Source organism: Mycobacterium lehmannii, assembly GCF_002245535.1.
Taxonomy (GTDB): domain Bacteria; phylum Actinomycetota; class Actinomycetes; order Mycobacteriales; family Mycobacteriaceae; genus Mycobacterium; species Mycobacterium lehmannii.
Genome location: NZ_NKCN01000005.1, coordinates 57,251 through 114,921 on the forward strand (window position 1 = coordinate 57,251; position 57,671 = coordinate 114,921).

The following is a 57,671-nucleotide window of genomic DNA, read 5'->3' on the forward strand; positions in this document are numbered from 1 at the left end:
CCGACTGGGCCGACGACACCGTCCACGTCAGCGCACATCACGCGCGCCTCGGCAAGGACGCCGTGCTCGGCCACGTCAACGTGACGCTCGGCGGGGACGTGGTGCGGACGACGGCGAACGTGGGTTTCACCGCGCCCGGCGGCGACGCCAAGATGCTCGGCACGTACTTCGCCGACGACGGCCAGCACTTCGAGTCGCGGCTGCTTGTCGACCATGCCTACCCGAACTGCAAGTCCGATGTGCTGTACAAGGGTGCGCTGCAGGGTGATCCGACATCCAACCTGCCCGATGCGCACACCGTGTGGGTCGGTGACGTGTTGATCCGCGCGGAGGCCACCGGCACCGACACCTTCGAGGTGAACCGCAACCTGCTGCTCACCGACGGCGCTCGCGCCGACTCGGTGCCCAACCTCGAGATCGAGACGGGCGAGATCATCGGCGCCGGCCACGCCAGTGCCACCGGACGTTTCGACGACGAGCAGTTGTTCTATCTGCGGGCCCGCGGCATCCCGGAGGATCAGGCGCGACGTTTGGTGGTGCGCGGCTTCTTCAACGAGATCATCGCGAAGATCGCCGTGCCCGCGGTGCGCGAACGCCTCACCGAAGCAATCGAACGAGAACTAGCGATCACGGAATCGAGAACAGCCCAATGACCACACTCGAAATCAAAGACCTGCACGTCTCGGTGCACACCCCTGAGCAGACCGAGATCCCGATCCTCAAGGGCGTCGACCTGACCGTGAAGTCGGGGGAGACCCACGCCGTGATGGGGCCGAACGGCTCAGGCAAGTCTACGCTCTCCTACGCGATCGCCGGTCATCCCAAGTACACGGTGACGTCCGGTTCGATCACGCTGGACGGCCAGGACGTGTTGGAGATGAGCATCGACGAGCGCGCCCGCGCCGGCCTGTTCCTGGCGATGCAGTACCCGGTCGAGGTGCCGGGGGTGTCGATGTCGAACTTCCTGCGCACGGCCGCCACAGCCGTACGCGGTGAGGCGCCGAAGTTGCGGCACTGGGTCAAAGAGGTCAAGTCGGCGATGAGCGACCTCGACATCGACCAGTCGTTCTCCGAACGCAGTGTCAACGAGGGGTTCTCCGGTGGTGAGAAGAAGCGCCACGAGATCCTGCAGCTGGCCCTGCTCAAGCCGAAGATCGCGATCCTCGACGAGACCGACTCCGGCTTGGACGTCGACGCGCTGCGGGTGGTCAGCGAGGGCGTCAACCGCTACGCCGAGACCGAGAACGGTGGCGTGCTGTTGATCACCCACTACACCCGCATCCTGCGCTACATCCAGCCGCAGTTCGTACACGTGTTCGTCGACGGACGCATCGTGACCTCCGGTGGTCCCGAGCTCGCCGACGAGCTCGAGGAGAAGGGCTACGTCCGCTTCACGCAGACGGCGGCCGCGGAGGCCTAGCCATGACCGCCACCGTTCGCCCGCTGGATCTGACCGCCATCCGCGCGGACTTCCCGATCCTGAAGAAGCAGATGCGCGGCGGAAACACGTTGGCGTATCTGGATTCCGGAGCTACTTCGCAACGGCCGGTGCAGGTCCTCGACGCCGAACGCGAGTTCTTGGTGACCTCCAACGGCGCGGTGCACCGCGGCGCGCACCAGTTGATGGAGGAGGCGACCGACGCCTACGAGGACGGCCGCGCCGACATCGCGGCGTTCGTCGGTGCCGATCCCGACGAGTTGGTGTTCACCAAGAACGCGACCGAGGCGATCAACCTGGTCTCGTATGCGGTGGGGGACTCGCGGTTCGATCACGCCGTCGGGCCCGGCGATGTGATCGTGACGACCGAACTCGAACACCACGCCAACCTGGTTCCGTGGCAGGAGTTGGCGCGCCGGACGGGCGCCACGCTCAAGTGGTACGGAGTCACCGATGACGGACGCATCGACCTGGATTCGCTGCGGCTCGATGAGCGCGTGAAACTCGTTGCATTCAGCCATCATTCGAATGTCACCGGCGCCCTGGCGCCGGTCGGCGAGCTGGTTGCGCGCGCCAAGGCCGTCGGCGCGCTGACCCTGCTCGACGCCTGCCAGTCGGTGCCGCACCAGCCCGTCGACCTGCATGCGCTCGACGTGGACTACGCGGCTTTCTCCGGGCACAAGATGCTGGGACCGACCGGGATCGGCGTGCTGTACGGGCGGTCTGCGCTGATGAACGCGATGCCACCGTTTCTGACGGGCGGTTCGATGATCGAGACCGTGACGATGGAAGAGACGACGTACGCGCCTGCGCCGCAGCGCTTCGAGGCCGGAACGCCGGTGACGTCGCAAGTGGTCGGGTTGGCTGCCGCCGCGCGCTACTTGCGCGAGATCGGGATGGGCGCCGTCGAGGCGCACGAATCCGAGCTCGTGGCGGCCGCGTTGGAGGGACTGACCGCGATCGACGGCGTGCGCATCATCGGGCCGACGTCGCTGGAGAATCGGGGCTCGCCGGTCAGTTTCGTCGTCGACGGAGTGCATGCGCACGACGTGGGGCAGGTGCTCGACGACGAGGGCGTGGCGGTGCGTGTCGGTCATCATTGCGCGTGGCCGCTGCATCGGCGGTTCGGGATCGCCGCGACCGCACGGGCGTCGTTCGCGGTGTACAACACCTTCGACGAGGTCGATCGGTTGGTAGCCGGTGTGCGCCGCGCCGTCGAATTCTTCAGCAGGGACTGACGTGCGGCTGGATCAGATCTATCAGGAAGTGATCCTCGATCACTACAAACACCCGCACAACCGCGGATTGCGCGAGCCCTACGGCGCGCAGGTTCACCACGTCAACCCGACGTGTGGTGACGAGGTGACCCTGCGGGTGGCGTTGTCCGACGACGGTGAGCAGGTGGTCGACATCTCCTATGACGGACAGGGCTGTTCGATCAGCCAGGCCTCGACGTCGGTGCTGACCGATCAGGTGATCGGCCAGAGCGTCGGCGACGCACTCAAGACCGTCGCCGCGTTCAGCGAGATGATCTCCTCGCGCGGGACCGTCGAGGGCGACGAGGACGTCATCGGGGACGGCATCGCGTTCGCCGGTGTCGCGAAGTATCCGGCGCGGGTCAAGTGCGCGTTGCTGGGGTGGATGGCTTTCAAAGATGCACTGTCACAGGCATCGGAAGGATTTCAGGAGGCAGGATGAGTGACACCGCAGTACCCAACGAGGAACTGTTGTTCGACCTCGAGGAGGCGATGCGCGACGTCGTCGACCCCGAGCTCGGTATCAACGTCGTCGATCTGGGCCTGGTCTACGGAATCAACGTCGAGCAGGGGGAGCAGGGCAAGGTCGCGTTGATCGACATGACGCTGACCTCGGCCGCCTGTCCGCTCACCGATGTGATCGAGGACCAGTCGCGCACTGCGCTGGTCGGGGCGGGGCTGGTCAACGAGTTGAAGATCAACTGGGTCTGGAACCCGCCGTGGGGCCCGGACAAGATCACCGAGGACGGCCGCGAGCAGCTGCGCGCGCTCGGTTTCACGGTCTAGCACAGGCGGCGTCGGGTTCGGCGCGCTGCGTCCGTACGCTCGATGCGACATGAGCCAGCCTTACGTCGCCACTCGCCGTCAACTGCGCGGGGTGGCCGAAAGCCTGATCGCCGGCCCGCAGTACCGGTCCGCGGGCACGATCAGGCTCGCTGTGCGACCCGACGGGTTTGCCGCGGTCGCCCTACCCCTGTCGGTGCACGGCACCGACCTGGTGTTTCCGGACGGCAGTGTTCCGCTGGCCGGCCGCGTCCAAGCCATCGCGGAGGCGGCCGGTGTGATGCCCGGTCCTCCCGACGGCGTCTACCAGATCGTCGACCCGTTGCCCACCGACGCCGATCTCGAGCTCGATCCCGATGCCGCGGCGTGGCTTCAGCGTTCGCACTACGCCGGCGGATATGCGTTGAAACATGTTCTGCCCGAGCAACATCCGACGCTGTGGCCGGAACACTTCGACGTCGCCGCCGTCGAAGACGAGGTGAACTACGGGGTCTCGGCCGGTGACGAAACCCATCCGACGCCGTACGCATACGTCGGCCCGTGGCAACAGCGGACGGGTATCCGTCCGTAGGCTGGGAACAGACAGCTGACCATCAGCGTTAGGAATCAACGTGGCTACCCAAGACATCACTGCCGAACAATTCAACAACACCATCAACGACAACGAGATCGTGCTGGTGGACTTCTGGGCGTCGTGGTGTGGCCCGTGCAAGGCGTTCGCGCCCACGTTCGCGGCGTCCTCCGAACAACACCCCGACGTGGTGTACGCCAAAGTCGACACCGAGGCCGAGCAGGAGCTGGCCGCCGCGGCCGACATCCGGTCCATCCCCACGCTGATGGCGTTCAAGAAGGGCAAGCTGGTGTTCAACCAGGCAGGCGCGTTGCCGCCGGCCGCGCTCGAGGAACTGGTTCAGCGCGTCAAGGAGTTCGACATCGACGCGGCGATCGCCGCGCAGGACAACGGTCAGCCGGAGTGAACGTCTGCACGCGATAGCGTGCATGCGTGAGCGAGCACGCAGACAACAACACCGACGATCACGACGGCGACTTCGTCCTGGTCGACAGACCGCGCCCCGGCGTCGCGCTGGTCACGCTGAACCGTCCCGAGCGGATGAACTCCATGGCGTTCGACGTCATGGTTCCGCTCAAGAAGGTGCTCGACGAGCTGACCTACGACAACTCCGTGCGGGCGGTCGTGCTCACCGGCGCCGGCCGCGGGTTTTCCTCGGGGGCGGATCACAAGTCGGCCGGTTCCGTGCCACACATCGACGGGCTGACCCGGCCGACGTTCGCGCTGCGCTCGATGGAGGTGCTCGACGACGTCATCCTGTCCTTGCGCAAGATGCACCAACCGGTCATCGCGGCCGTCAACGGCGCCGCGATCGGCGGGGGCTTGTGCCTGGCGCTGGCCTGCGACATCCGCGTGGCGGCCGACGGCGCCTACTTCCGCGCGGCCGGGATCAACAACGGCCTGACCGCCAGCGAGCTTGGGCTGTCCTATCTACTTCCGCGCGCCATCGGTACGTCGCGGGCGTTCGAGCTGATGCTGACCGGACGTGACGTCGACGCCGCGGAGGCCGAACGCATCGGCCTGGTGTCGCGCGCGGTGCCCGGCGAGGACCTGCTCGAGGTTTGCTACCAGATGGGGGAGCGCATCGCGGCGTTCTCCCGGCCCGGAATCGAGTTGACCAAGCGCACACTTTGGAGTGGACTGGACGCCGGTAGCCTGGAAGGGCATATGCAAGCCGAGGGTCTCGGACAACTGTTCGTCCGTTTGCTCACCGCCAACTTCGAAGAAGCGGTGGCGGCGCGCGCCGAAAAGCGGGCCCCCGCATTCACCGACGACAAGTAAGGACGGCACAGCGTGATCACCGCAACGGACCTCGAGGTCCGCGCTGGGGCGCGCACATTGCTGTCCACCGACGGGACCGCGCTTCGCGTACAGCCCGGCGACCGGATCGGACTGGTCGGCCGCAACGGCGCGGGTAAGACCACCACGATGCGCATCCTCGCCGGCGAGGGCGAGCCGTATGCGGGCGACATCATCCGCAACGGCGAGATCGGTTATCTGCCACAGGATCCCAGGGAAGGCGACCTGGACGTGCTCGCCAGGGACCGGGTTCTGTCGGCGCGCGGCCTGGACACCCTGCTTGCCGACCTCGAGAAGCAGCAGCTGCTGATGGCCGAAGTCGCCGACGATGCCGCCCGCGACAAGGCCGTGCGAAAGTACGGCCAGCTCGAGGAACGGTTCGCGGCGCTGGGTGGTTACGCCGCCGAGAGCGAGGCGGGCCGGATCTGCGCGAGCCTCGGGCTACCGGAGCGGGTCCTCACCCAACCGCTGCGCACACTCTCCGGCGGGCAGCGCCGACGCGTCGAGCTGGCCCGGATCCTGTTCGCCGCCTCCGACAGCGGCGCGGGCTCGAGCACGACGCTGCTGCTCGACGAACCGACCAACCACCTCGACGCCGACTCCATCGGCTGGCTGCGCGACTTTCTGCAGAACCATCCCGGTGGCCTGGTGGTCATCAGCCACAACGTCGATCTGCTCGCCGATGTGGTGAACCGGGTGTGGTTCCTCGACGCCGTCCGCAGCGAGGTCGACGTCTACAACATGGGCTGGCAGAAATACCTCGACGCCCGCGCAACCGACGAAGCCCGGCGCCGCCGCGAACGCGCCAACGCCGAACGCAAGGCGTCCGCGCTACGCACCCAGGCGGCCAAGATGGGGGCCAAGGCCACCAAAGCCGTTGCCGCGCAGAATATGCTGCGTCGCGCCGACCGGATGATGGCCGCACTCGACGAGGAACGCGTCGCGGACAAGGTGGCGCGCATCAAGTTCCCGACCCCCGCGCCGTGTGGGCGGACCCCGCTCGTCGCCAAGGGGCTGACCAAGAACTACGGCTCACTCGAGGTCTTCACCGGCGTCGACCTGGCGATCGACCGGGGTTCACGGGTGGTGGTGCTGGGGCTCAACGGCGCAGGCAAGACCACCCTGTTGCGCCTGCTGGCGGGGGCCGAGACGCCCGACGCCGGTCGACTCGAACCCGGTCACGGCCTCAAGCTCGGCTACTTCGCCCAGGAACACGACACCCTCGACAACAACGCGACGGTGTGGGAGAACATCCGCCACGCGGCACCCGACACCGGCGAGCAGGACCTGCGCGGGCTGTTGGGCGCCTTCATGTTCAGCGGACCGCAGCTGGATCAGCCGGCGGGCACACTGTCCGGCGGCGAGAAGACCAGGCTGGCGTTGGCCGGTCTTGTCGCATCGACCGCGAACGTGCTGCTACTCGACGAGCCGACGAACAACCTCGATCCCGCGTCGCGCGAGCAGGTGCTCGATGCGCTGCGCAGCTACCTCGGCGCGGTGGTGTTGGTGACCCACGATCCCGGCGCCGCCGAGGCGCTCGAACCGCAACGCGTGGTTCTGCTCCCTGATGGCACCGAGGACTACTGGTCCGAGGATTATCGCGACCTGATCGAGTTGGCTTGAACAGCTCTGGCCATTACGCGAAGCGTTTGGTCATTTTCAAACGCTGTGTGTAACCGCTTCCTACGCTGGGTATCCGTCGGGGCATCGAAGCGGGGAGGTGCTGATGAAAAAGCTGGACAAGTCGAGAGACCAGTTGCTGAACGAGCTACGGAGTGCTTACGAGGGTGGGGCAAGTATCCGTACTCTGGTCGCGTCCACGGGACGCTCGTATGGTTCGATCCACAGCATGCTGCGTGAGTCGGGTACGACGATGCGCAGCCGTGGGGGTCCGAACCACCGCAGCAGGCGCCGCTAGTCGGCCTGCCGCACGGTCTCTTGGTCGCGTCGCTGCCGCAGTGACGCCTCGACCAGGTCCAGTACGGCACTGAGCTTTTCGGGATCGTCCCCAGACGCCAAACGTGCGACCAGGCCGTCGAGGACGAGATCGAGATAGGTCTGCAGCACGGCGCTGGGAACGTCGTCGCGCAGCCGGCCTGCCTGCTTCTGCATGCGCAGCCGCTGGGTCGTGGCCACCGACAGTTCGGCGGACCGTTCTGCCCAACCGCGGTGGAACTCCGGATCGTTGCGCAGCTTTCGCGCGATCTCGAGCCTGGTGGCCAGCCAGTCAAACTGATCGGGCGCGGCCAGCATGTCGCGCATGACCTGGACCAGTCCCTCGCGCGCAGCGACATCGGCCATGCGCTCGGCGTCCTCGCGGGCCAGTTCGAAGAACAGCGTGTCCTTGTCCCGGAAGTGGTGGAAGATGGCGCCGCGCGACAGCCCGATCGTCTGCTCGAGCCGTCGCACGGTCGCCTTGTCGTAGCCATACTCCGCGAAACACCGGCGGGCGCCGTCGAGAATCTGCCGACGACGCGCCGCCAGGTGGTCGTCGGTGACCCGGGGCAACGCGGTTATCCCTTCCGCGTTACTGCGACTCGAGCATGTTGCGCAGCACGTACTGCAGGATGCCGCCGTTGCGGTAGTAGTCCGCCTCACCCGGGGTGTCGATACGCACCACCGCATCGAACTCGACGTTGGAGCCGTCCGCTCCATCGTTTTTCGCGGCGGTGACGTGCACCGTCTTCGGCGTCTTGCCCTCGTTGAGCTCCTCGATGCCGGTGATGTCGAATGTCTCTGTGCCGTCGAGGCCCAGCGACTCCGCCGTCTCACCCTCGGGGAACTGCAGTGGAATCACGCCCATGCCGATCAGGTTCGACCGGTGGATCCGCTCAAACGACTCGGTGATCACCGCGCGCACACCAAGCAGCCGCGTGCCCTTGGCCGCCCAGTCACGCGACGAACCCGAGCCGTACTCCTTGCCGCCGAGCACGACGAGCGGGATATCCTGCGCCGCATAGTTTTGCGCGGCATCGTAGATGAACGCCTGCTCGCCGTCCTTGGTGAAGTCGCGGGTGTAGCCACCCGAGACGTCGTCGAGCAACTGGTTGCGCAGCCGGATGTTGGCGAACGTGCCACGGATCATCACCTCGTGGTTGCCTCGCCGGGAACCGAACGAGTTGTAGTCCGCACGCTCGACGCCGTGCTCGTCGAGATACTGCGCAGCGGGCGTGCCCGGCTTGATGGCACCGGCCGGGGAGATGTGGTCGGTGGTCACCGAATCACCCAGCAGCGCCAGCACTCTCGCACCCTTGATGTCGGTCACCGGTTCCGGCTCGGCCGACATCCCGTCGAAGTACGGGGGTTTGCGCACGTAGGTCGAATCCTCGGCCCATTCGAAGGTGTTGCCCTCCGGCGTGGGCAGGTTGCGCCAGCGCTCGTCACCCTTGAAGACGTCGGCGTAGTTCTTGGTGAACATCTCCTGGCTGATCGCCTCGGCGATCGTGTCGTTGATGTCGGACTGCGACGGCCAGATGTCGCGCAGGTAGACGTCGTTACCGTCCTTGTCCTGGCCTAACGGCATCTTGTCGAAGTCGAAGTCCATCGTGCCGGCGAGTGCATAGGCGATCACCAGCGGAGGGGACGCCAGGTAGTTCATCTTGGTGTCGGGGTTGATCCGGCCCTCGAAGTTGCGGTTGCCCGACAGCACCGCCGCCACGGCGAGATCGTTGTCGTTGACGGCCTCGCTGATCTCCTCGGGCAGCGGCCCGCTGTTGCCGATGCAGGTCGTGCAGCCGTAGCCGACGAGGAAGAAGCCCAACTTCTCCAGATACGGCCACAGCCCGGCCTTCTCGTAGTAGTCGGTGACCACCTGCGAGCCCGGAGCCATCGTCGTCTTCACCCACGGCTTGGTGGCCAGACCCTTCTCGACCGCGTTCTTGGCCAGCAGCGCCGCGCCGAGCATCACCTCGGGATTGGAGGTGTTGGTGCACGACGTGATCGCTGCGATGACGACCGCGCCGTGGTCGAGCACGAACTCACCCAGCTCGTCCGATTTCACGGTCACCGGCTTACTCGGCCGGCCATTGGGTTCGACCGCCGCGCTCTCGACATGGGCGGGCGGCTTCTTGTTGTTGAGGAACGACGTGTTGCGCACCGGATCGCTGGCCGGGAACGTCTCGTCGATCGCCTCGTCGAGTTGGGAGTACTCGCCGTTGAATTCGCCGTCTTCGACGTAGTCGGTGATGTCCTGACGGAAGGCCCCCTTGGCCTCGTTGAGCGCGATGCGGTCCTGTGGACGCTTCGGTCCGGCGATCGACGGCACCACGTCAGACAGGTCCAACTCGATGTATTCGGAGAACTTGGGCTCCCGCTTGGGGTCGTGCCAGATGCCCTGTTCCTTGGCGTACGCCTCGACGAGCGCCAACTGCTCCTCGCTGCGCCCGGTGAAGCGCAGATAGCTGATGGTCTCCTCGTCGATGGGGAAGATCGCCGCGGTGGAACCGAACTCGGGGCTCATGTTGCCCAGCGTGGCCCGGTTGGCCAGCGGCACCTCGGCCACACCGTCGCCGTAGAACTCGACGAACTTGCCGACCACGCCGTGCTCGCGCAGCATCTCGGTGACCGTGAGCACGACGTCGGTGGCCGTCACGCCCGGCTGCCGCTCACCGGTCAGCTTGAACCCGACGACCCGGGGGATGAGCATCGACACGGGCTGGCCCAACATCGCGGCCTCAGCCTCGATACCGCCGACGCCCCAGCCCAGCACGCCGAGACCGTTGACCATGGTGGTGTGGCTGTCGGTGCCCACACAGGTGTCCGGGTACGCCACCCCGTCGCGGTCCATCACGACGCTGGCCAGGTATTCGATGTTGACCTGGTGGACGATGCCGGTGCCCGGCGGAACCACCTTGAAGTCGTCGAAGGCGCCCTGGCCCCAACGCAGGAACTGATAACGCTCGCCGTTGCGTTCGTACTCGATCTCGACGTTGCGTTCGAACGCGTCTTCGCGGCCGAACAGGTCGGCGATCACCGAGTGGTCGATCACCAGGTCGGCGGGGGCCAGCGGGTTGACCTTCTCGGGGTCACCGCCGAGGTCGGCGATCGCTTCGCGCATGGTGGCCAGGTCGACGATGCACGGCACACCGGTGAAGTCCTGCATCACCACGCGCGCGGGGGTGAACTGGATCTCCACGCTGGGATCGGCGTCGGGATCCCAGTTGGCGATGGCCTCGATGTGGTCCTTGGTGATGTTGGCGCCGTCCTCGTTGCGCAGAAGGTTCTCGGCAAGGACCTTCAGGCTGTAGGGCAGCTTGTCGGTACCCGGCACCGCGTCGAGGCGGTAGATCTCGTAGCTCTTGTCTCCGACCTTCAGGGTGTCGCGGGCGTCAAAAGAATTGGGGGAAGAATTTTCCGTATTACCTTTGCTCACATCAACTCCCGGCTAGTTCTCGCAGCCGACGGGCTGTGACGGCCGCGTTACAACCCTAACAGTACGCTTGTCCTGCAAGACGGTCAGGGTCGGTTCTCAGTCTCGTACCCACAGCGCGTGCTGTCACTCTGCTGAGTACCCATCACGTACGGTTCTTCTGTGTTCGGACCGCATGTGATTCCGTTTCTGCCGGCCTACATCCCGCCCGACGTCTGCGGGCCCGTGGGCATGGACCCCGCGACCACGCCGGTCGACACGTGCTTGAACCTGGTCATCGAGGACGTCCGTGACGACGGGGTGAGCGCGTCGCCCACACCCGAGAACGAGGGCCTGCCCGAGGTGATCACCGAGGCCCAGCAGAAGGGCGTCGACCTGAAGATCGTCGTCGTGGACCAGAACCCGCCGATCGACACGCCGCTGCGCGATATCGCGACCGAGGTGGGCGAGGCGTTTCCGGGGTCGACGGTGCTGGTGCTCAGCCCGACGGATTCGGGCACCTTCAGTACGACGTTCGACCGCATGACGCTTGAGGCGGGTCAGGACGTGGCCGAAGGGCGCGGTCCGGTGCAGGGTTCGAAGAATTTCCTCAGTGAGCTGACGGCAACACACTTTCCGTGGACTGCATTGACGATTGTGGTGGTTCTGGGAGTGGTTGCCGCCGTTATCGGTACGCGACTTTTGCAGGTTCGCGCCAGGCGTCTCGCGTCGCATAGAAACGCCTGAATCCCCACTGCGCCAACGGTTTTGGAGTGACTGCAGAACGCCCCGGTATTCGCGAAGTCACGACCCGATAACACTTCTTTCAATTACAAACTTGTAATTCGCGACTTAAGTTTCTTTGGCGTCAGATGTGACGTACGGTGCAATCGGTAACTGTGTTGTAGATGTGCATCCTGTGACAAATGAGCACAGTCACCGTGACGAATGTGTCCGCACGTTCGCCTGAAGCCATAGGAGAACTGAGTCGGATGAGACGCACACCTGGCGCATCCGCTACGCGGCCGTGTGGACGGTTCTGCGCGGCCCTGATCGTGGCAGCCATGTTGTCCACCACCCCCGGCCTGGCCCTCGCGCAACCCGACAGCCCCGACAGCCTTGCCGCGCTGGTCGCCGCCGTCGCCGATGCCGATCAGAAGCTGCAGGATCTCGGCGCCGAGATTCAGCAGCAGCAGGAAAGCGTCAACAAGGCGATCCTCGACGTGCAGACCGCCCGGGACAACGCCGACGCCGCGCAGCGTGAGGTCGACGCGAGCCGGCAGCGCGTCGAGCACGCCAACATCGCGATCGAGCAGGCGCAGAAGCGGTTCAATTCCTTCGCCGCCGCGACGTACGTCAACGGCCCCTCGGATTCGTACCTGACCGCGGGCGATCCCGCCGAGGTCATCAAGACGGCCGCGGCGGGCCAGACGCTGGCGATCAGCTCGCAGCAGGTGATCGCCGATCTACAGCGGGCCCGCACCGAGCAGGTCAACCGCGAGTCCGCGGCGCGGCTGGCCAAGCAGAACGCGGACAAGGCGGTCGCCGACGCCGAAGCCAGCCAGCAGTCCGCGGTTTCGGCCCTGACCAACGCGCAGGAGACGTTCAAGTCCCAGCAGGCCCAGCTCGACAAGCTGGCCGCCGAGCGCAAGGCCGCGCAGACCAAGCTCGCCGAGGCGCGTACCCAGGCCGCTCCGGCGCAACCGGCGGCCGCCGCGACGCCGAAAAGCCCCGACTGGGACCGCGCCCCGGAGGGTGTCGACCCCGGCACCGGTAACTGGGCCACGCCCTGGGACCCGACGTTGCCAGCGATCCCCAGCGCCTTCGTCAGCGGCGATCCGATCGCGATCATCAACGCGGTTCTCGGCATCGCGTCGACCTCGGCGCAGGTGACCCAGGACCTCGGTCGCAAGTTCCTGCAGTCGCTGGGAATCCTTCCGCAACCGGCCGCCGCGCCGGCCTTCAACAACGGCGCGATCCCGCGCGTCTACGGCAGGCAGGCGACCGAGTTCGTGATCAAGCGCGCCATGTCGCAGATGGGCGTGCCGTACTCGTGGGGCGGCGGCAACGCTGCCGGACCGAGCCGCGGCATCGACTCCGGCGCCGGCACAGTCGGTTTCGACTGCTCGGGCCTGATGCTCTACGCGTTCGCAGGCGTCGGCATCAAGCTCGACCACTATTCGGGTTCCCAGTACAACGCCGGGCGCAAGGTCCCGACGTCGCAGATGCGCCGTGGCGACATGTTGTTCTGGGGCCCCAACGCCAGCCAGCACGTGGCGCTGTACCTCGGCGACGGACAAATGATCGAAGCGCCCTATACGGGTTCGGTGGTGAAGATCTCGCCCGTGCGTACCAGCGGCATGACCCCGTACGCGACGCGTCTCATCGAATGGTGAGCGGTCAGAAGCGAAAGACGTTAGGAAGACTTTGCGTTTCAAGCTGATTCGGTTCTTGGGCGGTTGTGCGCTGCTGGTGGCGACCGTCGCGCTCACCGTCGGGCTGGCGACGCCGGCGACGTCCGCACCCGAGGACGGCCAGTGGGATCCGACGCTGCCCAAACTGATCAGCGCCGGCGCCCCTGGCGATCCTCTCGCGATCGCCAACGCCTCGCTCGCGGCGACCGCCCAGGCCACCGAAGTCACGATGAGCCTGGGCCGCAAGTTCCTGTCCACCCTGGGCCTCGCGCCACCGGAGGCCGCGGCGGCCAGCGTCGCGCCGGGCCGGGTGCGCGGACCGCAGGCGATCGAGTACGTCATCCGTCGCGGCGCCTCGCAGATGGGCGTGCCGTACTCATGGGGCGGCGGCAAGCCGAACGGCCCGAGCCGGGGCATCGACTCGGGGGCCAACACCGTCGGGTTTGACTGCTCGGGTTTCACCCAGTTCTCGTTCGCCGGGGTCGGGGTGTTGATCCCGAAGTACTCCGGCGACCAGTACGACACCGGCCGCAAGGTGCCGACGTCGCAGGCCAAGCGCGGCGACCTGCTGTTCTGGGGTCCCGGCGGCAGCCAGCACGTCGCCATCTACCTGGGCGGCGGACAGATGCTCGAGTCCTCGGGCAGCGCGGGCAAGGTGACGGTGGGCCCGGTGCGTCACTCCGGACTTCAGCCGTATGTGGCGCGCATCATCGAATCCTGAGCGGAGCCTGAGCCGAAGCTGAACGTTTCGGGCGGCGTCGACGGATTCTGCCGTGCCTGGAATAGTTGACGTCGAGCGTGCGGCCGCGACCGGCCTGCGCCGCTTTGACCAGCGAGTTATGTGGAAGGAACGTTGATGACCTCACCGAGTGGGCCGTCGCAGGGGCCTGGAGGCTACCCCGGCCAGGCGCCGGCACAGGGATACCAGGGCTCACACGCCGCACCGTCGAGCCCGGTTTCCCAGAACGGCGGTCTGCAGCAGGAGGTCCACACGCTCGAGCGGGCCGTCTTCGAGGTGAAGCGCATCATCGTCGGACAGGACCAGCTGGTCGAGCGCATGCTGGTCGGTCTGCTCGCCAAGGGTCACGTACTACTCGAGGGTGTGCCCGGCGTGGCCAAGACGCTGGCCGTCGAGACGTTCGCCAAGGTGGTGGGCGGCACCTTCGCCCGCATCCAGTTCACTCCCGACCTGGTGCCGACCGACATCGTCGGTACCCGTATCTACCGGGTGGGCAAGGAGGAGTTCGATATCGAGCTCGGGCCCGTCGTGGTCAACTTTCTGCTCGCCGACGAGATCAACCGCGCCCCTGCCAAGGTGCAGTCCGCGCTGCTCGAGGTCATGGCCGAGCGCAAGATCTCCATCGGCGGTAAGACGTTCCCGTTGCCCCAGCCGTTCCTGGTGATGGCCACGCAGAACCCGATCGAGCAGGAGGGCGTGTATGCCCTGCCCGAGGCTCAGCGGGACCGCTTCCTGTTCAAGCTGAACATCGACTACCCGTCGCCCGAGGAAGAGCGGGAGATCATCTACCGGATGGGCGTCAAGCCACCGGAGCCCAAGCAGATCCTGGCGCCCGGCGATCTGCTGCGTCTGCAGGACGTGGCGGCCAACAACTTCGTGCACCACGCGCTGGTCGACTACGTCGTCCGGGTGGTGACCGCGACGCGTCAGCCCGAGAAGTTCGGGATGCCCGACGCGAAGGCGTGGATCGCCTACGGCGCCTCACCGCGCGCATCGCTGGGCATCATCGCGGCGTCGCGCGCGCTGGCGCTCGTGCGCGGACGCGACTACGTGATCCCGCAGGATGTCGTCGAGGTCATCCCCGATGTGCTGCGGCATCGGTTGGTGTTGACCTACGACGCGTTGGCCGACGAGATCTCGGCCGAGACGGTGATCAACCGCATCTTGCAGACCGTGGCCCTGCCGCAGGTGAACGCCATTCCGCAGCAAGGTCATTCGGTGCCGCCCGTCGTGCCCGCCGCCGCTGGTGCGGCCAGCAATCGGTGACCAGCTCCCGACGCTCCGTCGATCTGCCGTCGCTGAAGCGCGGCGAGATCCGTGACCCCGCGCTGAGCGCGGCGCTGCGCAAGCTCGAGTTGACGGTGCGGCGCAAGCTCGACGGCGTGCTGCACGGCGACCACCTCGGCCTGCTGCCCGGCCCGGGTTCGGAACCGGGGGAGTCACGGCTCTACCAGCCCGGCGACGACGTGCGCCGGATGGACTGGTCGGTCACGGCGCGCACCACGCATCCGCACGTGCGGCAGATGATCGCCGACCGCGAACTCGAGACCTGGCTCGTGATCGACATGTCGGCCAGCCTCGACTTCGGCACAACCGGTTGCGAGAAGCGCGATCTCGCGGTGGCCGCCGCGGCGGCGATCACATTCCTCAACAGCGGGGGCGGCAACCGGATCGGCGCGATCATCGCCAACGGCGACACCGTGCGGCGGGTGCCCGCGCTGTCGGGCCGGATGCACGAGCAGGAGATGCTGCGCGCGATCGCGACGATGCCCAAGGCGCCTGCCGGCGTCCGCGGGGATCTGGCCGCCGCGATCGACGCGCTGCGCAGGCCCGAGCGGCGCCGCGGCATGGCGGTGATCATCAGCGACTTCCTCGGCCCGATCAACTGGATGCGCCCGCTGCGGGCGATCGCGGGGCGCCACGAGGTGCTCGGAATCGAAGTGCTCGACCCGCGCGACGTCGAACTGCCCGCGGTCGGCGAGGTGGTGCTGCAGGACGCCGAGACCGGAGTGACCCGTGAGTTCACCATCGACGAGCAGTTGCGCGACGACTTCGAGCGGGCGGCCGCGGCACACCGCGCGGAGGTGGCCAGGACGTTGCGGCGATGTGATGCGCCGCTGCTGACGCTGCGCACCGATCGCGACTGGATCGCCGACGTCGTCCGGTTCGTCGCCAACCGCAGGCGTGGCGCGCTGGCGGGCCACGCCTGATATCGAGATGATTAGGCGCACATGACATTGCCGTTGCTCGGACCCATGACGCTGTCGGGTTTCGAAAACGCCTGGTTCTTCCTGTTTCTGCTCGCGGTGCTCGGAATCGTCGGGCTCTACATGGCCGTCCAGCTGGCCCGGCATCGGCGGATGCTGCGGTTCGCCAACATGGAGTTGTTGGAAAGCGTTGCACCCAAACGACCTTCGCGCTGGCGGCATCTTCCCGCGATCCTGCTCGTCATCGGTCTGGTGTTTCTGACGGTCGCGATGGCCGCGCCCACGCACGACGTCCGCATTCCGCGCAACCGCGCGGTGGTGATGCTCGTGATGGACGTCTCGCAGTCCATGCGCGCCACCGACGTCGCCCCCAACCGGATGGCCGCCGCCCAGGAGGCGTCCAAACAGTTCGCCGACGAACTCACCCCGGGAATCAACCTGGGCTTGATCTCCTACGCCGGCACGGCGACGGTGCTGGTGTCGCCGACCACGGGACGGGAGGCCACCAAGGCCGCAATCGACAAACTGGAGTTTGCAGACCGCACGGCGACCGGTGAGGGCATCTTCACGGCTCTGCAGGCGATCGCCACCGTGGGGGCGGTGATCGGCGGCGGCGACGAACCCCCGCCTGCGCGCATCGTGTTGTTCTCCGACGGCAAGGAGACGGTGCCGTCTAACCCGGACAACCCCAAGGGCGCCTACACCGCGGCCCGCACCGCAAAGGACCAGGGGGTGCCGATCTCGACGATCTCGTTCGGCACGCCGTACGGCTACGTCGAGATCAACGACCAGCGCCAACCCGTACCGGTCGACGACGAGATGCTCAAGAAGATCGCCGATCTGTCCGGCGGCGAGGCGTTCACCGCGTCGAGCCTTCAACAGCTGCGAGAGGTCTACGCCAACCTGCAGCAGCAGATCGGCTACGAGACGATCCGCGGCGATGCGAGCGTGGGGTGGCTGCGGCTGGGAACGCTGGCCCTGGCGATGGCGACGCTTGCGGCCCTTTTCATCAACCGTCGTCTGCCGAATTGATTTGCAAGGGATGACGATCTGAGATGACAGTTCCACTGCTGGGACCGCTATCGCTCACGGGATTTCAGCACATCTGGTGGTTCCTCCTGTTCGTGGGGGTTCTGGTGGCACTGGCCGGGTTGTACGCCGCGGCCCAGATCGCCCGGCGACGGCGGTTGCAGCGCTTCGCCAACACCGAGCTGCTCGACAGCGTGGCGCCAAAGCGGCCCAGCCCGATGCGTCACGTTCCCGCGGCGCTGCTGGCGATTTCGCTGCTGTTGTGCACCATCGCGCTGGCCGGGCCCACCCATGATCAACGCCTTCCCCGCAACCGCGCGGTGGTGGTGCTGGCCATCGACGTCTCCCAGTCGATGCGCGCCACCGACGTCGACCCGAGCCGCCTGGCCGCGGCCCAGGAGGCCTCGAAGAAGTTCGTCGACGAGCTCACGCCGGGCATCAACCTCGGCGTCATCGCCTATGCCGGGACCGCCAACGTCCTGGTCTCGCCGACCACCAACCGCGACGCGAGCCGGCGCGCGATCGAGAATCTTCAGGTGGCCGACAAGACCGCGACCGGCGAGGCCATCTTCACCGCACTGTCGTCGATCTCCACCGTCGGCGCCGTCATCGGTGGCGGCGATACGCCACCGCCCGCGCACATCGTGCTGTTCTCCGACGGCAAGGAGACGGTGCCGAACAACCCCGACAACCCCAAGGGTGCGTTCACCGCGGCACGGGCCGCCAAGGATCAGGGCGTGCCGATCTCGACGATCTCGTTCGGCACGCCGAACGGGTCGGTCGAGGTGAACAACGAGCGGGTCCCGGTGCCCGTCGACGACGAGGGCATGGAGAAGATCGCAGAGCTCGCCGGCGGCGAGGCCTACACCGCGTCCAACCTCGACGAACTCAACAAGGTCTACGACACCCTGCAGGACCAGATCGGGTACGAGACCGTGCGCGGTGAGGCGACCACCGGCTGGCTCCGGCTCGGCGCCCTGTTCGCGGCCGTGGCGGCGGTGGCCAGCCTGCTGATCAACCGACGGCTACCGCTGTGAGCGCGGCACTTCACTAAGGCGATTTCTTAAGAATGGCGGGCAGGCGATAGGTTGGCGGGCATGACTGCGCACGCGACGAGCAATGACACCGGAGCGACCGCCGAATCCGAATCGGCCGGTGGTCGTCCGCCTTTCGTCTCCCGCTCGGTGCTGGTGACCGGCGGTAACCGTGGCATCGGCCTTGCCATCGCGAAGCGCCTCGCCGCCGACGGTCACAAGGTCGCCGTCACCCACCGCGGTTCGGGGGCCCCCGAGGGGCTGTTCGGCGTGGTCTGCGACGTCACCGACAACGCCGCCGTCGACCGCGCGTTCAAAGAGGTCGAGGAGCATCAGGGACCGGTGGAGGTCCTGGTGTCCAACGCCGGCATCTCCAAGGACGCGTTCCTGATGCGGATGACCGAGGAGCGCTTCGAAGAGGTCATCAACGCCAACCTCACCGGCGCGTTCCGGGTGGCGCAGCGGGCCTCACGCACGATGCAGCGCAAGCGGTTCGGCCGGATCATCTTCATCGGCTCGGTGTCGGGCATGTGGGGCATCGGCAACCAGGCCAACTACGCGGCCGCCAAGGCGGGGCTGATCGGCATGGCCCGCTCGATCTCACGTGAGCTGTCCAAGGCCAACGTCACCGCCAACGTCGTCGCGCCCGGCTACATCGACACCGAGATGACCCGGGCCCTCGACGAGCGGATCCAGGCCGGCGCACTGGATTTCATACCCGCCAAGCGGGTGGGCACCGCAGAGGAGGTGGCCGGCGCGGTCAGCTTCCTGGCGTCCGAGGATGCCAGCTATATCGCCGGCGCGGTGATCCCCGTCGACGGCGGCATGGGTATGGGCCACTAGATCTTTTCGCAAGAGAGAGGGACTTTCACATGACCGGTTTGCTCGACGGCAAGCGCATCCTCGTCACGGGGATCATCACCGACTCGTCGATCGCGTTCCACATCGCCAAGGTCGCCCAGGAGTCGGGTGCGGAGTTGGTGTTGACCGGGTTCGACCGGCTGAAGCTGATCCAGCGGATCGCCGACCGGCTGCCCAATCCGGCGCCGCTGTTGGAGCTCGACGTGCAGAACGAGAAGCACCTCGACACGCTGTCCGAGCGCATCACCGAGGTGATCGGCGAAGGCAACAAGATCGACGGCGTGGTGCACTCGATCGGGTTCATGCCGCAGTCCGGCATGGGCATCAACCCGTTCTTCGACGCGCCCTACGAGGACGTCTCCAAAGGCATTCACATCTCGGCCTTTTCGTATGCCTCGTTGGCGAAGGCGACGCTGCCGATCATGAACCGCGGCGGCAGCATCGTCGGCATGGACTTCGATCCGACCCGCGCGATGCCCGCCTACAACTGGATGACCGTGGCCAAGAGTGCGCTCGAGTCGGTGAACCGCTTCGTCGCCCGCGAGGCCGGGCCGTACGGTGTGCGTTCCAACCTCGTCGCGGCGGGCCCGATCCGCACGCTCGCGATGAGCGCGATCGTCGGCGGCGCACTGGGCGCCGAGGCCGGTGAGCAGATGCGGTTGCTCGAGGAGGGCTGGGATCAGCGCGCGCCGGTCGGCTGGGACATGAAGGACCCGACCCCGGTGGCCAAGACGGTGTGCGCACTGCTGTCGGACTGGCTGCCTGCCACCACCGGCACCGTGATCTACGCCGACGGCGGCGCAAGTACGCAGTTGCTGTGACGGACCGCAGGTAAATGGACATCGATGAGCGCTTGCGCGAAGAGCATTGACTTCGACGCCGTCCTGCTGCTCTCGTTCGGCGGGCCGGAGCGCCCCGAAGACGTGATGCCGTTCCTGGAGAACGTGACTCGCGGGCGGGGCATTCCGCGGGAGCGGTTGGCGTCGGTCGCCGAGCACTACCTGCATTTCGGCGGCGTCTCGCCGATCAACGGCATCAACCGGGCGGTGATCGAGCGGCTGCGCACCTACGTCGACGTTCCGGTGTATTTCGGCAACCGCAACTGGGAGCCCTACGTCGAGGAGGCCGTGACCGCCATGCGCGACGACGGGGTGCGCCGTGCGGCGGTGTTCACCACGTCCGCGTGGGGCGGCTACTCGAGCTGCACGCAGTACGTCGAGGACATCGCCAGGGGGCGGCAGGCGGCGGGCGACGCGGCCCCGCAACTGATCAAACTGCGCCAGTACTTCGACCATCCGCTGTTCGTGCAGATGTTCGCCGACGCGATCACCGACGCAGCGAGGGCGGTGCCGCACGACGCGCGCCTGGTGTTCACCGCTCACTCGATTCCGCTGGCTGCGCGGTCGCGCTGTGGCGCAGAGCTTTACGAGCGCCAGGTGGCGTATACCTCCGGGCTGGTGGCGGCCGCGGCCGGGTATGACGACTACGACCAGGTGTGGCAGTCCCGATCCGGCCCGCCGCAGGTTCCGTGGCTGGAACCCGATGTGGGCGACCATCTTTCGTCGCTCGTCGAGAACGGCACCACGGCCGTGATCGTGTGTCCGATCGGTTTCGTCGCCGACCACATCGAGGTGGTGTGGGACCTCGACACCGAACTGCGCGTACAGGCCGAAGAAGCCGGAATGGCCTTCACCAGGGCGGCGACGCCGAACGCCGATCTCGCACGTGTCGCCGCCGACCTGCTCGCCGAGTTGCGCGACGGCCGGGACCCTGAACGGGTGCCAGGACCGAATCCGCCGCCGCTGCAGGGGTATTCGGTCGACGGCCTGCTGTGCACGCCGGCCTGCGGCTAGCCTCGCCAGGCTGAGTGCAGGACCGCGTCGACCGCGGCCAGTCGCGCCGAGCGCACCACGGTCGACAGCGGACGCAGCGCGTCGTTGGCGATCTGCACCTCAGCGGAGCTGTGCAGCCCTATCGGTATCAGCCCGGCGCTGACCGAGATGATCGCGTCGACGTGCGCGGCGTTCTCCAGCACGCGCGCCGCCCGGTCTGGCGCGTGGCCGGGAAGGCGATGCATGCGGGTGGATTCCAGCACCTGCTCGACGAGCCCGCGGGGATCCTCCACGTCGATCTCGGCCGCGCCTGCGCGCAGTGCCCCGAGCGCGTCCGCCGCCGAGCGGACCGCCGACCGCAGCGCGTACTCGGCCTCGGCGAGATTTACGTATCCCACGGGCGGGGATCCTTCGGGTATCGAGTACACCGTCCACGACAGCCCGCACGGGTCACGGTCGAACTCGTCGGAATCCTCGAATTCGTCGTACTCGAAATCCGGCACCAGGCCGATCGATCCCGCACCGGAGACGACCAGGGCCTCGCCCGCGGTCACCGCGTCGCGCTGGAACTGGGTGCCTGCTGGCAGCCCCCGGACGTCGCCGGGCACCGGAAGGGCCAGGCCGATCGGCGGTTCCGTCACGCCGGGGCCGGCGGCCGTGCGCAGCGTCTGCAGCAGAGACACCGCACCCGTATCCACCAGATCGGGCCAGGGTAAACCGGTCGCGCCGGCCGCCACGGAATCGTAGGCGGTTACGGAATGCTTTGGCGCCCAATGTGATAGCGCGTCGAGGACATCGTCGGGCGCGGCAACGCCCGCTAACCAGGCATTGGCCCATACCGACAGCGAAACACTGGGACACCACATGATGTTCGAAGTGTAGTTGTTACGCCCGCAGGTGGTCGGGCGCGACGATAGGGTGGTGTCATGCCCGCTGCGCTGATCTGGTTAATTGCCGCGCTGGCGCTCGCCGGTGCCGAAGCACTGACCGGCGACCTGTTCCTCCTCATGCTCGGTGGCGGGGCGCTGGCCGCGGCAGGCTCGAGCCTGATCTTCGACGACCTGTGGGTGCACGGCGCGGTGTTCGCCGTCGCGTCGATCCTGTTGCTTGTGCTGGCGCGGCCCGCGCTGCGAAGGCACTTCCAGGCCGGTACCGGTCTGCCCGACCCGGCCAAGGCGCTCGAAGGCAAAAGCGCGCTGGTGCTCGACCGGGTGGCCCAGCACGAGGGACAGGTGAAGCTCGACGGTGAAGTCTGGACGGCGCGGCCGCTCAATGAGAACGACGTGTACGAACCGGGGGACCAGGTGACCGTCGTGCAGATCGACGGTGCCACCGCCGTCGTCCAGAAGCTCGCCTAGAACACACTGGGTACGAGGGAAGGAATCGTCATGGATGGAGCCGTCGCCGGCCTGGTGCTCGTCGGCGTGCTGGTGGTGTTCGCCGCCATCATCGTCGCGAAGTCGATCGCGCTGATACCGCAGGCCGAGGCCGCGGTCATCGAACGGCTCGGCCGCTACAGCAAGACCGTGTCCGGTCAGCTGACACTGCTGCTGCCGTTCGTCGACCGGATCCGTGCCCGCGTCGACCTGCGCGAGCGGGTGGTGTCCTTCCCGCCGCAGCCGGTGATCACCGAGGACAACCTGACCGTGCAGATCGACACGGTGGTCTACTTCCAGGTGACCAACCCGCAGGCCGCGGTCTACCAGATCAGCAACTACATCGTTGGTGTCGAGCAGCTGACCACGACCACGCTGCGCAACCTCGTCGGCGGTATGACGCTGGAGCAGACGCTGACCTCACGCGACCAGATCAACACGGCGTTGCGCGGCGTGCTCGACGAGGCCACCAACCGCTGGGGGCTGCGGGTCGCCCGTGTCGAGTTGCGCAGCATCGACCCGCCACCGTCGATCCAGGATTCGATGGAAAAGCAGATGCGCGCCGACCGCGAGAAGCGCGCGATGATCCTGACCGCGGAAGGCAACCGGGAATCGGCGATCAAACAGGCCGAGGGCCAGAAGCAGGCACAGATCCTGGCCGCCGAGGGTGCCAAACAGGCCGCGATCCTGGCCGCGGAGGCAGATCGCCAGTCGCGCATGTTGCGCGCCCAAGGCGAGCGCGCGGCGGCCTACCTGCAGGCCCAGGGCCAGGCGAAGGCCATCGAGAAGACGTTCGCGGCCATCAAGGCGGGCCGGCCAACGCCGGAGATGCTGGCGTACCAGTACCTGCAGACCCTGCCCCAGATGGCCAAGGGCGAGGCGAACAAGGTGTGGCTGGTGCCCAGCGACTTCGGTTCGGCGCTACAGGGTTTCACCAAGCTGCTCGGCGCGCCGGGGGAGGACGGCGTGTTCCGCTACACCCCGTCGCCGGTGGACGACACGCCGGTCAAGACTGACGACGACGACGAGGTCGCCGACTGGTTCAACACCGAGACCGATCCGGAGATCGCCCGCGCCGTGGCCAAGGCCGAAGCCGAGGCGCGCACGTCGGTGGACGGCCCCGCGCCCATCAACGCGCCGCCGTCGTTCCCGGGGATCGGCCAGCAGACCAACCCTGCGGGGCAGGAACGCGAGCCCGGCGGCGGGGCGCACTCCCGTTGAGACGTGGCAGGCGGGCGGTCACTGGCTCGTGTTCAGCGGCGCCGCGTCGGCCATGCGCCTCAACTGCTGACGGCCGGTCTGGGCGCAGTCGTCGATCGTCGGAAGGCTGAAACTGGTGTACATCACCCGTCGGTCGCGATCCACCGGCGGCTGAGCCATGTGCAACGTGCACGAGAGGTGGACGGTGACGTCACCGGTCTCGGTGGCGAGATCGACGACTGGAAGGTCGAGACCGGGTTGCAGGCTTGGTGCGGGCCACACGAGGGCTCGATGCGAACCGGCGACCACTCGCAGCTGACCCGACGTGGCACCGCCGGCGGTTACTGAGATGCCGACCGTGAGGCCACAGCAGTCGTAACTGTGTCGACCGAGGGCACAGTCTTTGTGCCAGGGGACGTCTGAGATGCCCCTTGTGACGCCGAGCGGCTTGAAAAGAGCCTCAACGCGTTTCCCATCCCATCCGCTTGGGACGTGTGCGTCGCCCGTCAACCTGCCGATTCTGGCAAGACGTTCGTCAGCGACGAGCTCAGCGGCTGTCCGAGACTCTGCATCGAATTCCTGCATCCGCACCAGCGCGTGGGTCCCGTCTTTCAGGGTGGCCCACCATGAGCGCCCGTCGCCCTCGAAGTAGCGCGGCGCGGCGAGGTCCATTTCCGTCGAGACGGCCGACATCTCCGCTTGGCTGAACACGCCCTTGATGTGCAGGTAGCCGGCTTGTTCGAGGAACCAGGCCATCTCCTCGGCTGGATCGTCTGGGGCGAAAGAGCTTTGCAGGTTCAGTGGCTCGCCGTGGCGATCCAGGAAGACGACAGCCCCGTTGACATGAGGGGTCGTGCCGTCGATCGCGGCTCGCAGGAGGAGCCACCAGTCCAAAACGTCAGACAGTTCCCCGTGCACCTCCAGCGCGCCGGTGGCCAGCCACCCCATCGGGGTGACCTGGTCGGCGATCAGCGCCGCCAGCTGCTCTGCGTCGATTCGCAGTACGGTGCCGGTCGCCGGCCCTCTCCCGCATGTCATGCGGTCGCCGTCGACGCCGAGGGTCCAGCGCTGATCGTCCACCGAAACGGTCAGCGGTCGCGGCGGGCGCTGCTGAAGCGATGGCGTGAGCCGCTCGTTCGAGTCGGCGAACAAGTGCGGGAGCGCGGCCTCGAAGAACTCGGCGGGCTCAACAACTGCGGGGTCGCCGTCGACCCTCGTCCGTACGTCGACACTCATGTGTGCGAACCAGCGTAGAAAGCTCCAACCCTTTCCATCAAGGGCAGACGACGGCCGACTTCATCGCGTCAGGCGCAGCGGTTCATCGATCTCGGCTTCGACCGCGCGCTCGCGATGGTGGCGCCGGTGCACGCGGACCTCGTAGACCAGGCCCGCCACGCCCAGGCTGGCGGTGCAGAACGAGATCAACACGAGCAGGGGGCTGACATTGCCGGTCAGCGCGTCGCCGAGGATCACCACCGCCGCAGTGCCCGGCACCAGTCCCGCCAAGGTGGCCAGCGCGTAGGGGAGCACGCGCACCGACGACACGCCCGCGGCGTAGTTGAGCACCGCGAACGGCACGGCGGGAATGAGCCGCATCGACAGCACCGTCGGCCAACCGCGTTCGCGCAACCGCGCGTTGAGGGACTCGATCCGCGGATGGCGCACCGTTCGGTCCAGTCGAAGGCCCACGGCGCGCACGAGCAGCACCGCGATGACCGCGCTGATCGTCGCCGCCGTCACCGCCAGGGGGATCCCCAGCACCGGGCCGAAGAGCAAGCCTGCGCCGAGCGTGAATGCCGTGCGGGGGAACGGGAACACTGTCACCACGATGTGGGCGGCCAGAAACGCCAGCGGAAACCACGGCCCGACCGAGGTGGCCCAATCGCGCAACTGCACCGCGGTCGGCACCGGGACCAGCAACGCAACTGCGACGAGAATCACAATCGCCGCCAGCGACCCGACCAGACGCACCCGCGAGACGCTCGAAGACGTCGCGATCACCGCCCCTCGGACCGCGCGCAGGGTGCTGACGACGGAGTTCACGCCTACCAAGACTACGGAACCGCGGCCGAAGTCACCTGTTCGCGGGCCCGCGAGTCGACCGACCGGCAGACACCGCTGTGACTGCGATCATTTAGCCTGATGATCGTGCAGAAACCCACTGTGGTCGAGGCCGATCGCGAGCGCTGGCGCTCAGCGGTTGCCGCGGTACTGGCAAAGAGCACCCGGCGCGATCCCGCCGATCTGCCCGCCGAGCCCGAGCGACTGCTGGATTCGCCCACCTACGACGGCTTCGCGATCCGCCCGCTGTACACCAGCGCCGATGCGCTTCCCGAACCTCCGCTGCCCGGGCAGTGGCCGTTCGTGCGCGGCGGTGACGCGCTCCGTGACGTCAAGGCCGGCTGGAAAGTCGCCGAGGCGTTCCCGACGAACGGGTCCAGCAACGTGGCCGAATCCAACGGCGCCGTTTTGGTCAGCCTCACCGAGGGGGTCAGCGCGCTCGTCATCCGCGTCGGCGCGCCTGCAGGCGTCGCGGCTTCGGAGTTGGACCGGCTGTTCGACGGCGTTTTCCTCGACCTCGTCCCGGTGCTCTTCGAGATCGCCGGGCCCGATTACGTTTCGGCCGCCGACGCGATGCTCGGACTGCTGAGCGACCTCGACGCCGACCAACGCTCCCGGCTGTCGGTGGACCTCGGCGCGGACCCGTTGACCGCACCGTTGAGCGGGCGCGCGGCGCCCGAGATCGCCGACGTCGTGGCCACCGCGGCCAAGCTCGGCGACTACAGCGGCTGCGTTCGCGCCGTTGCCGTCGACGGACCCGCGTTCCACAACCTCGGCGCCAACGCATCGTGGGAGCTGGCCGGCCTGGTGTCGGCGGGCGTGAGCTACCTGCGGCAGCTGGAAGAGGGCGGTATCGGTGTCCCGGATGGGTTGCGGCAGATCAGTTTCCGCATCGCCGCCGACGACGACCAGTTCATGACGATCGCCAAACTGCGGGCCGCGCGCCTGTTGTGGGCCAGGGTCGCCGAGGTCGTCGGAGCGCCGGAGCACGGAGCGGTCACCCTGCACGCCATGACGTCACTGCCGATGATGTCCAAGCGCGATCCGTGGGTGAATATGTTGCGCACCACGGTGGCCGCCTTCTCGGCGGGTGTCGGCGGGGCCGACACCATCCAGGTCCACCCGTTCGACGTCGCGATCCCCGGCGGCTTCCCTGGCACGGCGCCGAGCTTCGCGCGCCGGATGGCCCGCAACACCCAGCTCCTGTTGCTCGAGGAGTCACATCTGGGCCGTGTGCTCGACCCGGCGGCGGGTTCCTGGCATGTGGAGGACCTCACCGAGGAGCTCGCCGAGCAGGCGTGGAAGCACTTCCAGGACATCGAATCCCGCGGCGGCTTCGAACAGGCTCGTGATCACATCGCGGCCCAGATCGCCGAGGTCGCCCAGCGGCGCGCCGAGGACATCGCACACCGGCGAACCGCGCTGACCGGTGTCAACGAGTTCCCCAATATCGTCGATCCGGCTCTGCCGCAAGGTGATTCGCTGCCCGGGGTGGCCCGTTATGCGGCGGGCTTCGAGGAGCTGCGGGACCGCTCCGACGCTTTCCTCGAGAAGACCGGGGCCAGACCGAAGGTGTTGCTGCTGCCGCTCGGCCCGCTCGCCGAGCACAACGTGCGCACCACCTTCGCCACGAACCTGCTCGCGTCGGGCGGTATCGAAGCGGTGACCGAGGCGGAGCAGACACCGCCGATCGCCGTGATCTGCGGCACCGACGCCCGCTACGGCGAGGAAGCCTCGGCCGCGGTCGACTCGGCACGCAAGACGGGCGTATCTCATGTGCTGCTCGCCGGGCCGGAAAAGGCCGTCGCGGATGCCGATTCCAAACCGGACGGCTACCTGACCGCGAAGATCGACGCGGTCGCCACCCTGTCGGACCTGCTCACCAGATTGGGGGCCTGAGGTGACTGCCACAGCCGGGATCGGAAAGACCATCGGGAGTTTCGCCGGCGTCCCGCTGCGCGGCGACAAGCGTGCCGAAGCGCCGACCGAGGCCGCCGTCACCGCCCATGTCGAGGCGGCCGCCACGACGCACGGATACAGCGCCGACCAAGTGGACTGGGTGACGCCGGAGGGTATCGACGTCAAGCCCGTCTACATCGGGGCCGACCGCGACGCCGCCGTCGCCGCCGGATATCCGCTCGACACCTTCCCGGGCCAACCGCCCTTCGTGCGGGGCCCGTACCCCACCATGTACGTCAACCAGCCGTGGACCATCCGGCAGTACGCGGGTTTCTCCACCGCCGCGGAGTCCAACGCGTTCTACCGGCGCAACCTGGCCGCGGGGCAGAAGGGCCTCTCGGTGGCGTTCGACCTGGCCACCCATCGCGGTTACGACTCGGACCATCCGCGCGTGCAGGGCGACGTCGGAATGGCAGGCGTGGCAATCGATTCCATCCTCGACATGCGCCAGCTGTTCGACGGCATCGACCTGTCGACCGTGTCGGTGTCGATGACGATGAACGGCGCGGTGCTGCCGATCCTCGCGCTGTACGTCGTGGCCGCGGAGGAGCAGGGCGTACCGCCGGAGAAGTTGGCCGGGACCATCCAGAACGACATCCTCAAAGAGTTCATGGTCCGCAACACCTACATCTATCCGCCGAAGGAGTCGATGCGGATCATCTCCGACATCTTCGGCTACACCAGCACGAAGATGCCGAAGTTCAACTCGATCTCGATCTCGGGCTACCACATCCAGGAAGCCGGTGCCACAGCCGATCTCGAGCTGGCCTACACGCTGGCCGACGGTGTCGAGTACATCAAGGCCGGCCTCGATGCCGGCCTCGACGTGGACAAGTTCGCGCCGCGCCTTTCGTTCTTCTGGGGCATCGGGATGAACTTCTTCATGGAGGTCGCCAAGCTGCGGGCCGGCCGGCTGCTCTGGAGCGAGCTGGTCGCGGAATTTGGACCCGAAAGCCCCAAATCCAGGTCATTGCGCACCCATTCGCAGACCTCGGGATGGTCGTTGACCGCTCAGGACCCGTTCAACAACGTTGCGCGCACCTGCATCGAGGCGATGGCGGCGACGCAGGGGCACACCCAGTCGTTGCACACCAACGCGCTCGACGAGGCGCTGGCATTGCCGACTGACTTCTCGGCCCGCATCGCGCGCAACACCCAGTTGGTGCTGCAGCAGGAGTCGGGCACCACGCGGCCGATCGATCCGTGGGGCGGCTCGTACTACGTCGAGTGGCTGACCCACCAGCTGGCCACCGCGGCGCGGATGCACATCGGCGAGGTCGTCGAGCACGGCGGAATGGCGCAGGCGATCTCCGACGGCATCCCGAAACTGCGCATCGAGGAGGCCGCCGCGCGCACCCAGGCGCGCATCGACTCCGGCCAGCAGACGGTGATCGGCGTCAACAAGTACCAGGTCGACGAGGACCACGAGGTCGAGGTCCTCAAGGTCGAGAACAGCCGGGTGCGGGCCGAGCAGCTCGCCAAACTCGAGCGGCTGCGCGCCGAACGCGATCAGGCCGAGGTGGACGCCGCGCTGGCCGAGCTGAGCCGGGCGGCCGGTGCCCGCGGACCGGCGGGTGAGGACGGGCTGGGCAACAACCTGCTCGCCCTGGCCATCAACGCCGCGCGGGCCAAGGCCACCGTCGGCGAGATCTCCGATGCGCTCGAGCGGGTCTACGGGCGCCATGTCGCCGAGATCCGTACGATCGCCGGCGTCTACCGCGATGAGATGGGGGGTGCAGGGGTCAGCAACATCACTAAAGCCACCGACCTCGTGCAGAAGTTCGCCGAGGCCGACGGTCGCCAGCCGCGCATCCTGATCGCGAAGATGGGCCAGGACGGGCACGATCGCGGGCAGAAGGTGATCGCGACCGCGTTCGCCGACATCGGCTTCGACGTCGACGTCGGCTCGCTGTTCTCCACCCCCGAGGAGGTCGCACGGCAGGCCGCCGACAACGACGTGCACGTCGTCGGCGTCTCGTCGCTCGCGGCCGGGCACCTGACCCTGGTGCCCGCGCTGCGCGAAGCGCTGGCCGAGGTGGGTCGGCCCGACATCATGATCGTGGTCGGCGGCGTCATCCCGCCCGGCGACTTCGATGAGCTCTACGCCGCCGGAGCCACCGCGATCTTCCCGCCCGGCACCGTGATCGCAGACGCGGCGGTCGGCCTCCTGCACAAGCTGGCCGATCGGCTGGGCTACCGCCTCGACTAGATGGCCGATCCGACCGACGACCTTGCGGCCGCCGTGGCGGACGGCGACCGTGCCGCCCTGGCAAGAGCCATCACGCTGGTGGAATCGACGCGCGTCGACCACCGTGAGCAGGCTCAGGAACTGCTGCTGAAGCTGACCGAGCACGCGGGCAGCTCGCTGCACGTCGGGATCACCGGGGTGCCCGGCGTCGGCAAGTCGACGACGATCGAGGCGCTCGGCATGTACCTGATCAACCAGGGGCACCGCGTCGCCGTGCTGGCCGTCGATCCCTCGTCGACCAGGACCAGGGGCTCGATCCTCGGCGACAAGACCCGCATGGCGCAGTTGGCCGTGCATCCCGACGCCTACATCCGCCCATCGCCCACCTCGGGCACACTCGGCGGCGTCGCCAAGGCGACCCGCGAGACGATCGTGCTGTTGGAGGCGGCCGGTTTCGACGTGGTCCTGGTCGAGACCGTCGGCGTTGGGCAGTCCGAGGTGACCGTCGCCAACATGGTCGACACCTTCGTGTTCCTCACGCTCGCGCGCACCGGCGATCAGCTGCAGGGCATCAAGAAGGGCGTGCTCGAACTCGCCGACATCGTCGTGGTGAACAAGGCCGACGGCGAGCACGCGGTCGAGGCCAAACGGGCCGCCCGTGAGCTCACCGGTGCCATTCGGCTCATTTATCCCCGCGAAACACTGTGGCGCCCACCGGTTCTGACGATGAGCGCACTAGAGGGGACGGGCCTCGAGGAGCTGTGGGCGACGGTGCTCAAGCACCGCGACGTGCTCACCCAGGCGGGGGAGTTCGAAAGCCGCAGGCGCGCTCAGCAAGTCGAGTGGACCTGGTCGATGGTGCGGGATTCGGTCCTTGACCGGGTGCTGTCGAACCCGAACGTGAAGCGGATGCGCGCCGAGATCGAACGTCAGGTCCGCGACGGGGAGCTGACCCCCGCGCTTGCTGCGCAGCACCTGCTCGACGCCTCTGACATGCGCGAACCTAACAAATAGGTAACGGTAGGTTTATTTGCCGGGGCTGCGAGTAAATTAAATAAATTGTGACGGGTGTCAACAAACGGGAGCGCAGCGTCGCGCTTCCGCACGGTGTCCAGGGCGCTGCGGATTCCAACTTCGCCTGCACCCTGCGTGGTTTCTCGCGACTGTTCCCTGGTCGTCGCTACGGCGGCGGCGCCCTGTCGATCTACTTGCACGGTGAGCCCGTCGTCGACGTGTGGACCGGTTACTCGGACCGCAGCGGTACGCAGTACTGGAGCGCTGACACCGGCGCGATGGTCTTCTCAGTCACCAAGGGCATGGCGTCCACGGTCATCCACCGACTCGCGGACCGCGGCCTGATCGACTACGACACCCCGGTGGCCGAGTACTGGCCCGAGTTCGGCGTCAAGGGCAAGGCCGCGATCACGGTACGCGAGCTGATGCAGCACCGGGCCGGGCTGTCGCACCTCAACGGGTGCACCAAGGCCCAGCTGCTCGACCATCAGGTGATGGAAGAGCGGGTGGCGGCCGCGCCGGTCAACAAGCTGCTGTTCGGCCATCAGGCCTATCACGCGCTGACCTACGGCTGGCTGATGTCCGGCCTGGGCCGAGCCGTTACCGGCAAGGGCATGCGCGATCTGATCCGCGAGGAGCTGGCCGAGCCGCTGGACACAGACGGGTTGCACCTGGGACGCCCGCCTGCCGGCGCGCCGACCCGCGCCGCGCAGATCCTCGCCCCGCAGGGCGCCCTCGCCAACCCGGTCTTCAACTTCGTCGCCCCGCGCGTCGCGGCCCTCGGGGTGTCCGGGATGTTCGGTTCGATGTACTTCCCCGGCATGAAGTCGGTGGTCCAGGGCGACACGCCGTTCCTGGACGCCGAAATCCCGGCCGCCAACGGTGTAGCCACCGCCAGGAGCCTGGCCAAGATGTACGGCGCGATCGCCAACGGTGGCCGCATCGAGGGCAAACAGTTCCTGTCCGCGGAGCGGGTCGCGGCGCTGACCGGCCGAGCGAGCTACTGGCCTGACCGCAACATCTTCGTCCCGTTGAGCTTCAACCTGGGCTACCACTCGCTTCCGGTGCCCCCGGGTGTGATGCCCGGGTTCGGTCATGCCGGGCTGGCCGGCTCGGTCGGGTGGGCCGATCCGAGCACCGGGCTGGCGTTCGGCTTCGTGCACAACCGGCTGCTCACGCGGATGGTGCTCGACCAGGCGACGTTCGCCGGGCTGGGCGTGTTGATCCGGCGCGACGCGGCGCGGGCGCGCCGGCGTGGCTATCAGACGGTGCCCGATCTGGGTGCGCCGTTCTACAGCGTGTCGCGCGAGGTTGCGGGATAGCGCGCAGTCATTGAGAAGCGCTGCTGAACCACTTCGTCTTCTGCCGCCAAGACTCAGCCGAGGTCAACGCGAAGCCGGCACCGCACATACAGGCGAAGACCCACACCAGGGTCGTGCCGCCGTCGTGCTGTTGCAGCGCGGGGATGTAGGCCGTCAGCAGGCGCACGATGCACGCGGCGATGCCCGCGGCGGACGAGATCAGATAGACGTTGGCGATCTTGCGCGACCGCGGATCCCTCCGCAACACCAGCAGGGCCCGGCTGCCGTACCCCAGCAGGTAGATCAGGATGCCGCACAGGATCAGCCAGTAGGTGTTCAGCCAGAAGTCGGTGGGCACCTGGAAGAAGTCCGGCTTGTAGATGCGCGCACCGTTGCCGAGGGAGAAGGTGACCAGCAGCAGCGGGATGCACAGCGTGGCCGGGATTTCGACGTACTGCTTGAACGACCTCTGCAGCAGGTGGTCGTCCTGCAGGCGACCGAGGGCGTTGTAGACGACGGCCGACGCGGCGACGATGTAGCAGTCGTGGCCGATGAAGTCTTCGAGGTTCCATTTGCCGGTCAGCGCGTGCAGCGCGACCCCCAGCGTTTCCGAGGCCCACGGGGACATCAACAACACCGCCATGCCCTGCAGGGCGATGTTGAGGGTGGCGGCCACCTCCCAACGGGAGGACCAGGTGACCCGGCGAATCCACAGGCTCCACGCGATACAGCAAAGCGTGATCGCGATCAGTGTCGCCAAAGCCATAGGGTTGCCTTCGGAGCTGCCGTAGTACTCAGCAAAGTGTACGGCTAAAGGGGCGGGGCGTCACTCCGCGGTCGCAGCTCGGAGAGTCGAGGAATACGGGTTCGCGACTTCGTTGTCTCCCGCACGGCCGTCTGGCCGGAACCGCCTGTGCGTTCGAGGTATTCGACGTAACTGAGCACTTCTTGCCTGGTCATCAGGCCGAACCTGATCTGCAGGTCGGGATAGTTCAGGCCGAACCGGTCCGCGACCCGCCGCAGCTCCTCGGCGTCTGGATAGTCCGGCTCTTTGATTCGGCGGTAGTACGTGCTGCTGGATGTGCCCAGTGCGTCGTAGATGTCTTTGGCCTCGATGTCACCGTCGAGCAGGTAGTCGAGCAGCGCTTTGAGTTGTCGGCCGTTCTCGTCTGTCCGAGGCACTTGTCCACTCTAAACCAACGTCCCGCGTTTGGGCAGTGCGGTCCGCAAACTGGAGGAGTTTGCCTATATTGACACTGGCGTCACAGTTTTGGGAGGTGTCTCCCATTTTTGGGACACGTGAGCTATCTTTGGTCGCATGGTTGCTCCCTACCTGGCTTCGCCGACAGAGGTTCTGCGCCCGCTCGGCGAGTTTGCTACGGCAACGGTCCGCGCCACGGACTACGACGCTGCGGACGCCGGTGTTTCCGCCAGCATGGTCAAAGTTTCGACCCCCGCAAGCGACGAGCTGACGGCTGAACTCGACGGGGCCACCGAATGGCTCGGTCTGCCGGCCGACGAGATCCTGGTCGCCGCACTGAGCAGAACCATCGCCCGCACACTCGGTGAAGGCCTGGTCCGAGTCGACATCGCCAGCGAGCGCGGTTCTCTGCTCGACGCCGTTCCCCTGGTGTGTGTGGCGGGGCAGCACGCGAGCCCGACCGAGGTGCTGGCCTCCGTGCACCAGACCCTGGCCGCCGCTTCGGAGCGCGAGGTGGCCGCTTCACCGGAGGTGTACTTCAACTACATCGGCGAAACGCCATCGGACACTGTGCCGGTGCAGGAGACTCCGCCTGGCCTCGGCCACGCACTGGAGGTGCGTGTCTATCGCGCCGGTGGCGACGTGCGTGTCGACTGGTGGTACGACACCAGCCGCTTCGAGCAGTACACGGTCGAGGAACTGTCCGAACAGTTCCCGCTCGCGCTCGTCGAGATCACGTCGGACGCGTTGCCCCCGAACTGAGCACACGCGGTTCGGCGGTAAGATCGACGCCATCGGCTTGGATCCGGCCATCACCGGGGAGCCTTCGGAAGAACAGTTCGGCGTCACCACCCTCTGGGGCGTTCGAGCCCAGTAGAACCGAACGGGTGGGCCCGTCAACGCCCTAACTGAGCGGCGCGCACCTCTTAGTGTGCGCAAGCGGGGTGGTACCGCGGCGCTCGCGCACCGGCGCGACGTCGTCCCCGTGCCTTGAACGAACATGTGAGGTTTCCTCCGGAAGCCGAACGAGGCACAGGAGCTATGACCGCCTACCCGAAGCCGGCGGCTGGGGCGCCGAAATTCCCCGCGCTGGAGACCGAGGTCCTCGAGTACTGGGACCGCGACGACACCTTCCGCGCCAGCATCGCTCGCCGCGACGACGCCCCCGAGTACGTCTTCTACGACGGCCCGCCGTTCGCCAACGGGTTGCCGCACTACGGGCACCTGCTCACCGGGTACGTCAAGGACATCGTGCCGCGGTACCGCACCATGCGCGGCTACAAGGTGGAGCGTCGCTTCGGCTGGGACACCCACGGCCTGCCCGCCGAACTCGAGGTGCAGCGCCAACTCGGCATCACCGACAAGACGCAGATCGAAGAGATGGGCATCGAGAAGTTCAACGACGCCTGCCGAGCCTCGGTCCTCAAGTACACCAACGAATGGCGCGCCTACGTCACCCGGCAGGCCCGCTGGGTGGACTTCGACAACGACTACAAGACCCTCGAACCCGAGTTCATGGAGTCGGTGATCTGGGCCTTCAAACAGTTGTGGGACAAGGGCCTTGCCTATGAGGGCAACCGTGTGCTGCCGTATTGCTGGAACGACGAGACACCGTTGTCCAGCCACGAACTGCGCATGGACGACGACGTCTACCAGAGTCGCCAGGACCCCGCGATCACCGTGGGCTTCCGGATCGCCGAGGGGGATCTGGCCGGCGCCTACCTGTTGGTCTGGACCACGACGCCGTGGACGCTGCCGTCCAACCAGGCGGTCGCGGTTCACCCCGACGTCACCTACGTGCAGGTGCAGGGGCCCGACGGGCGGCGTCTCGTGTTGGCCGAGGCGCGGGTCGGCGCCTATGCGCGCGAGTTGGGCGAAGAGCCGGAGATTCTCGGCGCGTACTCGGGTCGCGAGCTGCTCGAGACCCGCTACCTGCCGCCGTTTGCGTACTTCGCCGATGCGCCCCGCTCGTTCCGCGTGCTGCCCGCGGACTTCGTCAGCACCGAGGACGGCACCGGCATCGTGCACATGTCGCCCGCCTATGGCGAAGACGACATGCTCACCGCGCAGGCCGCGGGCATCGAGGCCGTCACACCGGTCGATTCCAAGGGACGGTTCGACGCCACCGTCCCCGACTACGCCGGACAGCACGTCTTCGACGCCAACCCGCAGATCATCCGCGACCTGAAGAACCAGAGCGGGCCCGCGGCTGCGCACGGTGCGGTGCTGTTGCGTCACGAGACCTACGAGCACTCCTATCCACACTGCTGGCGGTGCCGCAATCCGCTGATCTACCGGGCGGTGTCGTCCTGGTTCATCAAGGTCACCGAGTTCCGCGACCGCATGGTGGAGCTCAACCAGGAGATCACCTGGTATCCCGAACATGTCAAGGACGGGCAGTTCGGCAAGTGGCTGGCCGGTGCCCGCGACTGGTCGATTTCGCGAAATCGCTACTGGGGCACCCCGATCCCGGTGTGGAGGTCCGACGATCCGGCGTATCCGCGCATCGACGTCTACGGCAGCCTCGACGAGCTCGAACGTGACTTCGGGGTGCGGCCCACCGATCTGCACCGGCCCTACATCGACGAGCTCACCCGGCCCAATCCCGACGATCCGACGGGCCGCTCGACGATGCGGCGCATCGAGGACGTCTTCGACGTCTGGTTCGACTCGGGCTCCATGCCGTATGCGCAGGTCCATTACCCGTTCGAGAACCAGGACTGGTTCGCTGGGGTTGATTCCGCCGACCCTGACAAGCAGGTCGACGGGCACTTCCCGGGCGACTTCATCGTCGAGTACATCGGGCAGACCCGGGGGTGGTTCTACACGCTGCACATCCTGGCCACCGCGCTCTTCGACAAGCCGGCATTCAAAACCTGTGTGGCGCACGGGATCGTGCTCGGCAACGACGGCCAGAAGATGAGCAAGTCGCTACGCAACTATCCAGATGTGACGGAGGTGTTCGACCGCGACGGCTCCGACGCCATGCGGTGGTTCCTGATGGCCTCGCCGATCCTGCGCGGCGGCAACCTGATCGTCACCGAACAGGGCATCCGCGAAGGCGTCCGGCAGGTTCTGCTGCCGCTGTGGAACGCCTACACCTTCCTCGCGTTGTACGCACCGAAGAAGGGCTCTTGGCGCACCGACTCGAAGCACGTGCTTGACCGCTACATCCTGGCCAAGCTCGCGGTGCTGCGCGACGACCTCACCGCGTCGCTGGATGTCTGTGACATCTCCGGAGCATGCGACGAGTTGCGGCAGTTCACCGAGGCGCTGACGAATTGGTATGTACGACGGTCTCGTTCGCGGTTCTGGGAGGAGGATCCCGACGCGATCGACACCCTGCACACCGTGCTGGAGGTGACCGCCCGGCTGGCCGCCCCGTTGCTGCCGTTGATCACCGAGCGCATCTGGCGCGACCTGACCGGCGAGCGGTCGGTGCACCTGACCGACTGGCCCGAGGAGAATCTGCTGCCCGCCGACCCCGAGTTGGTCGAGACCATGGACCTGGTGCGCGAGGTGGCATCGGCGGCGTCGTCGCTGCGCAAGGCCAAGAAGCTGCGGGTGCGCCTACCGCTGCCGAAACTCACTGTCGCCGTGGATAACCCGCAGCGGCTCGAGCCGTTTGCCGACCTGATCGCCGACGAGCTCAACGTCAAGGCCGTCGAGCTCACCGACGACATCGACACCTACGGCCGCTTCGAACTGACGGTCAACGCGCGCGTCGCTGGTCCGCGCCTTGGCAAGGACGTGCAGGCCGCGATCAAGGCCGTTAAGGCGGGCGATGCTGTGGTCAATGCCGACGGCACGCTGACCGCCGGACCGGCGGTGTTGCACCCCGACGAGTACAGCTCGCGGCTGGTGGCCGCCGATCCGGAGTACACCGCGGCGCTCTCCGACGGGGCCGGGTTGGTGGTGCTCGACGGCACGGTCACCGAGGAACTGGAGGCCGAGGGGTGGGCCCGCGACATGGTGCGTGAGTTCCAGGAAGCCCGACGGCGCTTCGGTCTCGACATCGGCGACCGAATCGAACTGGAGTTGACCATCCGAGAGTTCCCCGCCGGTTGGCGCGATGAGCTGGCCGATCTCATCGCCAAGGAGTTGTTGGCGCCCAGCTTCACGATTAGGCCTGACCCGAACCTGAAGCTTTCTGCGCGCGACGATTCGGGACTCGACATGGTGGGCGGTGCCCTGAATCTCGAGGATGGCGAATGGAAGACGGGGACTGTCGGTGGCGGGTACCCGTTCAGGCTCAAGAGAATAAGAATCTAGCGATCGCGCCCGCCCGCGAGTGTGTGGTCGATGAACGCATTTCGCGAGTCAGCGTGACACAACCCCACACTCGGCAACGCCCAACCGCTAGTCGACGACGACGCGGGCGCTGCGCCCGGCGAAGTCGACGACGTCGCCGTTGTGCAGTTGTCTGCCACGCCGGTGTTCGACAGCGCCGTTGACGCTGACCTGCCCGTCGGCGATCACGGTCTTGGCGTCGGCGCCCGAGTCGATGAGCCCGGCGAGCTTGAGGAACTGACCCAACCGGATCGCGCCGTCGCGGATCGCGACGTCGAGCGGCTGCGTCATGCCGTCAGGCTAGCGCCTTAGCATCTGCAGGTGTGGACGGTCGCTGGGTGCTGCACCTCGACATGGACGCGTTCTTCGCGTCCGTCGAGCAGCTGACCCGTCCCACGCTGCGGGGGCGTCCGGTGCTGGTCGGCGGGCTCGGTGGGCGTGGTGTGGTCGCCGGGGCGAGCTACGAGTCCCGGGTGTACGGCGCCAAGTCGGCGATGCCGATGCACCAGGCGCGGCGGCTGGTCGGCGCCGCTGCGGTCGTCCTTCCGCCGCGCGGCGTCGTCTACGGCGTGGCCAGCCGCCGGGTGTTCGAGACCGTTCGCACAACGGTGCCGGTTCTCGAACAGCTGTCGTACGACGAGGCTTTCGGTGAGCCCGTCGAGCTCGCGGGCGCGTCGGCACATGAGGTCGAGGACTTCTGCCGGACCCTGCGCGCGGGGGTGCTCGAGGTCACCGGGCTCGTCGCGTCCATCGGGGCGGGCTCGGGCAAACAACTCGCGAAGATCGCATCCGGGCTGGCCAAACCCGACGGTATGCGGGTGGTCCGCCGCGATGAGGAGCGTGCGCTGCTCGACGGCCTGCCGGTGCGACGGTTGTGGGGGATCGGACCCGTCGCCGGGGAGAAGCTGCACCGGCTCGGCATCGAGACGATCGGCGCGTTCGCCGCGCTCAGCGAGGCCGAGGCCGCAGACATCCTCGGCGGCACCGTGGGCCCGGCGCTGCACCGGCTCGCCCGCGGCATCGACGACCGGCCGGTCGCCGAAAACGCGCCCGCCAAGCAGATCAGCGCGGAGTCCACGTTTCCCGAAGACCTGACCACCCTCGATCAGCTCCGTGAAGCGATGGGCCCGATCGGTGAGCACGCCCACCGCCGCCTGGAAAAGGACGGCCGCGGCGCGCGCACGGTCACCGTGAAGCTGAAGAAGTCCGATATGAGCACGCTCACCCGCTCGGCGACCCTTCCGTACGCCACCACCGACGCGGCCACGTTGATCGCCACCGCGCGCCGGCTGCTGCTCGACCCCGTCGACGTCGGGCCGATTCGCCTTCTGGGCGTTGGCTTTTCGGGTCTTACCGACGTTCGCCAGGAATCGTTGTTCCCGGACTTGGAGCTGATGGCCTCCGACGACGACGTCACGCACACCGGGGTGCCACCCACCGTCTCAGACCTCGCCGCGACCGCACCCGCCTGGCGCATCGGCGACGACGTCACTCATCCCGACTTCGGGCACGGTTGGATCCAGGGGGCCGGGCACGGCGTGATGACGGTCCGGTTCGAGACCAGGACCAGCGGACCGGGCCAGGCCCGCACGTTTCCGATCGACACGCCCGGAATCGAGCGCGCCAACCCCGTCGATTCCCTCGACTGGCCCGATTATCTCGCCGAACTGGCGCGCTACCAGAGCACCCCGTAAACGCTCGAGATCGTGAAGCCGTGATCGCCGTACGTCTTACAGGTCACGGTGCCCTGATATCCGACACCGCAACTGGCGCCCCAGTTTTCGAGTCGGTACCCCGCCGGCAGGACGTCGACACCCTCGCGGGTGAACGTCGGCGTGGGGGAGTGCCGGTACTCCGCGGGGCCGCCGCTGATCAAGAACGTCTGGTTGGTTCCGGGCGGGGCGCCCAGCGGGACCCCGTCACAGCCGATGGGGCCGCCGTTGGGGCCGATGCCACACGACAGGCCGTCGGGTGTCTTGAAGAACACGTGGTAGTTGGGCGGCGGACCGGGTCGGTAGAAGCCTTGCGCGACGGGGTAGTCGTCGATCGCGTCGGCCCCCGGGGGCGCTTCGGCACGCGCCACCGCGCCCGCGGCCAGGGCCAGCGCCAGGACGGCAATCAGCGTGGCGCCTCGGCGAATCATGTTCTCGAAGGGCACGCATCCACGGTGTCATGCGCGTCAACCCCAACGACCGACGGCTTCGTCGACGGGAACACCGCTCGCCAGCGCCGCCATCAGCAGCACCCGCGCCTGCGGGGAGCGCAGCCGACGCGCCGGCACCGCGCCTGCGGCGAGCAGGTCGTGCCCCGGTCCATATGCGGGCCTCACCCGCGCTCCCGGCACACGCGTGGTGACCGCGACCGCGACGCCCCCGTCGCGGAGTCGCCGCACCCCGTCGATCACCGCCGCGCCGGCATTGCCTGCCCCCAGCGTCTCCAGGACGATCCCGCGCGCACCCGCGGCCGCGCAGGCGTCCATCGCCACGGCATCCGCACCCGGATAGGCGGCGACGATGTCCACCCTCGGCGCCCCGGCCGCCGACAGCGCACCGAGATACGGTCGCTCCTTGTTCGTATGCCGCTCGAAGCCGCTCCGCGACACAACGCCTACCACCGCGCCGAGGAAACCACGCAGGTCGCCCGTCGCCGCCTTGTGCAACCCCAACGGCTGCCACACCGAACCGGAGAAGGTGACGACGACACCGAGGTCTCGCGCGTGCGGGCTGCCGGTAATGGTCAGCGCGTCACGAAGATTGGCCGGGCCGTCGGCGTCGGGGGCGTCGGCGCTGCGTTGCGCCCCGGTCAGCACCACCGGCGCGGTGCCGCGATAGGTCAGTTCGAGCCACAGCGCCGTCTCCTCGATGGTGTCGGTGCCATGGGTGACGACGATGCCGTCGGCGTCCGCCGCCGCGGCGACCGCCGTCCCGATGCGATCCCAATCGGCAGGAGTCAGCTGCGAGCTGTCGACCGCCATCACGTCGACCACCTCGACGTCGAGAACGCCGCCGAGTCCCGACGTCAGTTCGGCCCCGGTTCGAGCCGGACGCTTGACGCCGTCCTCACCCGTGGCGCTGGCGATTGTGCCGCCGGTGGTGATGACGACGACGCGACCCATGGTGCGGGATTCTTCCGCATCGACGTTTTGGGATGATGGTTGTCGTGACTGACGACCCAGAAGTGGCCGACGAGACGTCCCAAGAGGCGGCGCCGCCGAAGCGACGGCTGGGCCTGCTGCTCGGCATCGCCGGCGTGGTGCTGGTCACCGACGTCGTCACCAAGGTGCTCGCGGTCAAGCTCCTCACCCCGGGCCAGCCCGTGTCGATCATCGGCGACACGGTGACCTGGACGCTGGTGCGCAATTCGGGTGCGGCGTTCTCGATGGCCACCGGCTACACGTGGGTGCTCACGCTGATCGCCACCGGCGTGGTGATCGGGATCATCTGGATGGGCCGACGGCTGGTCAATCCGTGGTGGGCGGTCGGGCTGGGCATGATTCTCGGCGGGGCCCTCGGCAACCTCATCGACCGGTTCTTCCGTTCACCCGGCCCGCTGCAGGGACACGTCGTGGACTTCCTGTCCATCGGGTGGTGGCCGGTCTTCAACGTGGCCGACCCGTGCGTGGTCGGCGGGGCGATCCTGCTGGTGGGGCTGTCGCTGTTCGGGTTCGACTTCGATACCGTCGGGCGGCGGAAAGCCGCCGAGGACGAATAGATGGCCGATCGGTCGCTTCCAGTCCCGGAGGGCCTGGCGGGCATGCGGGTCGACGCGGGCCTCGCCCGGCTGCTCGGCCTGTCACGCACGGCCGCCGCGGCGCTGGCCGAAGGCGGCGGTGTCGAGATCGACGGCGCGCCTGCGGGCAAATCGGACAAGCTGACCGCCGGCGCCTGGCTGGACGTGCGGTTGCCCGAAGCACCTGCGCCGGTGGAGAACACGCCGGTCGAGATCGACGGGATGGCGATCCTGTACTCCGACGAGGACATCGTTGCGGTGGACAAGCCGCCGGGGGTCGCCGCGCACGCGACCGTGGGCTGGTCGGGTCCGACCGTGCTGGGCGGCCTGGCCGCGGCGGGCTTCCGGATCAGCACATCGGGGATCCACGAGCGCCAAGGCATCGTGCACCGCCTCGACGTCGGGACCTCGGGGGTCATGGTCGTCGCGCTTTCCGAACGCGCGTACACGGTGCTCAAGCGGGCATTCAAACAGCGCACCGTCGAAAAGCGCTATCACGCGCTGGTGCAGGGGCATCCCGACCCGTCGAGCGGCACGATCGACGCGCCGATCGGCCGTCACCGCGGACACGACTGGAAGTTCGCGGTCACCGAGAACGGCAGGCACAGCGTCACCCACTACGACACCCTCGAGGCGCACCGCGCCGCGAGCCTGCTCGACATCGAACTGGAAACCGGTCGCACACACCAGATCCGGGTGCATTTCGCCGCGCTGCACCATCCATGCGTGGGTGATCTCACCTACGGCGCCGATCCCACCCTGGCCAAGCGGCTCAAGCTGGACCGGCAGTGGCTGCACGCTCGATCGCTGGCTTTCGCGCATCCCGCCGACGGGCGCCGCGTCGAGATCACCAGCCCGTATCCGGCCGACCTGCAGGACGCCCTCGACGCACTGCGCAATCACGAACTGTGAGCGAGACCCGAAGACCCGGCTTGCTGTTCGGCGTCGGCGCCTACGTGTGCTGGGGAACGTTTCCCGCGTTCTTTCCGCTGTTGAAACCCGCCTCAGCCCTCGAGGTGCTCGCGCACCGCATCGTGTGGAACTTCCTGCTGATGGTTGTCGTGGTCGCGGTCGTGCGCAGGCTCGGCGACCTGAAGCGGATCAGCGGCCGCACCTGGCTGCTGCTGGCCGCCGCGTCGGCGTTGATCTCGATCAACTGGGGGATCTACGTCTACGCCGTCAACAACGGGCACGTGGTGGACGCGGCTCTCGGCTACTTCATCAACCCGCTGGTGGTTGTGGCGCTGGGGCTGATCGTCTTCCGGGAGCGGCTCAACCGCGCGCAGTTCGTGGCGTTGGCGGTCGCGGTGGCCGGCGTGCTGGTGTTGACGGTCGAAGTCGGCGCGCCGCCCTACATCGGTCTGGGCCTGGCGCTGTCGTTCGGCCTTTACGGCGCGGTGAAGAAGGTCGTGACGACCGACCCGCGGGTGAGCGTCGGGGTGGAGGCCGGCATCGCCACGCCGTTCGCGGCCGCGTACATCGTCGTGCTGCAGAGCACCGGGCACGCAACGTTCACCGAGTACGGCGGTGACCATATCGCGCTGATGGTGCTGTCCGGCGTCCTGACGGCGGTGCCGCTGCTGCTGTTCGCCGCGGCCGCGCAGCGGTTGCCGCTGGTGACGATGGGCCTGCTGTTCTACCTGACGCCGGTGATGCAGCTGACGTGGGGCGTGTTCGTCGGCCAGGAGCCGATGCCGCCGGCCCGCTGGTTGGGTTTCGCGTTGATCTGGTTGGCGCTGCTGGTCTTCAGTGCCGACGCCATGGGACGGTCGCGGGCCGATCGGGAACTTTGCGAAACTGCCGGTTGACCTAACACTAGCAATGTCATAGCGTTTGCTCGTGGCTGACGAGACTGCGCCGGCTCTCGGCCCGCGGGCGCGGGGGCGTCCCGTGGGCTCCGACTCGGCCGAGACACGGGCCAACATTCTGCGGGCCGCGCGGGCGGTGATCAACGAACGCGGATACGAGGCGGCGACGTTCAAAGCCATCGCGGTGCGCGCGGGGATCAGCCGGCCCACCATGCACTATTACTTCGCCACCAAGGAAGACCTCTACGACTGTCTCCAGCGGGAGGCGTACGCGGCGGTCTCGGCATCCATCGCGGCCGCGAAACAGAAGAATACGCTGTTGGAACAGCTGACCGCATTCATCAGCGCGGCCGGTGAGCGAGATCTCTCGGATGGTTCGATGATGCGGTTCGTGATCGCGTCTCGACTCGAGCAGCACCGCCATCCCGGGCTGCGCGGCAGCGTCACACCAGTTGCCGAGGCGGTGGCGGACTTCTACATCTGGATGGTCGACGAGGCGATCCGCCGCGGCGAGATCCCCGAGGACGTGGACACCGGAGCGGTGGTCAACATGCTCTCGGCGATGTTCTGGGGAATGGGCTTCTTCGGACGGTTCGTCCACGGATCCGAACCGGCGATTGCAGTTGCCAAGCAACTGAACCGGATGTTACGCCGGGGATTGCTCCCGTCGCCGACGAGCCTCGCGGTTTAGCGAGAAGCCGGAATTCTGCGCGCGGCGCGAAGACACGCATTTCCGACACGCCGAGAACTGTCGGAAGGCGGTCATAGACTGGCCCTCCTATGAGCCCTTCGGATTCGCGGTCGTTCGTGCACCTGCATAACCACACCGAGTACTCGATGCTGGACGGTGCCGCGAAGGTCAAGCCGATGCTCGCCGAGGCTCAGCGCCTGGAGATGCCCGCGATCGGGATGACCGATCACGGAAACATGTTCGGCGCCAGCGAGTTCTACAACGCCGCCACCGACGCCGGGATCAAGCCGATCATCGGTGTCGAGGCCTACATCGCCCCGGGTTCGCGCTTCGAAACCAAGCGCATCCTGTGGGGCGATCCCGGCCAGAAGGGTGACGACGTATCCGGCAGCGGGTCCTACACCCACATGACGATGGTGGCCGAGAACGCCACCGGGTTGCGCAACCTGTTCAAATTGTCCTCGCTCGCCTCGTTCGAGGGTCAACTCGGCAAGTGGTCACGCATGGACGCCGAGCTGATCGCCGAACACGCCGAGGGCATCATCGCCACCACCGGCTGTCCGTCGGGCGAGGTGCAGACCCGGCTGCGGCTCGGCCACTATGACGAGGCCGTGGCAGCGGCGGCCAAGTGGCGGGACATCTTCGGACCCGACAACTTCTTCCTCGAGTTGATGGACCACGGCCTCGACATCGAACGCCGGGTGCGCGAGGGGTTGCTCGACATCGGGCGCAAGCTCGACATCCCGCCGTTGGCCACCAACGACTGCCACTACGTCACCCGCGACGCCGCCCAGAATCACGAGGCGCTGCTCTGCATCCAGACCGGCAAGACGCTGTCGGATCCGAACCGGTTCAAGTTCGACGGTGACGGCTACTTCCTCAAGACGGCCGCCGAGATGCGCGCGCTGTGGGACGACCAGGTGCCCGGGGCGTGCGACTCCACGCTGCTGATCGCCGAGCGGGTGTCCTCCTACGAGGACGTGTGGACCGTGCGGGACCGGATGCCGGTCTTTCCCGTGCCCGAGGGCCACACCCAGGAGTCGTGGCTGCGCCACGAGGTCCGCGCGGGGCTCGAACGTCGCTTCCCCTCCAGTGAGGTACCGCAGGAGTACACCGATCGCGCCGACTACGAGATCAAGGTCATCTGCGACAAGGGTTACCCGTCCTACTTCCTGATCGTGGCCGACCTCATCAACTACGCGCGGTCGGTCGATATCCGGGTCGGGCCCGGCCGCGGGTCGGCCGCCGGGTCGCTGGTCGCCTACGCGCTGGGCATCACCAACATCGACCCGATCCCGTACGGGCTGCTGTTCGAGCGGTTCCTCAACCCCGAGCGGGTGTCGATGCCCGACATCGACATCGACTTCGACGACCGCCGACGCGGCGAGATGCTGCGCTACGCCGCCAACAAGTGGGGCAGCGACCGCGTGGCCCAGGTAATCACCTTCGGCACCATCAAAACCAAAGCTGCGCTGAAGGATTCGGCGCGTGTGCACTACGGCCAGCCCGGCTTCGCGATCGCCGACCGGATCACCAAGGCGCTGCCTCCGCCGATCATGGCCAAAGACATCCCGCTGTCGGGGATCATCGACCCCAACCATGAGCGGTACAAGGAGGCCGCCGAGGTCCGAGGCCTGATCGACACCGACCCCGACGTCCGCACCATCTACGAGACCGCGCGCGGACTCGAGGGTCTGGTGCGCAATGCCGGTGTGCACGCCTGCGCGGTGATCATGAGCTCCGAGCCGCTGATCGATGCGATCCCGCTGTGGAGACGCCCGCAAGACGGTGCTGTGATCACGGGCTGGGACTACCCGTCGTGCGAGGCCATCGGCCTGCTGAAGATGGACTTCCTCGGGCTGCGCAACCTGACGATCATCGGTGACGCGCTGGACAACATCCGGGCCAACCGAGGGATCGAGCTCGACCTCGAAGCCGTCTCGCTCGACGACAAGGCGACCTACGAGCTGTTGGGCCGCGGCGACACGCTCGGCGTGTTCCAGCTCGACGGCGGGCCGATGCGCGACCTGCTGCGGCGCATGCAGCCGACCGGCTTCGAGGACGTTGTCGCGGTGATCGCGCTGTACCGCCCCGGCCCGATGGGCATGAACGCCCACAACGACTACGCCGACCGCAAGAACGGCCGCCAGGCGATCAAGCCGATCCACCCCGAACTCGAAGAGCCGCTGCGCGAGATTCTTGCCGAGACCTACGGCCTGATCGTCTACCAAGAGCAGATCATGCGGATCGCGCAGAAGGTGGCCGGGTACTCGCTGGCCCGAGCCGACATTCTCCGAAAGGCCATGGGCAAGAAGAAGCGCGAGGTCCTGGAAAAGGAGTTCGAGGGCTTCTCCGAGGGTATGAAGTCCAACGGCTTCTCCGCGGCCGCCATCAAGGCGCTGTGGGACACCGTGCTGCCGTTCGCCGACTACGCGTTCAACAAGTCGCACGCCGCCGGTTATGGCCTCGTCTCGTACTGGACGGCCTACCTGAAGGCCAACTATCCGGCCGAATACATGGCCGGGCTGCTCACGTCGGTCGGCGACGACAAGGACAAGGCCGCGGTGTACCTGGCCGACTGCCGGAAACTGGGCATCACGGTGCTCCCGCCCGATGTCAACGAGTCGGGGCTGAACTTCGCCTCAGTGGGCGAGGACATCCGCTACGGCCTGGGGGCGGTACGCAACGTCGGCGCCAATGTCGTTGCCTCGCTGATCAACACGCGCACCGAAAAGGGGAAGTACATCGACTTCTCCGATTACCTGAACAAGATCGAGATCAATGCCTGCAACAAGAAGGTCACCGAGTCGCTGATCAAGGCCGGCGCGTTCGACTCGCTGGGGCATCCGCGCAAGGGGTTGTTCCTGATCCACACCGACGCCGTCGATTCCGTGCTCGGCACGAAAAAGGCCGAGGCGATGGGTCAGTTCGACCTGTTCGGCGGCGCCGACACGGCCACCGACGCGGTGTTCACCATCAAGGTGCCCGACGAGGAGTGGGAGGACAAGCACAAACTCGCGTTGGAACGCGAGATGCTCGGCCTCTACGTGTCGGGTCATCCGCTCAACGGCATCGCCCACCTGCTGGCCGCCCAGGTCGACACCGCGATCCCGGCCATCCTCGACGGCGACCTCCCCAACGACACCCAGGTGCGCGTGGGCGGCATTCTTGCCTCGGTCAACCGCAGGGTCAACAAGAACGGGTTGCCGTGGGCCTCGGCGCAATTGGAGGATCTGACCGGCGGCATCGAGGTGCTGTTCTTCCCACAGACCTACTCGACGTTCGGTGCCGAGATCGCCGACGACGCCGTCGTGCTGGTCGGCGCGAAGGTGGCCATCCGCGACGATCGGATCTCGTTGATCGCCAATGACCTTGTGGTGCCGGATTTCTCGAATGCGCAGCTGGATCGCCCGCTTGCGGTGAGTCTGCCGACGCGGCAGTGCACCGTCGACAAGGTGACCGCACTCAAGCAGGTGCTGGCCCGCCACCCCGGTACGTCGCAGGTGCATCTGCGGTTGATCAGCGGGGAGCGGATCACCACGCTGGAACTGGACACGTCGCTGCGCGTCACACCGTCGTCGGCCCTGATGGGCGACCTCAAGGCTCTGCTCGGGCCGGGCTGCCTGGGCGGCTGACGGTCAGTTCAGAACATTGACCGCCCGCGCGATGACGAGCCCGGCGGTGCCCAGCGCGACGATCGCCTGCACCGTCATCATCATCTTGGCCCACCGGGCGAGGGGCATGGTGTCGGTCGGAGAGAACGCCATCACGTTGGTCACGCTGACGTAGAGGTAGTCGACGAACGTGGGCCGCCAATCCGGTTCGGCCACATGCGGAGTCGTCATCTGCGGGAACAGGAAATCGGGATAGGGTCGCTCTCCTGCACGCCGCGCGAACGGCCCGCCCCGGTCCAGCTCCCAGTACCAGATACCGAACACGATCACGTTCGTGACGATGATCGAGGCGCCGCTGCCGAGCAGCACCGCCGCGTCGTTGCTTTCGTCGCCGCTGAGGATGCCGACGGCCAGCACGACCGCCGAAAGCGTGTTGTCGAGGGTGATCGCCGCCAGCAGAACCCATGTGGTGTACCGGCCGAACCGCGTGCGCCGGGTCATGACACGCGGGTTGATGGCCAGCAGCGCCAGCAGCAGAAGCCCCTCCAACACCACCAGCGGCCAACGGGGGACCAGCGTGTAGTCCTTCGGGATCGCCAGCTGCAACGCCATGACCGCCACCACCGCGATCAGCACGGGCATCGTGCTCTCCGGATCGCCGCGCCGCAACCAGGCCGGCGCGCGGTGCTGTTCCGGCGGTGACTCCATTCCGTCATTGTGATGCGCCAGGATGGTTGGATGGAGTCACGACACGTCAGCACCTGGATCGCCGCGCCGCCCGAGGCCGTCTACGAGTTCGCCGCGGACCCGCAGACGTGGCCGCGGTGGGCGGCGGGCCTCGCACAGGGCGGCCTCCGCCAGACTCCGAGCGGTTGGGTGGCCGATTCACCGATGGGCGAGGTGACCGTCGAGTTCTCGCCGCGCAACGATCTCGGCGTGCTCGACCACGTCGTGCGTCTGCCTACCGGGGAAGCGGTCTACAACCCGATGCGGGTGCAGCCCTGGAGTGTGCCGACCGACGCTGGCGAGCCGCGGTGCGAGGTGGTGTTCAGCGTGCGCCGACGGCCGGCGATGACCGACGAGGAGTTCGATGCCGACACCGAAGCGGTGGCCGCCGACCTGGCGACTCTCAAGAGGCTGATCGAGGACTAAACGCGCGGCGAGCAGAGCGCGCTGAACGCCAGCCATGTGACGGTTCCGACCGCGGCACCGGTCAGCACCGCGGTGGCCGTCGTCGCGGTGGCGATCCCGACGACCAGCGCCACCAGCGCGCCGAGCACCAGAGCGATCAGCTTGTATGCCGGCCACGGCACCCCCGCCACCGACACGTCGCACGTCACGCGTGCGGCTGCGGTGCGGAAGTTACCTGCGGTGGTCATGACACCCACGATAGCTCGTAACCTATTTTTCGGCCACCCGAAACACCGGATCAGGCCGGCGGATCTTCAGTGCGTCTACGCTGATGGGATGCCACTTTCCGGAGAGTATGAGCCCAGCCCGTGGGACTGGGTGAGGGAACACGCCGACCGAATCACCGAATCCGGCACCACCGCGGGTGTGGACATGAAGGGCAAGCCGCTCATCCTGCTGACGACCGTCGGCGCGAAGACGGGCAAGATCCGCAAGACCCCGCTGATGCGGGTGGAACACGACGGCCAGTATGCGGTGGTGGCCTCGTTGGGCGGCGCCCCCAAGCATCCGGTCTGGTACCACAACATCAAGGCCCATCCGCGGGTGGAACTGCAGGACGGCGCGGTGACCAGGGAATATGACGCTCGGGAGGTCACCGGCGAGGAGAAGGCCGTCTGGTGGGAGCGCGCCGTGTCCGCGTGGCCCGACTACGCCGAGTATCAGAAGAAGACCGACCGCCAGATCCCGGTGTTCGTGCTGACCCCGATTTCTTGAAAACCGCTGGTTGGTGGCACCATTGACCGGTGTCCGCTGAACTGAGGCAAAGCCCGAGGACGTCGCCACTTCGTGCGGCGGATATCGATGAGGCCGCTCAGCGAATTGCGGACGTCGTCCTGCGCAGCCCGCTGGAACTCAGCGAGAGGCTCTCGGATGCCACCGGCGCTGCGGTGTATCTGAAGCGCGAGGATCTGCAGCCGGTGCGGTCCTACAAGTTGCGCGGCGCGCACAACCTGCTGATGCAGTTGTCCCCCGACGAGTTGGCCGCAGGCGTGGTGTGCTCGTCGGCGGGCAATCACGCGCAGGGCTTCGCGATGGCATGCCGCTCGATGGGCGTGCGCGGCCGGGTCTACGTGCCGGGCAAGACGCCGAAGCAGAAGCGCGACCGGATCCGATACCACGGCCGCGAGTTCATCGAGTTGATCGTCGGCGGCCGGACCTACGACGACGCCGCGGCCGCCGCGGCCGAAGACATCGCCCGCACGGGTGCGACGTTGGTGCCGCCTTACGACGATCTGCGCACGATGGCCGGACAGGGCACGATCGCCGCCGAGGTCATCGATCAGCTCGACACCGAACCCGACCTCGTCGTCGTCCCGGTCGGGGGCGGCGGATGCATCGCCGGCATCACCACCTATCTGGTCGAACGAACCAGCGGCACCTCCGTGTTGGGCGTCGAGCCGGCGGGGGCGCCCGCGATGATCGCGGCGCTGGCGGCCGGTGAGCCGGTGACGATCGACGACGTGGACCAGTTCGTCGACGGTGCGGCGGTGAAGCGTGCGGGAACGCTGCCGTACGAGGTGCTGGCGGCGGCCGGCGACATGGTATCGATGACGACCGTCGACGAGGGCGCCGTGTGCACCGCGATGCTCGACCTGTACCAGAACGAGGGCATCATCGCCGAGCCGGCGGGAGCGCTGTCGGTGGCCGCGTTGATGGAGGCCGACATTGAGCCGGGATCGACTGTGGTGTGCGTGATCTCGGGCGGCAACAACGACGTGTCGCGCTACGGCGAGGTGCTGGAGCGTTCGCTGGTGCATCTCGGCCTCAAGCACTACTTCCTGGTCGACTTCCCGCAGGAACCGGGCGCGCTGCGCCGGTTCCTCGACCAGATCCTCGGCCCCAACGACGACATCACCTTGTTCGAGTACGTCAAGCGCAACAACCGCGAGACCGGTGAGGCGCTGGTCGGGATCGAGTTGGGTTCGGCGACCGACTTCGAGGGCCTGCTCAAGCGCATGCGCGCCTCGGACATCCACGTCGAGGCGCTCGAACCGGACTCACCGGCGTACCGCTACCTGCTCTGAGGCAATCGGCGCACGACTTCACGTTCGGCGGATAACGGCAAAGGAATGCCCCTCGATGCGGGTGGTGTCCTCGGCGACCTCCGGCTCGCCCCAAGCCAGCACCACCTCGCCGGTGACCGGGACGTCGACCGCGTCGGTGCCCAGATTGCATGCGATCGACAGCGACCCGCGGTGCATCACGATCCAGCCCCGGTCTTCGTCGTAGTCGATCCCGAGGTTGTCCAGCCACGGGTCGGCCATATCGGGCTCGTTGTGCCGCAACGCGATCAGCTCGCGGTATACCCGCCGCAGTCGGCCGTGGTCGCCCTCGTCGATCTCATCCCAGTTCAGCTTCGAGCGCTCGAATGTCTCGGGGTCTTGCGGATCGGGGATCTCGTCGGCGTCCCAGCCATGTTCGGCGAACTCGCGCTTGCGGCCCTCGGCCGTGGCCCGCGCCAGTTCGGGCTCCGGATGCGAGCTGAAGAACTGGAACGGCGACGACGACCCCCATTCCTCGCCCATGAAAAGCATGGCCGTATACGGGCTTCCGAGCGCTAAGGCGGCTTTGACGGCGAGTTGACCGAACGTCAGGTTCTGCGACGGCCGGTCTCCGACGGCGCGGTTGCCCACCTGATCGTGGGTCAATGTATACGCCAGTAGGCGGGTGCCCGGAATCGTGGCGGTGTCCAACGGGCGCCCGTGCCTGCGGTGCCGAAACGACGAGTACGTGCCGGCGTGGTAGTAACCGTTCTTCAACGTGGTGGCCAGCGCCTCGACGGTTCCGAAATCGTTGTAGTAGCCCTGCTGTTCGCCGGACACTGCGGAGTGGATCGCGTGGTGGATGTCGTCGTCCCACTGCGCGGTCATCCCCAAGCCGCCCTGCTCGCGTGCGGTGATGAGCCGCGGATCGTTGAGGTCGCTCTCGGCGATCAACGACAGTGGCCGGCCCAACTCTGCTGCCAGCGCATCGGTTTCGGCGGATAGCTCCTCGAGGATGTGGATCGCCGTCGTGTCGACGAGGGCGTGCACGGCGTCCAGACGCAGCCCGTCGGCGTGGAAGTCGCGCATCCAACGCAGGGCACAGTCGATGATGTAGCGCCGCACCTCGTCGGCGTCGGCGTCGGCGATGTTGATCGACTCGCCCCACGGATTGCTGCCCGTCGACAGGTACGGACCGAACATGGGCAGGTAGTTACCCGAGGGGCCCAGGTGGTTGAACACGGCGTCGATCAGCACCCCGAGTCCGCGTTCGTGGCAGGCGTTGATCAGGCGTACCAGCGCGTCGGGCCCGCCGTAGGGTTCGTGGACGGCGTACCACAGCACACCGTCGTAACCCCACCCGTGGGTGCCACCGAAGGCGTTGACCGGCATCAGCTCAATGAGGTCGACGCCGAGGTCGACGAGGTAGTCCAGCTTCTCGATCACCGCGTCGAAAGTGCCTTCGAAAGTGAAGGTTCCGACGTGCAATTCGTAGATCACCGCACCCTCGATCGAGCGCCCGGACCAGTCGCCGTCCGTCCATGCCGACGGATCCGGTTGCCACAGCTGCGACCTCTCGTGCACACCGTCGGGCTGACGGGGGGAGCGGGGGTCGGGGAGCACCTTGGGGTCGTCGTCGAGGACGAAACCGTAGCGCGCGTCGGGACGGGCCTCGACGTCGGCGCGCCACCACCCGTCGTCGGAGCGGGTCATGTCGTACAGTTCACCGTCGACGTCGAGCTTGACCCGGTGCGGTCGCGGCGCCCACACGCTGAATTCAGCCATCGACCCGCTCCAACAGTACGACCGGCAGTTCGGTGAAGAGTTCGGCGGCCAGCACCCGCCCGGTGTGCCGGCGCCCGCCGATGCGGTCCGCCCAGGTGCCTGCGGGCAGGGTGAGACCTGTTTCTCCCCAGCCGGTTTCGGAGAGCCGCACGGAGTGCCGGGTGACGGCGGTCAGCACGTCGTCACCGCGCTGGAACGCCACGAGGTGTTGCGCCGCCGGCCCGTCGGCCAGCACGGGGGTGTAACCGCCCGTCGAAAACGTCGTGGGCCGCTCCCGCCGGACCGCCAGCGCGGAGGTGACCACCCGCAGCTTCGGATGGCGCATCGCCTCCAACGCCTTGCGGCGAGCCGCGTAGTCGACGGGTCTGCGGTTGTCCGGGTCGACCAGGCTGTCCTCCCACAGTTCGGTGCCCTGGTAGACGTCGGGGACCCCGGGCACGGTGAGCGCCAACAGTTTCTGGCCCAGCGCGTCGCTGCGGGCATGCAGGTCGAGCCGCGCGACCAAACCGGTCAACTCGGTGGCCACCGGGCCGTCGATCACGGCGTCGATCCAGGTGTGAAGCCGGGTTTCGAAACCTTCGTCCGGATCGTTCCAGGTGGTGTGCACCGCGGCTTCGCGGATGGCCTTCTCCGCGTAGGCGTGCAGTCGCTCGCGCAGCTCCTCGGTGACCGTTCCGTCCGCAGGCCAGACCCCGAACACGTTCTGCAACAGAAAGAATCCGGTGGCGCGGTCGGGGGATGGAGTGCGTTGCTCCCACGCGGTGACATACTGCGCCCACAGCGACGGAACCTGCGACAGCACCCCGATGCGCGCGCGCACGTCCTCACCGCGTTTGGTGTCGTGGGTGGTCGTCGCGACCATCGCATCAGGCCACATCCGCGCGCGCACCGCAGCCCGCTGGTGGAATTCGGCGACGCTGACCCCGAAATGGTGCGGTTCGGAACCGACCTCGTTGAGGGAGACCAGCCGCGCGTCGCGATAGAACAGGCAGTCCTCCATTGACTTCGCCGTCGCCGCACCGCACAGTTGCTGCAACCGGACCTCGGCCTCGTTGTTGACCGCCAGCGCGGTCGTTATCAAGGCCAGGGGCTCGGCCAATTCAGGCTCTGCACTGGCTGTTTCGGCCAGCGCGCTGGGCAGGACACCCGACAGCGAGCGGTAGTCGCAGCGGTAGACGTCGATGCGGCTGAGCAGAGCCGCGATCGCCGCGGGCAGGTCGTCATGGTCGGTACCGATGGCGCCGACGATGGTGCGGCGCAACCGGGCCAGCTCGCTGCCCAGGGTGACCGTGACGGCATTCGCCTTGAGCGTGCGCGCCAGATCCGGCATCGAGCTGTAGGCCAACCCGGTGGAGTCGAACAGGTCGGTCAGCGGGTCCTCGCCCGACGGGTCGATGAAGACGCCGCCGATTTCTCGCATCGCGTCATAACCGGTGGTGCCGGCGACCGGCAGCGTCGGTTCCAGCGGCTCGTCGGCGGCCAGGATCTTCTCGATCACGATCCAGGCATCGGGTCCGGTGAGTTCGCGCAGCCAGGTCAAATAGCCGGCCGGATCCGACAGCCCGTCCGGGTGGTCGATGCGGATGCCGTCGACCAATTCCTCGTCGAACCACCGTTTCACCTCGGCGTGGGTGGCATCGAAAACGGCGCGGTCCTCTTGGCGCAATCCGGCCAGCGAGGTGATCGAGAAGAACCGGCGATAGCCGCAGATACCGGACATTTCGCCCGTCGCTTCGCTCGCCCCGGCCTTCCAGCCGATCAGGTGATAGTGCTGCCGATCGTGCACCTGCGGACCGGTCCCGTCCTCGGTGCCGGGTGCGATCGGGTACACGAGGTCGCCGAGGCGTAGCACGGGCTCAGCGCCGCTGGCGTCGACCTCGAGATTGTCGGCGTCGTCGTTGGATCCGAGCACCGGCACTACGACGCGCCCGCCGTCGAGGTCCCAGTCGATGTCGAAATAGGACGCGTAGGCCGACTCGCGCCCGTGCTTGAGCACATCCCACCACCACGCGTTATGCCGCGGTTTCTCCACACCGACGTGATTGGGCACGATATCAACGATCAAGCCGATGCCCTTGTCGCGGGCCGCGCGCGACAGGCGCGCGAACCCCTCGGGTCCACCGAGTTCGGCGGACACCGTGGTGGGATCGGTGACGTCGTAACCGTGGGTGGAGCCTTCGGCCGCGGTCAGGATGGGCGACAGGTACAGGTGGGAAACGCCGAGCGCCGCGTAATAGTCGAGCAGGTTCTCGGCATCGGCGAAAGTGAAAGTGTCGCCGCGCATTTGGAGACGGTACGTGGATCGGACGGGCATGTGTCGCGCCATCAGGCCGTCTTACGCATCACCAGCAGGGAGCGCGCAGGCAGCAAGATCTTCTCCCCGGCCTTGGCCACCAGCTCGGTGGACCCGGTGGCGTCTGCGGTGTCGAGCGCCGCGGTCCACTCCTTCGCGTAGTAACCCGAGGGGGTGACGAAGTGCTGTGGACGGTCATGGGCGTTGAAACACAACAGGAACGAGTCGTCGACGACTCGCTCTCCGCGTTCGTTCGGCGCCGAGATGGCGTCACCGTTGAGGAACACCGCAACACATTTGCCCAACCCGGTGCCCCAGTCCTCGAGGGTCATCTCCTCACCGGCGGGGGTCAACCACGCGATGTCGCGCACCTGATCGCCGCTGCGAATCGGCTTGCCCTCAAAGAACCTGCGCCTGCGGAACACCGGGTGGTCCTTGCGCAGCTGGGTGACCTTACGGGTGAACTCGAGCAGGTCGGCGTTCTTCTCGCACAACGACCAGTCCATCCAGGAGAGCTCGGAATCCTGGCAGTAGACGTTGTTGTTCCCCCGCTGGGTGCGGCCGATCTCGTCGCCGTGCGAGATCATCGGCGTGCCCTGCGAAACCATCAACGTGCCCATGATGTTGCGCATCTGCTTACCGCGTAGCGCCAGAATGTCCGGATCGTCGGTCGGACCCTCGACACCGCAGTTCCACGACCGGTTGTGGCTCTCGCCGTCGCGGTTGTCCTCGCCGTTGGCCTCGTTGTGTTTCTCGTTGTAGGACACCAGGTCGTTCAAGGTGAAGCCGTCGTGGCAGGTGACGAAGTTGATGCTCGCACTAGGGCGCCGGCCGGTCGCCTCGTAGAGGTCGGACGAACCGGTCAGCCGCGATGCGAACTCGCCGAGGGTTGCGGACTCGCCCCGCCAGTAATCACGCACAGTGTCGCGATACTTCCCGTTCCACTCGGTCCACAAACCTGGGAAGTTGCCGACCTGATAGCCGCCTTCGCCGACGTCCCACGGTTCGGCGATCAGCTTGACCTGACTGACCACCGGATCCTGTTGCACCAGGTCGAAAAACGCGCTCAACCGGTCGACGTCGTAGAACTCTCGGGCCAGGGTGGCGGCCAGGTCGAAGCGGAACCCGTCGACGTGCATCTCCATCACCCAGTAGCGCAGCGAGTCCATGATCAGCTGGAGGGTGTGGGGATGGCGGGCGTTGAGGCTGTTGCCGGTGCCGGTGAAGTCCTTGTACAGGCGCAGATCGCCGTCGAGTAGCCGGTAGTAGGCGGCGTTGTCGATGCCCCGGAAGTTCAGTGTCGGACCGAGGTGGTTGCCCTCGGCGGTGTGGTTGTAGACCACGTCGAGGATGACCTCGATCCCGGCCTCGTGGAACGCGCGCACCATGGTCTTGAACTCGGCGACCGCGCCGCCGGCGTGTTTGTTGGCCGCGTACTCGTGATGTGGTGCGAAGAACCCGAAAGTGTTGTAGCCCCAGTAGTTTCGCAGCCCGAGGTCGATGAGCCGGTGGTCGTGGAGGAACTGGTGCACCGGCATCAACTCGATGGCGGTCACGTTCAGCGACTTGAGGTGGTCGATGATCACCGGGTGGTGCAGGCCGGCGTAGGTGCCCCGGAGCCCGTCGGGGATGCCAGGATGTCGCTGCGTCATGCCCTTGACGTGGGCCTCGTAGATCACCGTCTCGTGGTAGGGCGTGCGCGGTGCGCGGTCGGAAACCCAGTCGAAGTACGGGTTGATCACGACGCTGGTCATGGTGTGCCCGAGGGAGTCGATGCGGGGTGGGGTACCGCCCGAGGCGAGATCCTCGGCGTTCAAGTCGTAGGAGAACAGCGCCTGGGAGAACTCGAAGTCACCGTGGAACGACTTGCCGTACGGGTCGAGCAGCAGCTTGCTCGGGTCGCACCGGTGGCCGGCCGCGGGGTCCCACGGGCCGTGCACGCGAAAGCCGTAGCGCTGTCCCGGGGTGACCGTCGGCAGGTAGCAGTGCCAGACGTAGCCGTCGACCTCCTCGAGGTTGATGCGCTCCTCGCCGCCGTCCTTGCCGATCAGGCAGAGTTCGACTCGATCGGCCACCTCGGAGAACACCGAGAAGTTGGTGCCCGCGCCGTCGTAGGTTGCCCCGAGGGGATAGGCCACCCCCGGCCAGACGGTGGGTACCGCCGCCGGTTCGCCGGAAGGCATCAGCCAACCCACCAACCGGTGGCGGCGGCGATCTGACGCCCGAGTTCGGGCGCCATCGTGCGCATATACGTCTTCGAGATGTGATGAGCGTCGTGGTAGAGCAACACGTTCCCCTCCACAGCTCGGCAAATGTCCTTGCGGCACACCGCATCACTCATGTCGAGCGGCTTCATCAGCGGGAACCGCTTGACGAAATCGAGTGTCGGGTTGCGCTCCGAGAGTACGTCGGATCGCCGTGTTCCACAGGAGATAGCGTCACCGCCGTCGGCGAGGCAGTCAGCGGCGAAGAACGGTTCACCGTTCCGGACCAACCACGGCGTGTCCCGCATGGCCAAGATCGGGATCTTGTTGGCGGACAATTCTTGCCAGATGCCGACATACGTCGAGGGCATCACATCGCCGGCCCTGATGTTCCATGGCCGCGTGGAGGTGGTGAAGACGTAGTCGGGCCGGTCGGCCACGATCTGGGCCATCACCCGCTTGTTCCACTCGTGGCACTTCGGGTACGGGCGGTTGTCGCCCATCACCAGCGGCACCTGCTCGGTGGTCAGCGGGCAGCCCATCTTCAGGTAGGTGACCACCTTGAAGTGGTGCCGTTTGCCGAGCAGGTCGAGCGCGGTGATCCAGTGTTCGGCATGGGATCCGCCGGCAAGCGCGATGGTGCGCTTGGCGTTCTTGTCACCGTAGGCGCAATTGATCACGTCGACGGTCTCGAAGTCGCTGATGCACCCGTCCTCAGTGGTCTCCGGCAAGTCGTTCTTGGCCTCCAGCACGCTCGGGCGCATCGGCAGCTTCGGCACCCTGGCATTGCTCAGCAGAGCAGCGGCGCCGGGGTAGTCCTGTGTCGAAAGCGACACGAGCTCAGCGCCGTTGGTGCGTTGGACGAGCACATGCTCACGCCAGGTGAACGAGGTGACGGTCAACGCCACACCGAGCACGGCGACCACGGACCCCAGCACCACCGGGGGCCTGCGCCGGCGGGCCTTCTTTGGCAC

General features: G+C 67.1%; 53 protein-coding genes (2 of these 53 running past the window's edge). 37 read left to right on the forward strand and 16 right to left on the reverse strand.

Annotation, left to right across the window (positions count from 1 at the left end; genetic code table 11):
• The 10 genes from sufD to CEX87_RS07990 form a co-directional block, all read left to right on the forward strand.
• A protein-coding gene (gene sufD / locus CEX87_RS07945; RefSeq protein WP_094286648.1) for a Fe-S cluster assembly protein SufD crosses the window boundary here: on the forward strand, positions 1 to 653 show its 3' portion. Its footprint begins 544 nt before the window's first position; the window shows 653 of its 1,197 coding nt (coding positions 545-1,197); its start codon lies off the left edge, out of view; its stop codon occupies positions 651 to 653.
• Entirely contained in the window at positions 650 to 1,420 is a 771-nt protein-coding gene (gene sufC / locus CEX87_RS07950) for a Fe-S cluster assembly ATPase SufC (protein WP_064395497.1), read from the forward strand. The genes sufD and sufC overlap by 4 nt, the downstream gene beginning before the upstream one ends.
• A 2-nt stretch (positions 1,421 to 1,422) precedes the next feature.
• Entirely contained in the window at positions 1,423 to 2,676 is a 1,254-nt protein-coding gene (locus tag CEX87_RS07955) for a cysteine desulfurase (protein WP_064395498.1), read from the forward strand.
• Position 2,677: 1 nt separating this feature from the next.
• Positions 2,678 to 3,136, forward strand: a complete 459-nt coding sequence (gene sufU, locus CEX87_RS07960; protein WP_064395499.1) for a Fe-S cluster assembly sulfur transfer protein SufU — start codon at positions 2,678 to 2,680, stop codon at positions 3,134 to 3,136.
• Positions 3,133 to 3,480 carry a metal-sulfur cluster assembly factor gene (locus CEX87_RS07965; protein ID WP_064395500.1) on the forward strand — a complete coding sequence of 116 codons (348 nt, stop codon included), beginning with the start codon at positions 3,133 to 3,135 and terminating at the stop codon, positions 3,478 to 3,480. Before sufU ends, CEX87_RS07965 begins: the two co-directional genes overlap by 4 nt.
• A gap of 49 nt (positions 3,481 to 3,529) precedes the next feature.
• Positions 3,530 to 4,048, forward strand: a complete 519-nt coding sequence (locus tag CEX87_RS07970; RefSeq protein ID WP_233151314.1) for a hypothetical protein — start codon at positions 3,530 to 3,532, stop codon at positions 4,046 to 4,048.
• A 40-nt stretch (positions 4,049 to 4,088) separates the two neighbouring features.
• A complete protein-coding gene (gene trxA, locus CEX87_RS07975; protein WP_064395502.1) occupies positions 4,089 to 4,454 on the forward strand; it encodes a thioredoxin in 366 nt (121 codons plus the stop codon).
• Positions 4,455 to 4,480: 26 nt separating this feature from the next.
• On the forward strand, positions 4,481 to 5,329 hold the full coding sequence (locus CEX87_RS07980) for an enoyl-CoA hydratase (RefSeq protein WP_064395503.1): 849 nt from the start codon (positions 4,481 to 4,483) through the stop codon (positions 5,327 to 5,329).
• A gap of 12 nt (positions 5,330 to 5,341) precedes the next feature.
• Positions 5,342 to 6,970 carry an ABC-F family ATP-binding cassette domain-containing protein gene (locus CEX87_RS07985; protein ID WP_064395504.1) on the forward strand — a complete coding sequence of 543 codons (1,629 nt, stop codon included), beginning with the start codon at positions 5,342 to 5,344 and terminating at the stop codon, positions 6,968 to 6,970.
• Between the two features lie 103 nt (positions 6,971 to 7,073).
• On the forward strand, positions 7,074 to 7,265 hold the full coding sequence (locus CEX87_RS07990) for a helix-turn-helix domain-containing protein (protein WP_064348432.1): 192 nt from the start codon (positions 7,074 to 7,076) through the stop codon (positions 7,263 to 7,265).
• On the opposite strand, the gene CEX87_RS07995 is transcribed toward CEX87_RS07990, so the two are convergent.
• Together CEX87_RS07995 and CEX87_RS08000 are read right to left on the reverse strand one after the other, a co-directional pair.
• Positions 7,262 to 7,855, reverse strand: a complete 594-nt coding sequence (locus CEX87_RS07995; protein WP_064419824.1) for a TetR/AcrR family transcriptional regulator — start codon at positions 7,853 to 7,855, stop codon at positions 7,262 to 7,264. The genes CEX87_RS07990 and CEX87_RS07995 overlap by 4 nt on opposite strands.
• Positions 7,856 to 7,874: 19 nt before the next feature.
• Complete coding sequence (locus tag CEX87_RS08000; protein WP_064426653.1) at positions 7,875 to 10,718, reverse strand: aconitate hydratase; 2,844 nt, start codon at positions 10,716 to 10,718, stop codon at positions 7,875 to 7,877.
• Between the two features lie 159 nt (positions 10,719 to 10,877).
• Here CEX87_RS08000 and CEX87_RS08005 point away from each other — a divergent pair, with 159 nt between their 5' ends.
• From CEX87_RS08005 to CEX87_RS08050, 10 genes are all read left to right on the forward strand, one after another.
• Entirely contained in the window at positions 10,878 to 11,441 is a 564-nt protein-coding gene (locus CEX87_RS08005) for an Rv1476 family membrane protein (RefSeq protein WP_094286650.1), read from the forward strand.
• Between the two features lie 245 nt (positions 11,442 to 11,686).
• Entirely contained in the window at positions 11,687 to 13,090 is a 1,404-nt protein-coding gene (gene ripA, locus CEX87_RS08010; protein WP_094286652.1) for an NlpC/P60 family peptidoglycan endopeptidase RipA, read from the forward strand.
• 31 nt (positions 13,091 to 13,121) lie between these two features.
• On the forward strand, positions 13,122 to 13,829 hold the full coding sequence (gene ripB / locus CEX87_RS08015) for an NlpC/P60 family peptidoglycan endopeptidase RipB (RefSeq protein ID WP_064395509.1): 708 nt from the start codon (positions 13,122 to 13,124) through the stop codon (positions 13,827 to 13,829).
• 135 nt (positions 13,830 to 13,964) lie between these two features.
• A complete protein-coding gene (gene moxR1, locus CEX87_RS08020) occupies positions 13,965 to 15,113 on the forward strand; it encodes a chaperone MoxR1 (protein WP_064419875.1) in 1,149 nt (382 codons plus the stop codon).
• Positions 15,110 to 16,057: a DUF58 domain-containing protein gene (locus CEX87_RS08025; RefSeq protein WP_064406116.1), complete on the forward strand. Its 948-nt coding sequence runs from the start codon at positions 15,110 to 15,112 to the stop codon at positions 16,055 to 16,057. Before moxR1 ends, CEX87_RS08025 begins: the two co-directional genes overlap by 4 nt.
• 21 nt (positions 16,058 to 16,078) lie before the next feature.
• Complete coding sequence (locus tag CEX87_RS08030) at positions 16,079 to 17,086, forward strand: VWA domain-containing protein (protein ID WP_064419820.1); 1,008 nt, start codon at positions 16,079 to 16,081, stop codon at positions 17,084 to 17,086.
• Positions 17,087 to 17,109: 23 nt separating this feature from the next.
• Positions 17,110 to 18,120 (forward strand): VWA domain-containing protein, encoded by a 1,011-nt coding sequence (locus CEX87_RS08035; RefSeq protein WP_094286654.1) that lies wholly within the window; start codon positions 17,110 to 17,112, stop codon positions 18,118 to 18,120.
• A gap of 60 nt (positions 18,121 to 18,180) precedes the next feature.
• Positions 18,181 to 18,960, forward strand: a complete 780-nt coding sequence (gene fabG1 / locus CEX87_RS08040; RefSeq protein ID WP_064395513.1) for a 3-oxoacyl-ACP reductase FabG1 — start codon at positions 18,181 to 18,183, stop codon at positions 18,958 to 18,960.
• Positions 18,961 to 18,989: 29 nt separating this feature from the next.
• Positions 18,990 to 19,799: an NADH-dependent enoyl-ACP reductase InhA gene (gene inhA, locus CEX87_RS08045; protein ID WP_064395514.1), complete on the forward strand. Its 810-nt coding sequence runs from the start codon at positions 18,990 to 18,992 to the stop codon at positions 19,797 to 19,799.
• A 45-nt stretch (positions 19,800 to 19,844) separates the two neighbouring features.
• The gene (locus CEX87_RS08050) at positions 19,845 to 20,831 is read left to right on the forward strand and encodes a ferrochelatase (protein WP_094286758.1); all 987 of its coding nucleotides are present in this window, start codon (positions 19,845 to 19,847) and stop codon (positions 20,829 to 20,831) included.
• Here the strand turns inward: CEX87_RS08050 and CEX87_RS08055 are convergent.
• Complete coding sequence (locus CEX87_RS08055; protein WP_094286656.1) at positions 20,828 to 21,676, reverse strand: hypothetical protein; 849 nt, start codon at positions 21,674 to 21,676, stop codon at positions 20,828 to 20,830. The two genes, CEX87_RS08050 and CEX87_RS08055, sit on opposite strands and share 4 nt — an antisense overlap.
• A gap of 60 nt (positions 21,677 to 21,736) precedes the next feature.
• On the opposite strand from CEX87_RS08055, the gene CEX87_RS08060 reads away from it, so the two are divergent.
• Both CEX87_RS08060 and CEX87_RS08065 read left to right on the forward strand, forming a co-directional pair.
• Positions 21,737 to 22,168 carry an NfeD family protein gene (locus tag CEX87_RS08060; protein ID WP_094286658.1) on the forward strand — a complete coding sequence of 144 codons (432 nt, stop codon included), beginning with the start codon at positions 21,737 to 21,739 and terminating at the stop codon, positions 22,166 to 22,168.
• 30 nt (positions 22,169 to 22,198) lie between these two features.
• Positions 22,199 to 23,407, forward strand: a complete 1,209-nt coding sequence (locus tag CEX87_RS08065; RefSeq protein ID WP_064395517.1) for an SPFH domain-containing protein — start codon at positions 22,199 to 22,201, stop codon at positions 23,405 to 23,407.
• A gap of 18 nt (positions 23,408 to 23,425) precedes the next feature.
• Here CEX87_RS08065 and CEX87_RS08070 read toward each other — a convergent pair whose 3' ends face one another.
• Both CEX87_RS08070 and CEX87_RS08075 read right to left on the reverse strand, forming a co-directional pair.
• Positions 23,426 to 24,622, reverse strand: a complete 1,197-nt coding sequence (locus CEX87_RS08070) for a phytanoyl-CoA dioxygenase family protein (RefSeq protein WP_064419818.1) — start codon at positions 24,620 to 24,622, stop codon at positions 23,426 to 23,428.
• A gap of 60 nt (positions 24,623 to 24,682) precedes the next feature.
• On the reverse strand, positions 24,683 to 25,429 hold the full coding sequence (locus tag CEX87_RS08075; RefSeq protein ID WP_064419817.1) for a TVP38/TMEM64 family protein: 747 nt from the start codon (positions 25,427 to 25,429) through the stop codon (positions 24,683 to 24,685).
• A gap of 99 nt (positions 25,430 to 25,528) precedes the next feature.
• Between CEX87_RS08075 and mutA the strand changes: the two genes are divergently transcribed.
• Genes mutA through lipL form a run of 4 tightly spaced genes read left to right on the forward strand, consistent with a single transcriptional unit; the run spans position 25,529 to position 31,930 of the window.
• On the forward strand, positions 25,529 to 27,346 hold the full coding sequence (mutA, locus tag CEX87_RS08080; protein ID WP_094286660.1) for a methylmalonyl-CoA mutase small subunit: 1,818 nt from the start codon (positions 25,529 to 25,531) through the stop codon (positions 27,344 to 27,346).
• A 19-nt stretch (positions 27,347 to 27,365) separates the two neighbouring features.
• On the forward strand, positions 27,366 to 29,615 hold the full coding sequence (gene scpA / locus CEX87_RS08085) for a methylmalonyl-CoA mutase (RefSeq protein WP_094286760.1): 2,250 nt from the start codon (positions 27,366 to 27,368) through the stop codon (positions 29,613 to 29,615).
• Positions 29,616 to 30,608, forward strand: coding sequence for a methylmalonyl Co-A mutase-associated GTPase MeaB (gene meaB, locus CEX87_RS08090; RefSeq protein ID WP_094286661.1), 993 nt, complete (start codon positions 29,616 to 29,618; stop codon positions 30,606 to 30,608). It abuts the gene before it with no gap.
• A gap of 47 nt (positions 30,609 to 30,655) precedes the next feature.
• The gene (lipL, locus tag CEX87_RS08095) at positions 30,656 to 31,930 is read left to right on the forward strand and encodes an esterase/beta-lactamase LipL (RefSeq protein ID WP_094286662.1); all 1,275 of its coding nucleotides are present in this window, start codon (positions 30,656 to 30,658) and stop codon (positions 31,928 to 31,930) included.
• 7 nt (positions 31,931 to 31,937) lie between these two features.
• On the opposite strand, the gene CEX87_RS08100 is transcribed toward lipL, so the two are convergent.
• Both CEX87_RS08100 and CEX87_RS08105 read right to left on the reverse strand, forming a co-directional pair.
• Positions 31,938 to 32,675 carry a hypothetical protein gene (locus tag CEX87_RS08100; protein WP_094286663.1) on the reverse strand — a complete coding sequence of 246 codons (738 nt, stop codon included), beginning with the start codon at positions 32,673 to 32,675 and terminating at the stop codon, positions 31,938 to 31,940.
• Positions 32,676 to 32,719: 44 nt separating this feature from the next.
• Positions 32,720 to 33,091 carry a hypothetical protein gene (locus tag CEX87_RS08105; protein ID WP_064395525.1) on the reverse strand — a complete coding sequence of 124 codons (372 nt, stop codon included), beginning with the start codon at positions 33,089 to 33,091 and terminating at the stop codon, positions 32,720 to 32,722.
• A 136-nt stretch (positions 33,092 to 33,227) separates the two neighbouring features.
• On the opposite strand from CEX87_RS08105, the gene CEX87_RS08110 reads away from it, so the two are divergent.
• Complete coding sequence (locus CEX87_RS08110; RefSeq protein ID WP_064395526.1) at positions 33,228 to 33,872, forward strand: hypothetical protein; 645 nt, start codon at positions 33,228 to 33,230, stop codon at positions 33,870 to 33,872.
• Between the two features lie 279 nt (positions 33,873 to 34,151).
• Positions 34,152 to 37,382 (forward strand): isoleucine--tRNA ligase, encoded by a 3,231-nt coding sequence (gene ileS, locus CEX87_RS08115; protein ID WP_094286664.1) that lies wholly within the window; start codon positions 34,152 to 34,154, stop codon positions 37,380 to 37,382.
• 87 nt (positions 37,383 to 37,469) lie between these two features.
• Here ileS and CEX87_RS08120 read toward each other — a convergent pair whose 3' ends face one another.
• A complete protein-coding gene (locus CEX87_RS08120; protein WP_064395528.1) occupies positions 37,470 to 37,691 on the reverse strand; it encodes an RNA-binding S4 domain-containing protein in 222 nt (73 codons plus the stop codon).
• A gap of 32 nt (positions 37,692 to 37,723) precedes the next feature.
• On the opposite strand from CEX87_RS08120, the gene CEX87_RS08125 reads away from it, so the two are divergent.
• Entirely contained in the window at positions 37,724 to 39,094 is a 1,371-nt protein-coding gene (locus CEX87_RS08125) for a DNA polymerase IV (protein WP_094286665.1), read from the forward strand.
• Here CEX87_RS08125 and CEX87_RS08130 read toward each other — a convergent pair.
• Both CEX87_RS08130 and CEX87_RS08135 read right to left on the reverse strand, forming a co-directional pair.
• Positions 39,076 to 39,543, reverse strand: coding sequence for a hypothetical protein (locus tag CEX87_RS08130; RefSeq protein WP_064395640.1), 468 nt, complete (start codon positions 39,541 to 39,543; stop codon positions 39,076 to 39,078). The genes CEX87_RS08125 and CEX87_RS08130 overlap by 19 nt on opposite strands.
• A gap of 36 nt (positions 39,544 to 39,579) precedes the next feature.
• A complete protein-coding gene (locus CEX87_RS08135; RefSeq protein ID WP_064395529.1) occupies positions 39,580 to 40,515 on the reverse strand; it encodes an asparaginase in 936 nt (311 codons plus the stop codon).
• Between the two features lie 32 nt (positions 40,516 to 40,547).
• On the opposite strand from CEX87_RS08135, the gene lspA reads away from it, so the two are divergent.
• The 5 genes from lspA to dnaE all read left to right on the forward strand — a co-directional run bounded on the left by lspA (position 40,548) and on the right by dnaE (position 47,263).
• Positions 40,548 to 41,111 (forward strand): signal peptidase II, encoded by a 564-nt coding sequence (gene lspA, locus CEX87_RS08140; protein WP_082693991.1) that lies wholly within the window; start codon positions 40,548 to 40,550, stop codon positions 41,109 to 41,111.
• Entirely contained in the window at positions 41,112 to 42,041 is a 930-nt protein-coding gene (locus CEX87_RS08145; RefSeq protein WP_064395530.1) for an RluA family pseudouridine synthase, read from the forward strand. It abuts the gene before it with no gap.
• Positions 42,038 to 42,937 carry an EamA family transporter RarD gene (rarD, locus tag CEX87_RS08150; RefSeq protein WP_064395531.1) on the forward strand — a complete coding sequence of 300 codons (900 nt, stop codon included), beginning with the start codon at positions 42,038 to 42,040 and terminating at the stop codon, positions 42,935 to 42,937. The genes CEX87_RS08145 and rarD overlap by 4 nt, the downstream gene beginning before the upstream one ends.
• A 31-nt stretch (positions 42,938 to 42,968) precedes the next feature.
• A complete protein-coding gene (locus CEX87_RS08155) occupies positions 42,969 to 43,628 on the forward strand; it encodes a TetR/AcrR family transcriptional regulator (protein WP_158220759.1) in 660 nt (219 codons plus the stop codon).
• 89 nt (positions 43,629 to 43,717) lie between these two features.
• A complete protein-coding gene (gene dnaE, locus CEX87_RS08160) occupies positions 43,718 to 47,263 on the forward strand; it encodes a DNA polymerase III subunit alpha (RefSeq protein ID WP_064395533.1) in 3,546 nt (1,181 codons plus the stop codon).
• A gap of 3 nt (positions 47,264 to 47,266) precedes the next feature.
• Here dnaE and CEX87_RS08165 read toward each other — a convergent pair whose 3' ends face one another.
• Positions 47,267 to 47,950 (reverse strand): hypothetical protein, encoded by a 684-nt coding sequence (locus CEX87_RS08165; RefSeq protein ID WP_094286666.1) that lies wholly within the window; start codon positions 47,948 to 47,950, stop codon positions 47,267 to 47,269.
• A 30-nt stretch (positions 47,951 to 47,980) separates the two neighbouring features.
• Here CEX87_RS08165 and CEX87_RS08170 point away from each other — a divergent pair, with 30 nt between their 5' ends.
• On the forward strand, positions 47,981 to 48,394 hold the full coding sequence (locus CEX87_RS08170) for an SRPBCC family protein (RefSeq protein WP_064395535.1): 414 nt from the start codon (positions 47,981 to 47,983) through the stop codon (positions 48,392 to 48,394).
• Here the strand turns inward: CEX87_RS08170 and CEX87_RS08175 are convergent.
• Positions 48,391 to 48,621: a hypothetical protein gene (locus CEX87_RS08175; protein ID WP_094286762.1), complete on the reverse strand. Its 231-nt coding sequence runs from the start codon at positions 48,619 to 48,621 to the stop codon at positions 48,391 to 48,393. The two genes, CEX87_RS08170 and CEX87_RS08175, sit on opposite strands and share 4 nt — an antisense overlap.
• Before the next feature lie 88 nt (positions 48,622 to 48,709).
• On the opposite strand from CEX87_RS08175, the gene CEX87_RS08180 reads away from it, so the two are divergent.
• Entirely contained in the window at positions 48,710 to 49,147 is a 438-nt protein-coding gene (locus CEX87_RS08180) for a nitroreductase family deazaflavin-dependent oxidoreductase (protein ID WP_094286667.1), read from the forward strand.
• Positions 49,148 to 49,176: 29 nt separating this feature from the next.
• Positions 49,177 to 50,457 carry a threonine ammonia-lyase IlvA gene (gene ilvA, locus CEX87_RS08185; RefSeq protein WP_094286668.1) on the forward strand — a complete coding sequence of 427 codons (1,281 nt, stop codon included), beginning with the start codon at positions 49,177 to 49,179 and terminating at the stop codon, positions 50,455 to 50,457.
• 18 nt (positions 50,458 to 50,475) lie between these two features.
• On the opposite strand, the gene treZ is transcribed toward ilvA, so the two are convergent.
• The 4 genes in view from treZ to CEX87_RS08205 are tightly spaced (at most 11 nt apart) and all read right to left on the reverse strand, a layout consistent with a single transcriptional unit that may run on beyond the window.
• Entirely contained in the window at positions 50,476 to 52,200 is a 1,725-nt protein-coding gene (gene treZ, locus CEX87_RS08190) for a malto-oligosyltrehalose trehalohydrolase (RefSeq protein WP_064419804.1), read from the reverse strand.
• Positions 52,193 to 54,514: a malto-oligosyltrehalose synthase gene (gene treY, locus CEX87_RS08195; protein ID WP_094286764.1), complete on the reverse strand. Its 2,322-nt coding sequence runs from the start codon at positions 54,512 to 54,514 to the stop codon at positions 52,193 to 52,195. Before treY ends, treZ begins: the two co-directional genes overlap by 8 nt.
• A gap of 11 nt (positions 54,515 to 54,525) precedes the next feature.
• On the reverse strand, positions 54,526 to 56,676 hold the full coding sequence (gene glgX, locus CEX87_RS08200) for a glycogen debranching protein GlgX (RefSeq protein WP_094286766.1): 2,151 nt from the start codon (positions 56,674 to 56,676) through the stop codon (positions 54,526 to 54,528).
• Positions 56,676 to 57,671 carry the end of an acyltransferase family protein gene (locus CEX87_RS08205; RefSeq protein ID WP_198957179.1) on the reverse strand. The gene runs 1,182 nt beyond the window's last position, so 996 of the gene's 2,178 nt are visible here — the last part of the coding sequence; its start codon lies off the right edge, out of view; it ends in the stop codon at positions 56,676 to 56,678. The genes glgX and CEX87_RS08205 overlap by 1 nt, the downstream gene beginning before the upstream one ends.

Excerpts from the sequence above, each read along its gene's own strand:
- sufC (WP_064395497.1), top strand. The coding sequence starts at position 650 with ATGACCACACTCGAAATCAAAGACCTGCACGTCTCGGTGCACACCCCT.
- CEX87_RS07955 (WP_064395498.1), top strand. The coding sequence starts at position 1,423 with ATGACCGCCACCGTTCGCCCGCTGGATCTGACCGCCATCCGCGCGGAC.
- CEX87_RS07965 (WP_064395500.1), top strand. The coding sequence starts at position 3,133 with ATGAGTGACACCGCAGTACCCAACGAGGAACTGTTGTTCGACCTCGAG.
- CEX87_RS07970 (WP_233151314.1), top strand. The coding sequence starts at position 3,530 with ATGAGCCAGCCTTACGTCGCCACTCGCCGTCAACTGCGCGGGGTGGCC.
- CEX87_RS07990 (WP_064348432.1), top strand. The coding sequence starts at position 7,074 with ATGAAAAAGCTGGACAAGTCGAGAGACCAGTTGCTGAACGAGCTACGG.
- ripA (WP_094286652.1), top strand. The coding sequence starts at position 11,687 with ATGAGACGCACACCTGGCGCATCCGCTACGCGGCCGTGTGGACGGTTC.
- moxR1 (WP_064419875.1), top strand. The coding sequence starts at position 13,965 with ATGACCTCACCGAGTGGGCCGTCGCAGGGGCCTGGAGGCTACCCCGGC.
- CEX87_RS08030 (WP_064419820.1), top strand. The coding sequence starts at position 16,079 with ATGACATTGCCGTTGCTCGGACCCATGACGCTGTCGGGTTTCGAAAAC.
- CEX87_RS08035 (WP_094286654.1), top strand. The coding sequence starts at position 17,110 with ATGACAGTTCCACTGCTGGGACCGCTATCGCTCACGGGATTTCAGCAC.
- fabG1 (WP_064395513.1), top strand. The coding sequence starts at position 18,181 with ATGACTGCGCACGCGACGAGCAATGACACCGGAGCGACCGCCGAATCC.
- inhA (WP_064395514.1), top strand. The coding sequence starts at position 18,990 with ATGACCGGTTTGCTCGACGGCAAGCGCATCCTCGTCACGGGGATCATC.
- CEX87_RS08055 (WP_094286656.1), bottom strand. The coding sequence starts at position 21,676 with ATGTGGTGTCCCAGTGTTTCGCTGTCGGTATGGGCCAATGCCTGGTTA.
- CEX87_RS08060 (WP_094286658.1), top strand. The coding sequence starts at position 21,737 with ATGCCCGCTGCGCTGATCTGGTTAATTGCCGCGCTGGCGCTCGCCGGT.
- CEX87_RS08065 (WP_064395517.1), top strand. The coding sequence starts at position 22,199 with ATGGATGGAGCCGTCGCCGGCCTGGTGCTCGTCGGCGTGCTGGTGGTG.
- CEX87_RS08070 (WP_064419818.1), bottom strand. The coding sequence starts at position 24,622 with ATGAGTGTCGACGTACGGACGAGGGTCGACGGCGACCCCGCAGTTGTT.
- mutA (WP_094286660.1), top strand. The coding sequence starts at position 25,529 with ATGATCGTGCAGAAACCCACTGTGGTCGAGGCCGATCGCGAGCGCTGG.
- meaB (WP_094286661.1), top strand. The coding sequence starts at position 29,616 with ATGGCCGATCCGACCGACGACCTTGCGGCCGCCGTGGCGGACGGCGAC.
- CEX87_RS08100 (WP_094286663.1), bottom strand. The coding sequence starts at position 32,675 with ATGGCTTTGGCGACACTGATCGCGATCACGCTTTGCTGTATCGCGTGG.
- CEX87_RS08110 (WP_064395526.1), top strand. The coding sequence starts at position 33,228 with ATGGTTGCTCCCTACCTGGCTTCGCCGACAGAGGTTCTGCGCCCGCTC.
- ileS (WP_094286664.1), top strand. The coding sequence starts at position 34,152 with ATGACCGCCTACCCGAAGCCGGCGGCTGGGGCGCCGAAATTCCCCGCG.
- CEX87_RS08120 (WP_064395528.1), bottom strand. The coding sequence starts at position 37,691 with ATGACGCAGCCGCTCGACGTCGCGATCCGCGACGGCGCGATCCGGTTG.
- CEX87_RS08130 (WP_064395640.1), bottom strand. The coding sequence starts at position 39,543 with ATGATTCGCCGAGGCGCCACGCTGATTGCCGTCCTGGCGCTGGCCCTG.
- CEX87_RS08135 (WP_064395529.1), bottom strand. The coding sequence starts at position 40,515 with ATGGGTCGCGTCGTCGTCATCACCACCGGCGGCACAATCGCCAGCGCC.
- lspA (WP_082693991.1), top strand. The coding sequence starts at position 40,548 with ATGATGGTTGTCGTGACTGACGACCCAGAAGTGGCCGACGAGACGTCC.
- CEX87_RS08145 (WP_064395530.1), top strand. The coding sequence starts at position 41,112 with ATGGCCGATCGGTCGCTTCCAGTCCCGGAGGGCCTGGCGGGCATGCGG.
- dnaE (WP_064395533.1), top strand. The coding sequence starts at position 43,718 with ATGAGCCCTTCGGATTCGCGGTCGTTCGTGCACCTGCATAACCACACC.
- CEX87_RS08165 (WP_094286666.1), bottom strand. The coding sequence starts at position 47,950 with ATGGAGTCACCGCCGGAACAGCACCGCGCGCCGGCCTGGTTGCGGCGC.
- CEX87_RS08170 (WP_064395535.1), top strand. The coding sequence starts at position 47,981 with ATGGAGTCACGACACGTCAGCACCTGGATCGCCGCGCCGCCCGAGGCC.
- CEX87_RS08175 (WP_094286762.1), bottom strand. The coding sequence starts at position 48,621 with ATGACCACCGCAGGTAACTTCCGCACCGCAGCCGCACGCGTGACGTGC.
- CEX87_RS08180 (WP_094286667.1), top strand. The coding sequence starts at position 48,710 with ATGCCACTTTCCGGAGAGTATGAGCCCAGCCCGTGGGACTGGGTGAGG.
- treZ (WP_064419804.1), bottom strand. The coding sequence starts at position 52,200 with ATGGCTGAATTCAGCGTGTGGGCGCCGCGACCGCACCGGGTCAAGCTC.
- treY (WP_094286764.1), bottom strand. The coding sequence starts at position 54,514 with ATGCCCGTCCGATCCACGTACCGTCTCCAAATGCGCGGCGACACTTTC.
- glgX (WP_094286766.1), bottom strand. The coding sequence starts at position 56,676 with ATGCCTTCCGGCGAACCGGCGGCGGTACCCACCGTCTGGCCGGGGGTG.